The organism is Arenibacter sp. ARW7G5Y1 (assembly GCF_003201775.1).
Taxonomy (GTDB): domain Bacteria; phylum Bacteroidota; class Bacteroidia; order Flavobacteriales; family Flavobacteriaceae; genus Arenibacter.
This window is the reverse complement of sequence record NZ_QJJZ01000007.1, coordinates 1-57,671: the sequence shown is the minus strand read 5'-3', so window position 1 is coordinate 57,671 and position 57,671 is coordinate 1. Positions and strand designations below refer to the sequence as shown.

Genomic DNA, 57,671 nt, shown 5'->3' with positions numbered 1-57,671 from the left:
AAGCGGTTGATGAAGTAGCCAACAATATGAATGCGGAAGGCTTCGACACCTTGGGAATAGCCTGCCATGTTGGTGATGAAACCCAATTAAAGGAACTGGTGGAAGAAACGGTAAATGCTTACGGAGGCGTGGATATTCTTGTGAACAATGCCGCTACCAATCCGTTTTATGGCCCCTTGGATACTATGGAGAATGCTTTATTTGACAAAATAATGGATATAAATGCCAAGGCCCCTTTTCTATTGGCCAACCTTTGTTATCCCATTATGAAAAAAAACGGAGGCGGGAGTATCATCAATATTGCTTCAGTTGAAGGAATGAAACCGAGTGCTGGATTGGGGCTGTACAGCGTTAGTAAGGCGGCTTTAATTATGTTGACAAAATCACAGGCCGTGGAATGGGGCAAATTTGGTATCCGTTCCAACGCAATTTGTCCAGGACTTATCAAAACCAAATTTAGTTCTGCCCTATGGCAAAACGAAAAAATATTGGACCAAGTAACACGCCATTTACCGGCAGGAAGAATGGCCGTTCCGGATGAAATGGCCGGCCTGGCCTGTTTTTTGGCTTCCGAGGCATCCAGTTATTGTACCGGGTCGATTTTTACAGCCGACGGGGGCCACATGATCGCTGGAGGGTTCAATTAGCAATCAGGCCAGAGCCCGGCAAACACCAAACAATTTAATTAGACAAAAACCAACCAAATGGCAGAAGAAAAACCAATCAATGAGGCTTATTCCACAGAAATTCCACAGTTATCGGATCTGACCCGTTACCAAGGAAAGGAATTGGGGGTATCCAATTGGATGACCATAACCCAGGATATGATCGACACCTTTGCCAAAACAACAGACGATAATCAATGGATTCATATAGACCCTGAAAAATCCGCCAAGTATTCTCCTTATAAAAAAACGGTGGCACATGGCTTTCTAGTACTGTCACTGGCCTCAAAATTTTGTTTTGAAACCCTCAGGATCAAGGATATTGCCATGGGAGTAAATTATGGATTGGACAAAGTAAGGTTCATGAATGCCACCCCTGTAGGCGCCTTGTTAAGGGCCCGAGTGTCTTTAATGGAATTCAACCCTTTTGAAGGTGGGGCCAAATACAAATTGAAGCTTGTATTTGAGCTTAAGGGCGAAGAAAAACCGGCATGTGTAGCCGAATTTATTGCCCAAGCCTATTCAAACTCCAAGAACGGGAAAGCAGATCCCGCAACCCACAAAGACGCACCTAGAAAAATTGAAAGCAAGATCAATGAGAGTGTTCTTTTTGAAAAGGAAAGCGATATCGGAATCATTACCCTTAACAGGCCTTCAAGATACAATGCGGTTACGGACGATGTGGTACAAGGAATCACCCAGGCCATGAACCTAATCCGAAAAGATGACGACATACGTGCCGTGGTCATTACGGGGGCCGGCAAGGGGTTTTGTGCAGGTGCGGATATGGCTGTCTTTGGTCAGATTACACCCGAGGAAGGGAGGGCATATATTACCAGTACTTACCAACCACTGATGCGCACGCTTTTTACACTTCGCAAACCTATTATCGGGGCCATTAACGGCACTGCGGCCGGTGTAGGTGCTTCCTTGGCCCTTGCGTGCGATTTAAGGGTAATGTCCGAAAGCAGTGCTCTGTTATATGCTTTTATCAATATTGGACTTGGCCCCGACGGTGGCGGAAGTTGGCTTTTGGCAAGACAGGTCGGATATAGCAAGGCATTGCAAATAGCCGTGGAAGGCAAAAAAATAATGGCAAAGGAATGTTTAGACCTTGGCCTCACCAATAAGTTGGTACAAGGCGACTCGGATTTGCTTAAAACGGCCAAAGCCTGGGCCCATGAATTGGCCAAACGCCCTACCCTAGCCCTTGGCGTCACCAAAGAGGATATGTTCTATGCCATGGGACACGATTTGTACGACACCATTGCTTATGAAGCTGAAAAGCAAGTGGCCACCTTTGGGAGTAGCGATTTTAAGGAAGGTGTCAACGCCTTTTTGGAAAAACGTCCCGCTAAATTTACAGGTAAATAATACTGTTTGTAAATATTGATACCCAATCCCACAGGTATTCCAAACTCATTTCACATAAAGACCGGAACCTGTAAAAAACAGAATAGATGAATTTCACCGAAATTAAAAATAGGATAAAGTCCTTTGTTCAGGATGAATTATTTCCTTTGGAACCCTGGATTTTAAATTGCAGCTGGGATGAAAAATTACCAAAGCTCAATGAACTGCGCCAAAAAGTAAAGGCCTTGGGGCTTTGGCTACCTCAGATTCCTAAGGAATACGGCGGATTGGGACTCACCAATTCCCAGCATGGGGAAATCAGCGAGATTTTGGGCGCCAGTCCCTACGGACATTATTGTTTTAATTGTCAGGCCCCTGATGCGGGCAACATGGAGATATTGATCGAATTCGGAACCGAGGAACAAAAAGAAACATACCTCCAACCTCTTCTAGCAGGAGATATTAGAAGTTGTTTCGCTATGACCGAACCCAATTTTGCGGGCTCCAATCCGGTAAATATGGGTACACTGGCCTTCAAAAAAGAAGGTCACTATGAAATAAACGGTCATAAATGGTTTACTTCAGGTTTTGATGGGGCTGCCTTTGCCATTGTAATGTTGATAACCAATCCAGAAGCGGCAGAAGTGCATAAAAAAGCAAGTCAAGTTATTGTCCCCACCAATGCCTCAGGTCTGGAGTTTATAAGAAATATTCCCGTTATGGGTCATCCGGGAAGTGGTTGGGAGAGCCATTCAGAAATTAAATTCCATAATACAAAAGTACCATTGAGCAATGTTCTGGGGGCCGATGGTGAAGGGTTTACCATAGCCCAAAAAAGGTTGGGACCGGGGCGTATCCACCATTGCATGCGATGGATGGGCATATGTGAACGCTCTTTTGACCTAATGTGCCAACGCGCGCTATCAAGGGAATTGGCATATGGAAAAACATTGGCCGATAAACAGACCGTTCAAAACTGGATTGCCGAATCCCGGGCCGAAATTAATGCCGCCCGATTGCTAATCCAGGATGCTGCACAAAAAATTGATACACAGGGCGCCTATAAAACCCGAAAGGAAATTTCCATCATTAAATTTTACTGTGCCAACGTGCTCCAAAAAGTAGTGGACCGTGCCATTCAAGTCCATGGCGCCTTGGGCCTTACAGACGATACTATTTTAGCTTTTTACTACAGGCACGAACGCGCTGCCCGTATTTATGACGGTGCAGACGAGGTGCACAAAAGCAGCTTGGCCAGACAAATTTTAAAAGAATACAGAATTTAAAAGCTATGTTGAACACTTGGAACGATATACCTACGACCGTCCGCGATGGGGAAGAATTGCCAGTGGATATTTTACAATCCTATTTGCAACAATTCTTTACCAACAAAGGCGATTTAAAAATAACCCAATTTCCCAGTGGCTATTCCAACCTCACCTATTTGTTACAATGGGGAAATACGGAATATGTATTGCGAAGACCACCTATCGGGGCCAATATAAAATCCGGTCACGATATGAAGCGTGAATACGACATTTTAACGGCTTTAAAACCCAACTACGGTAAAGTGCCTGATCCCAAACATTACTGCCAGGATGAAACCATTTTAGGTTGCCCCTTCTACCTGATGGAACGGGTGGAGGGCGTTATTTTAAGGGCCAACATGCCAACTGAAATGACCCCTTCCCCAGCACTGATGCAAGGCATATCGAACAGTTTTGTAGACACATTTGTACACCTTCACCAGCTCAATGTAAACGATATTGGATTGGGTGATTTTGGTAAGCCCGAAGGGTATATGCAACGTCAAATTGGAGGTTGGACCAAACGATATTTCAAATCCAAAACCGATGAAATACCCAGAATTGAAGCTGCAGCCCAATGGCTGGGCGGGAATATGCCCAAGGAACCTACAAACTATTCCTTGATCCATAACGATTTTAAATACGACAATTTGGTGCTGGATTCCCAAGATTGGACCAAAGTAAATGCGGTCTTGGATTGGGAAATGGCCACGATTGGTAATCCTTTGATGGATCTGGGGACTACCTTGGGATATTGGGTAAATCCCAATGACCCAGATTTTATGAAGCAATTAAATCTTACCCCGTCCCATTTGCCCGGTAACCTTTCCCGTGAGGAAGTGGTACATCTGTACAGTCTAAAAAGTGGCCACGTAGTAGGCCCAATTATTTTTTATTATGTCTATGGATTGTTCAAGATAGCAGTGATTGTTCAACAAATATACTTCCGATACAAAAAAGGATTTACACAGGACCCCCGATTTGAAAAACTAATTGACGGGGTAAAACTACTTGGTGAAATAGCAAATCAGGCCATATCTAAAAAAAGATTGGACAATTTATTTTAGTTTAAAATAAATTGTCCAATCTTTTTTTTACCTTCCAACCTATATAAAATATAGCCAATTTCATGATTACTCCCAAACCCGCAACAGATCAAATTCTTAGAATACTTATAATCCTTTTGTTCGTTCTACCGATTTCCAGCAATTGCTACGGTCAGGAAAATTTAAGCAAAACCCCCAATTTCATTATCATTTTTGCAGACGATCTTGGCTATGGCGATCTTGGCACTTATGGCCACCCAACCATTAAAACCCCGCATTTGGATCAAATGGCCGCCGAAGGACAAAAATGGACCAATTTTTATGTAGGGGCCAGTGTATGTACCCCTAGTAGAGCGGCATTATTAACTGGAAGGTTACCGGTAAGAAGCGGAATGGCCAGTGATGTTAAAAGGGTGTTGTTCCCTAATTCCAAATATGGTTTGCCAAGCTCGGAAATAACTTTGGCGGAACAATTAAAAAAAGTAGGCTACAGTACAGCATGTATTGGTAAATGGCATTTAGGCCATAAGGAGGAATACCTACCTACCAATAATGGTTTTGATTACTATTTTGGCATCCCCTACTCCAACGACATGGACTTTGTAGGCGATTATAAAGCCTATAAGGAAAAAAAAGGAAATTTACCCACCGAAAATTTCAATGTTCCCTTAATGAGGAATACCGAAATCATTGAAAGGCCTGCCAATCAAAATACCATTACCAAAAGATACGCAGAAGAGACCATAGCCTATATTAAAAAAAACAAGGACAATCCTTTTTTTATATACTTGGCCCACAATCTGCCCCACATACCCCTATTTGCCTCCGAAGATTTTTTAGGCAAAAGTAAACGAGGGATTTATGGCGATGTTGTTGAGGAAATTGATCATGGTATAGGGCAAATTATTGCCGCCCTAAAAGAAGAAGGCCTGGACAAAAATACTATTGTGGTATTTACATCGGATAACGGCCCTTGGCTGTCCTACGGAATTAATGGCGGCAGTGCCGGATTACTTAAAGCAGGAAAAGGTATGACCTGGGAAGGTGGCATGAGGGAACCCTGTATATTTTGGTCACCTACCAACATTAAGCCAGCCGTAATATCCGAATTGGGTACCACCATGGATCTTTTCCCAACCTTCAGTGCCTTGGCAAATGTACCAATGCCCAAAGACAGGATTATGGATGGTTTTGACCTAAGTGGAACCCTTTTTAAGAATGCACCCAGCCCGCGAAAAGGAGTTTTCTACTATAGGGGAACACAATTATATGCAGCCCGACTTGGAGATTACAAGGCACATTATATTACTGAAGGTTCCTATGGCCAGTTCGGCGAAAAGATAGTACACCCTGTACCGATCTTATATAATTTAAGTGTGGACCCATCTGAAAATTTTGACTTAGGGGCCAGTCAACCAGAAATAATATCGGAAATCAATGCTATGGTAAAGGAGCACCAATCCAAATTGGTAAAAGGCAAAGACCAACTGATGGATATAGAATAGACAAATGTGGATTAACCGCTGTAAAATTCAAAGGAAACTTGGTCCATTTTGTTTTTAGGCTATACCACTTCGGTAGGTTTCGGCGCAACTGGCCTATTGGCTCGAATACCGGCCACTATGCTCAAAATTAGAATCTGGGTGGCATGGAATACCATTAAGGGCAGCAAAATTACACCTATGGAAGCCATATTGCCAAAAAGAATTTTAGAGAAAACAGTACCATGCACCAAGGATTTTTTGGTGCCACAAAACTGGGCCGTAATTTGATCCTCGGTATTAAATTTTAGTTTTTTGGCCACAAAACCTGTTATTAAAAATACAAGGTAAAACAACCCTAGTACCGCTATAAAAAGTATCAACAAATCCACAAAGGATACCGTACCAAAAATGTTTTCTTCAAACGATCCGGCAAAGCTTTTATAGATTATAAGCAAAATAATGGATTTATCGAAGAAGGATAAACTTCTATTGTACTTCTGTGCCCACTCCCCCCAATATCGCTGTAGAAAAAACCCAAAAACTACAGGCAGAATAATCTGCAGTACAAGTTTTGTGTATATTTCCGTAAAATCAAAATCTGTTCCGGCATTTTGAACAAAGAATCCCATCCAAAGCGGAGTAATGGCAATACCAATTATACCCGAAATACTGGCATTGAAAATTGCTGCAGGGATGTTGCCCTTGGCCATAGAAACCATTACCACCGAGGAAGAAACCGTAGAGGGTAAGGCCGCCAAAAAAAAGAAGGCCAACCATAAGGTCTGCTGCTCTTCATTTTGTATAAGTGGATAAAATGCCAAAACGATTAAGGGAAAAATCAAAAAAGTGGATGCCTGCACCAACAAGTGCAACTTCCAATTCTTAAGTCCGGCCTTTAATTTAGAGGGACTCAATTTTAATCCATAAAAAAAGAAGATTAAGGAAATTCCTATTGTACCAATCGTATCGATCGGAACACCGCTGTCTGCCGTACCCCAATAGGGGAAAACATAAGCTATTCCAATGACAGCTATTATAGACAGGACAAACCCATCGATTTTAAATTTCATAGTCAATCCCCGTTTTATAATATGACCATTACAATAATGGTGGTAGCCTTATGACTGCGAAATTAATAATTAAACCACAGCCAATACCATACAGGATCCAATTTATTCGGCGCACCATTACAAGTGTAAATTAAAGCCCTAAAATTAGAATATGATTTCGTAGCGCACTCACAGAAATTTCTAAACCTTTCCTATCACAAATTAAAACTACCTATTGGCATCGGTAACATTATAAATTATATCGGCTACTTCAAATTTTCCATATACAAATTCCCCATCAGGATAATGCCATGTAGCTTCGCCATAAGAAGGCAATTGGTAGCCATTTATATTTTTGTAATTGTTTACAGGTGTTGAAAATGGAAATGCTTTCATTTCCGCTACGGAATAACGGTCATTGGACACAAAATTCACCAATTGTCCCTTTTCATTAAAATACAATTCGGCAGATATTATAGTTTCATTGTTATGAAAGGTGGCCCTTGCACTTAAGGCATCCAGGGTCTCCCAACTAATTCTGTCGTCTATTAAGGCAGCTGGGGCAAATAGGCATAGATCATTAAAAAAGGTGACGGTTTCCGTAGGATACAATTCCGGTTCTTCCAAGTCCACTACAGGAAAAAGCGATAAAAGTTTTATTTGCATGCGGGCAGTTTCGTTGGTATACTTATGATAGCCATTGGTAGGAAGGCCCATTACCTTGGCCTTCATAAAAAACAAGCGCCTTGGCACCCCAAAGAAATTATATTGAACCGATTCAAAAGGGAACCAATCTTTGCCTTTGTCCCGCATTTCGCCTTTGAATACAATTTTCATATTGTACACTTTTGGCTTTCCCACTGCACCTACATAACCCAGATACTTTTGAACGCAAATGGGCAGAGGTGCCAAATCCTCTTCACTTAAAACTTCCTTACTTGGGGCAACAGTGTTCATAGCAAAAGCAACATCATCTTTAAAACTTCTTTCAAATAGTATAGTTGCTTGACCTATGATAGCTGCGCACAAAATAATGGCATTCGCAATGGTTCCAAATTTGGCATCCATCCAGCTAGTAAAAATCAAGCCTTGGGAAAGAACTACCATTGCCAGGCCCAGTAAAGGCCACCAATCCTTTCTTAAGAACAATCCTATAGCGGTTACAATGAACATTATGGCTGCCAAAAACCAAAGTATGCCCATTGGTCTTGAAATTGCTTTGGTGAATTGTGACATCTCCCCAAATTGGAAAGCTTTGGCGAATCCGATCAAATGTATAAGACCGTGAATAATCAAGATAATTAAAACTGCAATTCGCATATTTCTATTCTTTGAATTATTTCAGCATTAAATCAGTACAAAAAGTCATTTTAGATTTCTACCTAAATTATTTATCCATTAACCGATATAAAAACTGGCGGCTGCCGCCATAAAATCCCAAGTTCAATTTCCCCTAATCGGACAGCACATAAAGTTCGATCCACGCTTCTTCCCTTACCAAATAAAATTCCTTGTAGTTTTCTGTAGGTGCACAGATCATAATTTTTAAGTTTACGGGATTAAAAATAAATAAGTCAGGGATCTTTGAAAATGACATATATCAGGTGATCAATATCTTATACAAACAACGGCCATTTTGAACATGGAATTCCTGCTAAATCTTAGAAGAATTACTAGAAATCAGCACAGAATGGGTACCGTCCTCCAAGAAAGGTGCTATAGCTTGAATTTGGTCGCAGCCTTGCGACTGACCCCGCCAATCACGAAAAAAAAATAGATGCAGGATTACTTGGCATGCCTGTTTAATTGTTCTCGAAGCACTGACCCTTCAAGCCTAAAAAGGTAAAAAAGATTTGCACTCCAAACACATTGCATCCATGTGGGAGCCGATACCATGACCCATTTTCAGACCGTATTTAAGTCCAACCCTTATTGATCCTTTTTCTTTCCACCACTAAACCTTAGTACCAGATACCCCACCAGACCGGAAACAACCGAACCTATCAAGATACCCACCTTAGCCGAATCTATCAGTATTGCATTATCTGAAAATGCCAGATTGGCAATAAAAATGGACATGGTAAAGCCTACCCCTGCCAAAATAGCTATTCCAGTAACCTGAACAAAGTTCATATCACCGGGCAATAGCGCCAACCGGAGTTTAACCCCCAACCAAGACATCAATGTAATCCCAAACAATTTACCAAGAAATAAAGCTATGGCGATATTCATCATCAAAGGGATATCAAAATCCACATTGGTACTGAAAACCACTCCCGCATTGGCCAGGGCAAAAACCGGCATAATAAAATAAGCTACCCAGCCGTGAAGTCGATGTTCCAACCTCTGAAGTGGTGAGGTAAATTTATCGGTCAAATCGTCAAGGTCGTCCATATGCCCTATTTGTTCTTTGGACAAGATCGGAACCTTTTCGTTATTGGATTGGGAAATACCTTCAATTATTTTGGAAAGGTTCTCCTTAAAATAATTCATATCGATCTTTTGCCGTATTGGCACGGTAAATGCCACAAGTACACCTGCTATCGTTGGATGTATTCCCGATTTCAAAAATAGCAACCAAATAATAAATCCAAGAATTACAGTCATATATTTGGAATAAATACCTTTAAATCCAAGATAAGAAAGTATTAGAAAGGGAATTAATGAATACAAGATCAAAAACCAATCAACCCCACCACTATAAAAAATTGCAATAACCAAGACTGCGCCCAAATCGTCCACTATGGCAAAGGCCGTAAGGAATATCTTTAAACTTAAGGGAACCCTATTTCCCAAGAGCTGAAGTATGGCCAATGAAAAGGCTATATCCGTTGCCATGGGGATTCCCCATCCCGGTGCCGTTTGGGGCCGATCATTTAAAAAAAGGAACAGAGCCAAAGGGAAAAGCATTCCCCCGAGAGCAGCAAACAATGGAAATATAGCCTTTCGAAATTCATTGAGTTCCCCAATCAGCAATTCTCTTTTTATTTCCAATCCTATCAAAAAGAAAAACAAGGCCATGAGCCCATCGTTGATCCATAAAGAAAGGGGTTTTGTAAGCTGAAACGCATCGGAACCAATGCCTATTTTATATTGCCATAAGGAATTGTAGGATTCACTAAACCCAGAATTGGCCCAAATCATGGCTATGAGTGTGGCGCTAAACAAGAGAACACCACTTAAACTCTCAATTTTTACGAATTTTTGGAAAGGGGTAAGAATAATTCTTTTGATCATAAATTAAAGATGTTATTGTAAATAAATGTCATAATTGTAAAAATACATAAATGCTTCAAATTGCAATGGACAAGCAATATTTACAAGTATTGATCATAAAAGGATTGGTGACCACGATTATTATAGCTCATAATAAGGAGCTATCCGTGCCACTTATAGATACGACCTCCAAGAACACTACCTAAAAAGTTACTACAGATCTACTAGTCAAACTCAATTTTCGAGACCAACCTTAACATTTTCCCACTTAAGGAATACAACCATTGTAATTGTTCGGTTACCAAATGGGCTTCCTGAAGCTCGCGCTCCAATTTTATATCCATGGGAGAGGAAAGTTCTATCCTTTGTGGAACAAAAGTAGGTAGCTGTTCCTTGGAGTTTGGACCGTTCTGACGGTCAACAAGGGCCTGGTCCAATTTTGAACCTTCCAAAGCAAGAAGTACCTGCTCTAGGTTTTTATCAATTTGAGAAATAAATTTTTTAAATTTTAACGTAGCCTCAGTGGTAGGGTTGTTCTGGATATATGTGCTAAAGGATGCCAAAGATGACAGAAAAGTATGGTTCAGCACAACCAGTTCATATATTTTATCCAGATTCTTTTGTTTTGATACAGGTTCTTGTGCCATGCGCTGAAAGGCCGAGCTAAGGTTGGAAGTTTCCACAAAAGCTTCCTTACGGGAAATCTTATAAGTGGTAGTCACCTTTCCCTTTAGTTCATAATAATGGGCAATTTGGGCAAGAAACTCCCTATTGGCCTTAACGCTATTTTCTATTTGTTCCCTGATCTCCATAAACCCCCAGGCCGGCAAAATCCACAACATGGCCATAAAGGACAGGCCAGCACCGATGAGCGTATCCAATATTCTGTACTGTATTACGGTTATTATGTCCGGACGGATAATGGCATAAACGAATACTACGGTAAGTGTTATAAAGGTAGCCCCTGCCCTATAATTTTTTTGCACCATTGAAAAGGCTACGACCAAAGACACCACTCCCAAAACCCCAAATACATAAGGGTTCTGTATTAAAAAAACAAAACCGGTAGCAATAGCACCACCTAAAAGTGTTCCAATAATCCTATCCTTTGTACGGGATTTAGTAAGGCCGTAGCTGGGCCGCATTATGACTATAATAGTCAATAGTATCCAATACGGGTTTTGAAAATCGAAGAAATTACCAAGGGCATACCCCACCATAACGGTCACGGACAACCTTAACGAGTGTCTAAATATGGTAGACCTAAAACTAAAGTTACTCAGCAATAGTTTGGGATCGTAATCCTGGGGAACTATAAAGCGTCTGGCCGCAGCCTGGTCTATTAAATCTACCGAACCCATATCCGGATTTCCAAGAAGCCATTTTATCTTTTTAAGCTTCTCAAATTGTTTTTCCAGATAATGAAATAGGTTTTGAAGCATAAGTCCCCCCTCAAAATCCCCAGCACCCGTATCGTTCCTGAAACTTGTTATTTCATTTTCCACCTTTTCAAAACATTGTGCCAATTTGGAATTTTTGGGAAACTTATTATGGTCGGCTCCCATGTCGGCAATTAACCTTAGTTGACTTGCCATTTCGAATATTAAATTCTGAAAGCTCTCTATAAACTCTGGGTGATCTCCAAGAAGCGCATCCATTTTATCATAATTGACAGGATTGGCGATCGCCGTTTCGAGCATATCTATCAATTCAACAAAGATCAACAGCCTCTTGGCCTGATAACTTGATCTTCCAGAACTTTTCCTCGAAAGAAGCAATATTTCCCTTAGGGTTTCATGATGCTCAATTAACTTACTCTGTATTTCATATAATTTGGACTGCAATTCCAATCGGTCCGTCTTAGGACCAACCAATTGCCCCCTGGTTTCCAAAAATTCAGCAGTAAGCCTATAGGTCTCCCCAAAAAGTTCTTCGGTTTGCGCCTTAGGGTTTATATGGTACCAAAGCACTGCCAAAAACAAATACCATAGTCCCCCAACCCCTATTAAAATTGCGTATTCATAAATTTCGAGTTCCTGGGATTCGTGGGCAAAGCTCAATACCAAGGCCAGTAAGCCGGAAAAACTAATAAGGGAGGCCCTAAACCCATACACGGAAATAAAAGCGATAGCAAATGTTAACAATCCCAAAACGGGAATAAGTAATCTAGTTTCTAATTTCAAATAACCTGCAATGAAACTTACCACCATAACCAGGACCGCAGAAAATAGGATCCCCAACTTTTTGTGTCGAAAATTACCGCTCACATCACTAGGTGAACTCCAAAAAGCCCCAAAGCAAAGGGCCAATCCAATTTCCAAATGCCCCCACTTAATGGAAAGTAAAATAGGTACCGTAACAGCTATGGCAATCAGAATGGCCTTGGAGAAATTAGTACTTTTTAAAAAGTAGAGCAGTTCCCTAAGATTATTAAAAATGAGTTGGCTGTATGATTTCAATTCTTATTTGTTCAGCTATAAAGATACGATTTGCCATTGCTATGGCAAATATTGAAAATCCTGTATTTTCAATGTATTCCATTTTCTTACACAACCTATATATGGCTAGGCACACCAACATACTGGCATATTAAGCCTCGAACAAAACTTTGAAATGAATCATAAAAACCATATTTTTGTTTAATCTTTTTTTAAAATAAATGAACAACGTTAAAAGTAATTTTAGCATAAAGGACCTTGAAAATCTCTCAGGAATTAAGGCCCATACCATTAGAATATGGGAAAAACGCTACAATCTGTTTCAACCTAACAGAACGGATACCAACATTAGATGCTATGATATAGAGAACCTGCAAAAACTTCTTAATGTTACATTCCTTTACAATAACGGTTATAAAATTTCCAAGATTTCTCAGTTGGGGGAGGATAAAATTCCCGGCGTAGTAAGAAATTTGGTTTCCGATCAAAGCAATAACGGACATGTTTTAAATTCCTTTAAAATGGCCATGATGAATTTTGACCAGGCCTTATTCTCCAAAACCTATAATGGGCTTTTAAAGGAAAAGTCGTTTAGGGAGATCTTCTATGACGATTTTATCCCTTTTTTAAATGAAGTAGGACTGTTATGGCAAACCGATACCATAACACCCTCCCATGAACATTTTATTTGCGCCCTGATCAAACAAAAGATTTTGGTAAATACGGAAAAGTTGCAATTCAGTACGCCCACTAATTCCTCCAAGAATTTTGTGCTATACCTTCCCGATAATGAAATTCACGAGTTGGGATTAATGTTCCTGAATTATGAAATCCTGTCCAAAGGCTACCATGCCATATTTCTTGGACAAAGCATCCCCATACCCTGTTTAAAGGATTTATTACCCTTATACAACAATATTGTATTTGTTTCCTATTTTACGGTACAACCGCACAGGGAGAATATTATGGCCTATCTTAAGGATTTTTACGACTTGCTGCTAAAGGATACTACTTCAGAGCTTTGGATATCGGGAAAAATGCTCCAAGACATAAATCAAAAAGATTTGCCTAAATCCATAGTTGCCTTTTCCAAGATAGATCATTTGGTCGAAAGCCTTTGATACCCCAAGGTTTAAGTCAGTTACCCTAGGTGAGGCAGTCTGCCGATGAGGCAGACAAACGTATGAGCATTGAAATTCCACTTAGAAGCTGCTCCTGTTTCAGACCTACTTTATTGATGTACAACCCCTTAACGAAGAGGTGGCACCCCTCCTAATCGCCATAAAGGGATGTGAACCTATTTCCCATTGGTAAAACGCTTTAAATGGGTAATAAAGGAATACACTTGGCCTTTTAAAGGTTTCTGCAAGCTCTTCGCCCTAAATTCAAGTTAAAGTTTGTTTAATATTTCAATAAAAAGGTTAAACATTTTGTACCTTGTGCCCTACAATTCAAAGTCATGGCAAAAAAGAAAACTATTTCAGAAAACGACATAATTGCATCCTACATGGATTTTGTCCTGGAACATAATGAAAATCCAAAGTCGGTCAACGCTTTCGCCAAAGCCAACAATTTTGAAGAATCGGAATTTTATAAATTTTTTGGTTCTTTTGAGGCTGTTGAAAAACATGTATTTAAAGCTATTTTCAACAACACTATTTCTGTCTTGCTGAAAAGCGATGATTATAAATCTTTCGATGCGCGTAATAAACTATTGAGTTTTTACTTCACCTTTTTCGAAAATTTGACAGCCAACCGAAGTTATGTGGTTTATGCCTTGCAGCAGCATAAAAACAGTCTTAAAAGTTTAGCCCTATTATCGGAGCTAAAAAAGAGCTTTGTCTCCTTCGTTGAGGGTCTCAATATAGAGACTCTTGACCTAAAACAGGAGCAAATAGATAAAATCCAACGCCGGGCCCTACAGGAATCGGCCTGGCTACAATTGTTATTGACCCTTAAATTCTGGATGGAAGATACCTCAGCTTCTTTTGAAAAGACCGATATTTTTATAGAAAAATCCGTCAATACTAGTTTTGATATTTTGAACATTACCCCACTTAAAAGTGTGGTCGACTTTGGAAAATTTCTTTTCAAGGAAAGAATGCACAAGAACTAAAAATTGATAGATGAAAACCATAGACAATATACCTGTTTCAAAAATACATCGTGCCACAAAATTGGTGTCCACGGGTGCCAGGGTTGGGGTAAATTACCTGAAGTACTATGGTGATAAACTTACAAAAACCGAGCTTCAGGCAAGAACAAGACTTAACGAGAACAATGCCGAAGATATTTATGACAGCCTAAAACAGCTCAAAGGAAGTGCTCTAAAAGTTGCCCAAATGTTAAGTATGGAAAAAAGCATATTGCCCCAAGCATATGTGGAGAAATTTTCCTTGGCGCAGTTTTCCGTCCCCCCATTATCACCTCCCTTGGTAATCAAGACATTTAAAAATTATTTTGGCAAACTGCCCAATGAACTATTTGATTCCTTCAACACAACTTCAGTAAACGCTGCCAGTATTGGTCAAGTCCATGAGGCAGTAAAAGATGGGAAAAAACTTGCTGTGAAAATCCAATATCCAGGAGTTGCCGATAGTATAGCCTCCGACCTTGCCCTAGTTAAGCCCATTGCTATAAAAATGTTTAACATAAAAGGCAAAGATTCGGACAAGTACTTCAAGGAAGTTGAAGGAAAGTTACTAGAGGAAACAGATTATGTATTGGAAATGGAACAAAGCAAGGAAATTGCCGAAGCCTGCTCAGGAATTCACAACCTTTTGTTTCCCCAATATTACGAAGAATTGTCCTCCGACCGAATTCTTACCATGGACTACATGCAAGGAGAACATCTTTCTGAGTTTACGGGCTATAACACCGATCAGGATAAGGCCAATAAGTTGGGACAGGCCCTTTGGGATTTTTATATGTTTCAGATTCACAGACTGAAAAAAGTTCATGCCGACCCACATCCTGGAAATTTCTTGGTATCCAGGGAAGGTAAATTGATAGCACTCGATTTCGGTTGTATGAAAATTATTCCCGAGGAATTTTATGTCCCTTATTTTGAACTGGCGAAACCGGAAAATATAAGGGACCATAATTTTTTTGTGAGCAAATTATACGAACTGGAAATTTTACGTAAAGACGATTCAAAAGAGGAAACGGAATTCTTCACTGCAATGTTCCATGAATTGTTGAGCCTTTTCACCCAGCCGTTTCAGGCAGAAACCTTCGATTTTTCAGATAGTGGGTTCTTCGGTAAAATCACGGAATTGGGACAGCGCTACTCAAAGAGTACGGAACTGCGTAAAATGAACGGCAATAGGGGCTCCAAACATTTCATCTATATTAATAGGACCTTTTTTGGACTATATAACCTTATGTTCGATTTAAAAGCCAGCAACATTAAGATCAACAACTTTAATAAATATTAATGTTTCGAATAGGTTGAACAGTGTATCCCATATAATATAAAAAATGAAGATTCTCGTAACAGGAGCCACAGGGTATATCGGCAAAAGATTGATTCCCGTTTTAACTAACGAAGGGCATCAGGTGGTCTGTGTTGTACGCGATACATTAAGAGCCGACAAAACCTACCTAGAGGATGATAATATCAGTATTGTAGAGGCCGATTTTTTAAAACCGGAAACTTTAAAATATATCCCCAAAGATATTGATGTGGCGTACTATTTAATACACTCCATGTCCAATTCTTCGAACAATTTTGAGCGTTTGGAAGCGGCCTGTGCGGCCAATTTCAAAAACTATTTTTCCTCTACCAACTTAAAACAAGTAATTTATTTAAGCGGTATTACAAATGAGGAACAACTTTCCAAACATTTACAGTCCAGAAAAAATGTGGAGGAAATTCTAGCTTCGGATTCGTACGCACTCACCGTTTTTAAGGCAGGTATCATTGTGGGATCGGGAAGTTCATCTTTTGAGATCATTAGGGATCTTGTGGAGAAACTCCCCGTAATGGTAGCTCCGAAATGGCTCAACACCAAAACCCAACCCCTGGCAGTAAGGGATGTTTTGGCCTTTTTATCAAAAGCAAAAGCAAGGAAAGATCTTTACAACACCTCATTTGACATTTTTGGGCCAGAAATTTTGACCTATAAGCAAATGCTCTTAAAATTTGCAGAAATCCGGGGGTTAAAACGGTATATTTTAACCGTACCGGTCATGACCCCAAAACTTTCTTCCTATTGGCTTTACTTTGTAACCTCTACCTCCTACAAATTGGCAACTACCTTAGTGGATAGCATGGGCGTGCAAATCGTTGGAAAATCCAGTAATATCAATCAACTCCTGGACGTGCACCCTATAACATATAAAGAGGCGGTGCAATTGGCTTTCGAAAAAATTGAACAGAACAGTATTGTGTCTAGCTGGAAAGATTCCATGATTAGCAGTGGCCGACTAAAGAATAACCTTCACAAATACATTAATGTTCCCATATACGGATGTTTTAAGGATTATAAAGAACGTAAAATCCAAAATGAGGAGGACACGATTAACAAAATTTGGTCTATCGGAGGTACCACGGGCTGGTACTATGGAAATTTTCTCTGGAAAATAAGGGGATATCTGGACAAATTGGCAGGGGGTATCGGTCTACGTAGGGGAAGAACCCATATTTCAGAATTGGATGCCGGTGATGCTTTGGATTTTTGGCGGGTAATTTTCAGTGATAAGAAAGAAAAAAAATTATTACTATATGCAGAAATGAAGCTTCCGGGAGAGGCTTGGCTCGAATTTAGAATTGAGAATGGACTTCTTAAACAGACCGCAACCTTTAGGCCCCGTGGAATTGCTGGCCGTTTGTACTGGTACAGCGTCTACCCCTTTCATGGTCTTATTTTCAATGGCTTGATCAATAAACTGGTTTCCAGATAGAGTTTTCCATAACCATAGCTTATAGTATTATAGAAAAATAGAATTAAATTTTGTTTAACTTATTTTAAAATCCATTAAACATTTTGTAACTTTGAGAAGAGTGCAACGGTAAGATGATTTTAGAAACTTCACATAGTAACAAAGATATTTCCCTACTTATAAATGATCTGGTTGGGAAACCATTCAACCTTATAAAATCCATAAGGATGAAAGGGACTGTTTCCAATAGAATGATTATAGAGGAATACAGCGCCAATATGAAAGATTTTCTCAATAGCTCCTTTGACGCTACTTACGCCAATATTGAATTGCGGCCTTTAGGAATACTGGTGGGAATCTTTAAAGGTCTTACCAATTTCACATGGGTTATTCCATATTACCAACTGATAATTTACAACAACGACTGTAGTAGTCTATATGCCCAAGGGCGATTTATTCGGTTCAGAAGGGATGTAGCCTTTGAAAAAAGTAAATCTTTCCTACATAAGTTGTTGAAACAAAAAGCCGGATATGAATCCAAATATGATTTTTTAAATTTTAAAGGAGTTTGAGCAAAGGGGATATTGACCGTATAATTGGAATGGCCTGGATAAAAAGAACACCTTTTGAAGCCATAACCTATCAGTTTTCAATCTTTGGGCAAGAAGTGGTTAATCCCATGGGCCTGGAAATGACTCCAAATGGCTTTAAAACTTGGCATCAAATTGCTGAAGTCCGCGCCATCACACACCAAAAATTAAGAACACCAGCTCAAGGACACTTTAAATGTTCTGGACAAAACCAGATTACACAAAACGCAATTACAAAACGCTAACGGTGCTTTGACTTATGGGAAGCGTACATAGGTACAGCACAATAAAAAGATAAAATGAACACAAAAACTGTAGCCCCAAATAAAATAAATGGCCATAAATTAAATGGTTTTACCCTTGCTGATATTGGCGACGACCATCTATATACCGGTTTGGATACACCATTGAAAGCAAATGCATTTGAACTTTCGGATACGGAGAAAAAACAACGTATTGCCCTATTGTTTCAGGAAATTATGGACGTTATGGGGATGGACCTAACTGACGATTCCTTAAAGGGCACACCAGAACGTGTTGCCAAGATGTATATCGATGAAATTTTTTCTGGAATAAATCCAAAGAACAGGCCAAAGATCGCTTTATTCGACAACAAATATCAATACAATCAAATGTTGGTAGAGAAGAACATTACCTTCTATTCCAACTGCGAACACCATTTTGTACCAATTATAGGGAAAGCACATGTAGCCTATATTTCCACTGGTAAAGTAATAGGCTTGTCCAAGTTGAACAGAATTGTACAATATTATGCCAAAAGGCCCCAAGTTCAGGAACGTCTAACCAACCAAATTGCGGAGGATCTAAAAACTATTTTGGGTACGGAGGACGTGGCCGTCATTATTGACGCCAAACATCTATGTGTTTCCTCCAGGGGCATTAAGGACGAATCCTCCACGACGGTAACCTCCTATTATGGAGGAAAATTCAATACAGCATCAAAAATAACAGAATTACAAAACTACATTAAAGACTAAAATTATGGACATCATAAACGAAGCATTGGAATTTGAACAAAGAAAACTAAAATCGCTTTCCACTAGCGACAGAATTGAAATTTCGAGAAAAGCAAAAGCCTTGATACTAGGCCTGAATGAAATTTATAAAAGCAAGAAGGATGACAGTATTATGGACATCATGAAACGCCTAACCGCTATAAAACGTAAAGTGGAAAAAAGGTTAAAAGGCCGAAACTTGGTGAGCCAAGTATAAGACATACCTAACATGAAAACAGTAGTTATAATTGGCGGTAGTAAAGGCATAGGCAAGGCTATTGTTGAAACTTTATTGGATTCCCATAGAGTGATCAACCTTAGTAGATCGGTCCCAGAACAGCACCATGCCAACTTAACTCATTATAATGTTGATATCCTGAGCGACGATTTACCGGAAATTACCAACATGGATGCCTTGGTATACTGTCCAGGAAGCATCAATTTAAAACCAATAGCACGGTTAAGTTTGGAAGACTTTCGGGAAGACTTTGAAATAAATGTTGTTGGTGCGGTCAAGGCCATTCAGAAGTATTTGGAGGTATTAAAACAGAGCGAGCGGCCCTCAATTTTACTCTTTAGCACAGTTGCCGCCAAATTGGGCATGCCCTATCATGCCAGTATTGCAACGGCCAAATCCGGGGTAGAAGGTTTGGTAAAGTCCCTTGGAGCGGAATTGGCACCCAATATCCGTATTAACGCCATTGCTCCCACAGTTACGGATACCCAATTGGCGTCGAAACTTCTGCGCAATGAAAAAATGATCGAAAATATTAAAGAGCGCCATCCTTTAAAGAAATTTCTAAACCCCAAGGAAGTAGCAGAAATGGCGGAATTTTTATTATCGGGTAAGGCATCCTCCATCTCTGGACAAATATTTGAAATGGACTATGGCATAGTAACCTTTAAAATTTAATGCATGAATCCCTTCAAAATATTTGCCGAAACCTTATTCACTAGTTCCAAACCCAAGGAAAAGACGCATTTGCCATCAATTTATGACATCAAAATTAATAACTTAAGTGGTACGCCCATTAATATGAAAGACTTTGAGGGCAAATACATCCTCTTAGTAAATGTGGCCTCAAAATGCGGTTTTACCCCCCAGTACAAGCAATTGCAGGAACTCCATGAAACTCATAAAAACCAAATAGTGGTTATTGGCTTGCCCTGTAATCAATTTGGAGGTCAAGAACCAGGTAAGGCTGCAGACATTGAAAAATTCTGTGAAGTTAATTATGGGGCAAATTTCCTGATGACCGAAAAAATCAATATTAAAGGGAAAGACCAACATCCTTTGTACAGGTGGCTTACAGACAAAACCATGAATGGCCATAAAAATTCAACTGTAAAATGGAATTTCCAAAAATATCTCGTGGACGAAAAGGGTAATTTGATAGATTATTTCTATTCCAATACCAAACCCATGAGTTCCAAAATTACGCAACACTTAAAAAATTCGTCATGTTCGGAATATTTAGAAACAAATCCACGGAAGAGAAACTTCAAATAAAATACAACGGTCTTATGAAAGAGTGGCATACACTTTCTAGCATTAATCGGTCTGAAAGCGACAAAAAATATGCAGAGGCACAGGAAGTCTTGGAAGAATTGGTAGCCCTCCAAAAAAATTAGACAATACAATTATCTGCCTAGTTTCTTTTTTGGTCCAAAAATAAAATACCAACTTTGGAACATTATGCCAGCTTTTCAAACAGTTCATTTCCTTGTAAAAATATGGTGTTGGGTGGCCGTAAAATAATCACAGAATATTTGGTTTAACCTGTTGCCCATTGTGCTCGCCTTTACTCCTAAACTGGGATATACTTCTATGATATTCCGTGAGATTTCTTTCACGGATATTACAGCTGCATGGTGAATTTCTTCCGTATAGTGCACTTCAAATACCTTTTCAGCATTGATTGTTTTCTCTATTTGAGAAGCGTAAAGGAATAGTTTATAATCCGACTCGAGGATCGTATCCTCCAAAGCTTGCAACCTCCCTTTCGCTATAACCGTACTGGCTTCTTCCAATAAGTTTTTGGCAATACCAATATAATTGACCCATAGTGTTAAATCAGCAAACAGAGCAAAGGGAATCTTAAAAATAGGATGAGGCAGGTAACAATCATTATAACTAAAACTACAACTCTTATGGGCCCTATATGCATCAACTGCAAAAGAATGGGTGGCAGTAGCCTTAAGGCCCATAGTATTCCAGTCCGGAATAATCTGCACTGCTTCTTTCGGAATCACAAACGACTGCACTCTTGGCGACCCATCATTATTCCGTAATTGGATTCCATTTTCCACAATTTCCGCGTTTAACGTAAAATGTGTAAGGTAGGGAGCACCTGTAGCATAGCGCCATTGTCCTGAAATCCTGTAATGATCATCAACAATCTCAGCTGTACCAAATACCCCTCCACTTCCACCCAAGCATGGATTGAAGTCCTTACCCTTAAAAATTTCACGAGCCTTGCTTGGCTGTAAATTGCCTATAAAATAATTGGCTCCACTACAGAGGGTAATGGTCCATCCCAGGCTGGCATCCATCTTGGCCAATTCCTTTAGCCTGGTCAATCCCTCCGAAAGGGATAATTCCAATCCGCCAAAGGCCTTGGGAACCCAAAGGTTCCAGAGGTTCCCATCATCGATCCAATTCAAAATTTCTTGAGGAAAAACATTGGCTCCCTCATATAATTTTCTAAGCTTTAACAGGTTCTCCACTGGTGTCTTTATTAATTAATTCTCTCCATTTAAAATATCCCGAGGTTCCCACTATGAACAAAAAAATAGTCAGCCCGGCATAAATGTACAGCTCTTTGTAAAAAAGCAAAGGAATTGAAATAAGATTGCTAATATTCAAATAGATCCAATTCTCCATCTTCCTTTTGGCCATCAACCACATCCCCGCCCAAGCAAAGGCACTTACAGCCGCATCCCAGATAGGTACATCCGAATTGGTATAATTCCTTAACCAGTGGACCATTAGTGCAAAACAGGCGATTACAATGCCAATGGCCTTTATTTGTTCTGCCTTGTCCGAATAGGTAATTGGTGTTTCTTCCTTGCTTCTCCCATATTTCCAATAAAGCCAGCCGTAAATACTCATAAACAAATAATACAGATGGAGTAATATATCGGCATACAGTTTTGTTTGGTACAATACCCAAATGCCTATCAGAATGGAAACAATTCCAAATAAATAGTTGTGGATATTATTATTCCGGGCCAACAACACCTGGGCAACACCAAGTACTGTTCCTAAAGCCTGCAACCATGTAAGCTGTGTAAAAAAATTCTCCATCAATTCCCTTTTATTTATGAAATGGGAAGATGAAGATAGTAGCGACATGCAAGAGTGCAACATCGAACTGAAATCCCTACGCCGGCATTATCCGGATCAGGTTCGGAGCCAAAACTCCTGGGTATCATCTCAGCCTGCCTTGAATGGCAAGCACCCCATTTATGCCACAAAGCTAAAACTAATTTATGATTTGATATCGGTTTCGAACAAAAAAAAGGCAATATCATTTCAATTCACCTATACCGCAATTTGTTTCCCACTTAATAAAAATTTATACCCGTACCCTACTTCACCAGTAATAAAAAAAAACAGGCTCATCATTAAAAAGCACTCATAACCAATGCATTGACAATTAGGACGAATCGAATACTTTTAGGTGATTATTATAATTCATATTATGGCCTTGATTCTGCACCCCCCATATAATATTGAAAACTCCGCTATGGAACCGTTCCTGTAGGAATGCACAAGTATAAAACTTACATTGAAAGGATTTATAGCTCAACATTCAGTAGATTATTTTGCATATTTAATCTTGAATTTTAAGATATTTTGCATTATTCGCATTTGATTAATAATTTTACCTAAATTGTAGCGCCGTAATTTGATTATTTGGTGAATTATTTTTCTACAGTAAAAAAATTTTGGACATGGGGACAAACGATTGGATTTTTGGAAGAATCCCATTACTTTCCCAAACATAGCTATTGATTTAATTACTGTTTTCACTATATGCAATATCTTTTTTTGGTTTGGGCACACTAAATGCAATATAATTTGGACTCAGCTTCTATCTTACGGGAATTACAGAACAAAAATCACTTCGTTTTTAAACGGCTGTTTGAGGATTGGTATGCCGATTTGGTCAACTACGCCATCAAACACCTCTTCCACCAAAGTTCAAGTGAGGATGTTGTACAGGATGTTTTTATTTATTTATGGGAAAATGCAGATAAAATTAATATCCAAACTACCCTCAAAGGATACACCTATGCCATGGTGCGCAATAGGTGCTTGAATATTTTAAAGGCCAATAAAATTACCGACACAGCCAATATTATGGAAATGCAGGTCATGCTGGAAACGGATTACAACCCGGACTACTTCCATCAAGAAGAACAAAATTTGGAACTTGCATTAATGCTTAAAGTGCTGGAAAGCTTACCCACTAAAATGCGTACCATTGTTAAATTGCGCTTTGCCAATAATTATAAATATTCTGAAATAGCAGAAGAGCTCGGAGTTTCTATTAATACCATTAAAACACAATTAAAAAGAGCCAAAGCAAAATTTGGCGAACTGGTAATTTCAATTGCTTTCATTTTATCAGTATTGTATTAAACACTGCCTTTTTTTACATCTAAAACATTTTTTTTACATAATACTAAGGATTTACGATTATTTTGTCACCCATTTTAGTTATTTGATTGTCATAGTTATAAGGCAAACTAAATTGGATTGATGGAATTTAAACTTATTTTAAAGAAAATTAACGAGGAACTTAATGAAGAGGAGATGGCCATTTTCAACAAATGGTATAATGAATCGGAGGAACATCGATTATTTTTCAAAAGAGTTCAGGAGAATCGATTGAAGGGAAAATCCATTGTTGACATTAAATCCGGTTGGGATGCCATCTCCACTAGGATCAACCCCAAAAGAAAAAGCAAGGGAAACTTTAAAATTGCAGCTGCCATTGCAGCCATATTGGTGGTGGGATCTATTTTGTTTGTGTTGGATAACAGGCCAAACAACCCAAAAGTGAACATTACTCCCATGCTTGATCAAAATTCGATTTTGGCAGGTACGGATAGGGCCATTTTAACCTTGGAAGATGGCTCCAATGTGGTATTGGAAAAAGGAAAAGAATATAAAACACCAAACATTTTCAGCAATGGATCCCAACTGGTCTACAAAAATGCCTCCGATGCCAAGATTAGTACCACCATCTATAACATATTGACTATTCCAAGAGGTGGACAGTTCTATATTGTATTGGCCGATGGCACCCAAGTATGGTTAAATTCAGATTCCAAATTAAAATACCCAAAAACCTTTAAGGAGAATGCACCCAGACAAGTTGAACTGATATATGGCGAAGCGTATTTTGATGTAACCCCCAGTTCGGAACACAAGGGTTCGGAATTCATAGTGGAACATCGGGAACAGAGAATTAATGTTTTGGGCACAGAGTTCAATATCAAGGCATATCAGGAAGAAGAAATAATTGCTACCACTTTGGTTGAAGGAAAGGTTGCACTTGAAAACGGTATAACATCCAACCATTTATTACCCGGGCAACAAGCAATTCTAAATATTGAAAACAAACAAATATCCATTAATCCGGTAGATGTATATAATGAGGTCTCCTGGAAAACGGGCTTTTTTAGTTTTAAAAATAAATCCTTGGAAGATATTACCAAAGTATTATCCCGCTGGTACGATATTGAGGTGATATTTGCCCGTGAGGATATCAAACAAATAACCTTTACCGGTGTATTTAAAAAGGTACAGGATATTAATGAAATATTGAAAAGTATAGAAAGTACCAATGAAGTGACCTATAGCATTAACCAAAAAACGATAACTATGAAGTAACTCTTTTAAAAAAAAAAGGGAATGGAGTCTGAATTTGGACAATTTGAACCTCCATCCCCGAAACATTAATTAATTAACATTAACTAACATTCAAATTTATGAAAACCAAACCAAACGGGGTACCAATTTCTTTGGTATTTAGACCCCTGATCACAATCATGAAAATCTTTATCTTTTTATTTTCAGTTATATCATTGGGAGTAAACCCCGAAAAGGGCTTTTCCCAAAACAAAATAATCACATTTGATAGTAACGGAAAATATTCTATTGAGGAAGTATTTGAAATTGTAAAAAAGCAGACCGATTACACTTTCATTTACAAATCGGATTTATTTAAAAACACTCCAAAGATTGAGGTAAGGAAAGGGCGTATGAAAGTGGGCGATCTTTTGGGTAAATGCGCTATACTAACCAATTTCGATTTTAGTTTTACCGAAACCGGTACAATTTTCTTAAAGGAAAAACCCGTCCGGCCCGAAACTAAAATTGTACAACAACCTATTAGAGGAACAATTACCGACAATGATGGGGTACCATTGGCAGGGGTGAACATCATAGAAAAAGGAACGACCAATGGAACCATGTCCGACTTTGATGGAGATTATTCCATTAATGTTTCAAGTTCAGATGCAATACTTGTTTTCTCATATTTAGGTTATCATACTCAAGAAATTTCGGTGCAAGAACAAGGTACCATAAATATAACATTAGAGGAGTCGGCTTCCACACTAGAGGAAGTTGTTGTAATAGGGTTTGGGTCTAAATTAAAGAAAGACCTAACAGGATCTGTATCCGTTGTTTCAAGTGCGGAATTGGAAAAAACTGCCTTCGCATCGCCTCAGTTTGCGTTACAGGGCAATACTACTGGTGTTCGAGTAATTAATTCCAGTGGTGATCCCAATTCGCAGCCAGAAATTTACGTACGAGGTATTGGTAGTTGGCAAGGTAATGCCCAACCTCTGTATGTGATAGATGGTCAAATCATAACCCCACCCACGGCCAGTAATTTGGACCTAATAGGTAGAAGTGGCAACCAACCGCCACCAAACCTTTTCACAATGATCAATCCGGATGATATTGAATCCATATCGGTATTAAAGGATGCTTCTTCTGCTGCCATCTATGGTAGTAGAGGTGCTAATGGGGTGGTTCTTATTACCACTAAAAAGGGCAAATTGGGCGGAGCCAAAATAGAATACTCCAGCCATTATGGTTTTCAAAATATAGGTAGGTTTGATATGCTCAACACCCAGCAGTACAAGGACTTGGTACAAGAAATGTATGCAAACAACCGAAACCCCAATATAACTATTGAAAATCAATTATATGGTAGGGATGCCGCCAATGATGTTACGAGGCGAATCTCCTTTTCACCACAATTTGATCCCGAGAGTCCATTTTTCATAAGTGATAATACGACCTATGATTGGCAAGACGATCTTGTTAAAAAAAATGCCATTACCGAATCGTATTCTGTAAAAGTGTCCGGAGCCAATGAAAATACTGATTATTATCTCGGAATTGGATATGACAATATAGAAAGTAACTTAAGAGGAAATGAACTAAGGACCTACAGGGCTTCCTTTAATATCAATTCCAAAATTAAAAATTGGCTTAAAGTAGGCCTTAATTATAAATTTGCATATCAGCAGCAAGATACGGAAGAAGTAGGATTGGGATCCTTAACTACGGTTGCCCCTTGGCAACCATTGTACGATGCCTCCAATGAATTTGGTTTTGCTACTGTCCTTGATCCGCCCAGTGATGCCTGGGAACGGACAAAAAAATATGGAGAGGGAAGTAAGCGTAATTATTTGGCCTTTGCGGACTTGAATAGGGGGATTTTTGAAAATTCCAGACAAATAGGACAAGGATATGTAGAAATTTATCCCGTAAAAGGGCTAACCTTACGTTCCAGTCTTAATTTGGACTATGTATCCCAAGACCGTATTAGTACAAGGACCTATAGAACCAATATTTTTGATCCGGCAGGTTTGGATCCAAAAGATGCATCACCAAATGCACCTAATAGTTTAGGTAGCTTTGAATCTAGAGCCAACTATTTTTACAATTATCAGTTTGATTTTAGTGCTGTATACGAAAAGAGTTTTGGAGATCACAGATTTGTATTGACCACTGCGCTACAAGATCAATTTCAGCGGTCACAGAACAAAAATTTAAGTGGGAATAATATTTCGGATATAAGGAACCTTAATCGCATAGGTTTTGACAATGATCTGGATAACAATTCGTCATTTACGGGTTGGAATGAACGGGCTTGGCTTGGCTATGTAGGGCGTTTGAGTTATAGTTTTTCTGACCGGTACTATTTAGATGGTTCCTTTAGAAGAGACGCAAGTTCTGGTTTGGCACCAGATTATCGTTGGGGTAGTTTCTATTCCCTTTCAGGTGCATGGAGAGTTAGTAGTGAATCTTTTATGGAAAATGTAAATTTTGTAAATGATTTTAAAATTAGAGCAGGTTACGGAGAAGCAGGTAATGATGAAGCTGCAGTGGGTAAATATGCGTATTTATCCGGTGTGGCAACTGGTGGTGGTTCGGTTCGTTTAGGTTCAGGAGATGGCAACGGGCTAGGCACCTATTACACAGCTGCCAGTTTAAAAGATTTTCCAAATGAAACTTTGGAATGGGAAGTAGCTGAAACCAAATATATTGGTTTTGATGCAACACTTTTTGATTATAAGCTGAACATCACTATGGAAGTTTATAACCGAACCCAAGCCGGTATTCAGCAAATTGTTAATTTACCTTTAAGTGTAGGTACAAATGATCCAATTCTAAATGTTGGAGAGCTTGAGAACAGAGGGGTCGATTTACAAATTGGATACAATGACAACATAGGGAATTTCACCTATGGCGTTACGGCAAACGTAAGTTTTCTTGAAAATGAAGTAACAAAATTATACAATGATCAGCCGTTGTACTCACAAAATCAGTTTCAACGTACGTATAGAGTAGAAGAAGGCCGGTCATTGGGGCATATCTGGGGTTATAAAGTTGGTGGCATCTTTCAGACGCAATCAGAGATTGACGCCTTTTATGCGGCCACTCCTGATTCTGGAGTCCAAGATGTTAGTTTTGTAGCTCCGGGAGATTTGTATTTTCAAGATGTTCATGGCGACCCTACCGAAGAAGAACCATTTTATAGTTCTATCCCTGATGGCCAAATTAATTCCAATGACCAAACAGAAATTGGCAATACAATCCCGGCTTACACTTATGGCCTTAACTTAAATGCTGGTTATAAAGGTTTTGACTTATCATTTAATTTTTATGGCGAAGGCGATGTACAGAAATATAATTACAACCGAGCTGTTCATGAAAATATGTCAAATGCCGGGCCCAATTATGGAATTTCAGTATTGGATAGATGGACACCATCCAACACGACCAGCACCATGCCCAGAGCAGTAATTGGCGATCCTGCCGGAAACAATAGATTCTCTGATAGATATGTAGAAAATGCCGCATTTTTTAGATTAAATAATTGGCAGCTAGGTTACACAGTACCAAACTCTTTTTTAAGAAAGTTAAATGACCCCGTAAATTCATTCCGCATTTATGTGAGTGGTCAAAATAACATTTACATCTACGATTGGAAGGGTATTGATCCTACCAACGATAACTTCCCACTGCCCAAATCCTTTATGATGGGTTTTAATGTGTCCTTTTAATCTAAAACTAAAAAAAATGAACATAAAAAATATATTAGCTGTTTTCACACTACTGCTTACTTTCATTAGTTGTGATAAAGATAGAGTTGATGCCGAGCCTCTAAAAAATACAGAAGCGAATTACTTCGCCGATGTTATCCAATTTAGATCTGTAACCTTTGGAATATATGCCAAGCTGTATGATTATTATCATTACAATGCCGGGGATAATGCAAATTGGGCCAATAGCCTTTGGCTACTACCTGGTGATGACCTTACAGAAACGAATGGTACCCGTACGGCCGAAGAACTTTTTGATGGAACATTAAATCCGGATAATGTGCGGGTTGAATGGATTTTCGACAAAACCTATGAAATGGTGTCCAAGGCAAACGTAATCATTGAAAAAGTAAATACCGTTGATTTTTCCAATTATGAGGGAGCTGGGGAAATATCATATATGGAAGGTGAGGCACTGTTTTTAAGGAGCTATGCGTATTATAACCTTTTCAATATTTATGGCAATGTACCTATTGTTACTCAAAGAATTCTGAACGAAGCTGAAGCAAACACGCCAAAAAGTGACCATCTTGAAGTTTTGGAACAAGTCATTACCGATGCAAGAGCTGCCTTAGCCATTTTACCGGAAAGTTGGAGTGCAGAATATAGGGGTAGAGCTACAAAAAACTCGGCCCGTGCCTTATTGACCAAGGCGTTGGTTTTTAAAGCCAACTACTCAGGATCCAATGATTATACTGAAGCTATCACAACTTTCAATGCTATTACAGCAACCTTATCCACAAGATATTTGGACAATTTTGATGTTGCTACCGAAAATAATCAAGAATCTTTATTTGAGGTGCAAGCAGGTCAGCCCGGAATTTTTAGTAATATATTTTTAGAGAACGATGGTAATTGGCGGGGAGTTGAAGATTTAAGTATTTTTAGAGGGATGATGGCCGTGGCAGGTTCTTCCAATATCAGTAATTATGCAAATACACGTTTTCTAATAACCGATAAGTTGTTTAATGCTTTTGGTACCGATCCTAGAATTAGTTACTTTCTTAGAACTGATGACAATGAAGGTGGAAGGCTTTTTCAAAAGTATATGTTGGAGGAACTAGACCAACAACAGGGCAATTTGTTTGATTCCTCAAGTAACAATGAACGCGTGTTGCGATATGGCGACCTTATCCTCTTAATAGCAGAAGCACATTTAAAGTCGGGTAATCCATCTACAGCAATTCAACTGGTTAACAATGTTCGAAAAAGAGCAAGGGATTGGGGTCTGGCATCAGGTACAAATGATGGCACAGTACCTGCTGATTACTCCACCAGTGAAACAAATCCTGATACGATCATGAAATGGATCATGGATGAGCGCTTTATTGAGTTGGCTGGTGAGGGCCAGCGCTGGTGGGATTTAAAACGTTGGCATGTTGCCGGCGACCTTAACCTAACAGGGTGGACCGGCGACGATGCCCAATTTAGCACTAACCTTTCTTCCAGTTCACTTTTTGATGTGAGCAAGCACTTATTGTTTCCCCTTCCACAGAAAGAGGTAGAGAGAAACAGCGAAATCTTAGAAAATAACCCAGGATATTAATTATGTAGTTAGTTTGTTTTTAATAGGGATGGCGGGTATAATTCCTGCCATCCTTTTTTTTGCTCAGAAAAAGAACTTCAAAAACAATGGGAAGTTATTATAAAGCTTTTGGACCTTGCAACTTACACCGAACAACACTGTAATGGCCATTGCCTATATACCCGAATCCACTCTCTACTAGCTATCAATTTTCACAAATATCTAATAATCAACACATATATCAAGTAATACCTATACCTCTAACCAAAGCCCAGATAAAATGAAAAAATGGTGTATTTTAATGCTAATCCTTTCAAGTTATGGTTATGCCCAAGAAATTATTCCTATATGGAAAAATGGTGTTGTTAACACCAAAGAATCTGATGAAATGGAAACGATTATTGAGGAGACTGATGATATCCTCTTAATAGCCAAGGTTCAAAAACCTACAATTGAAGTATACTTGCCCAGTAAAAGGAACGCTACCGGCCAAGCCGTGGTCATTTGTCCTGGTGGAGGTTACACAGTTCTGGCCTATGATTGGGAAGGTACAGACATCGCCAAATGGTTAAACTCTAGAGGAATTGCCGCTTTTGTTTTAAAATACAGACTGCCCAATTCAAAATCTATTGCGCAACGCAACGAGGCTCCTTTGCAAGATGCTCAACGTGCTTTAAGGCTAGTACGGCACAACGCCAAAAAATGGAATATAAATGCGGAAAAAATTGGGGTTATGGGCTTTTCTGCAGGGGGGCACCTGGCCTCTACCCTAGGTACGCAATTTGACCGTGAATCATTTTCAAAAAAAGATGAAATTGATAGTTTGAGTGCGCGTCCGAATTTCATGATACTATTATATCCAGTAATCACTATGAAAGAACCATATGCAAATGATGGATCCAAGCTTAATTTGTTAGGTCAAAACCCAAGTGATGAAGTAATAATGGAATATTCCAGCGAACTTCAGGTGAAAAACAATACGCCTCCTACATTCATTGTTCATTCTGCCGATGATACCGCGGTTCCCATTGAAAATAGTTTATTCTTTTTCAAGGCTCTAAACGAAAAAGGTGTAGCGGCAGAAATGCATATATATCCAAGTGGCGGTCATGGTTATTCATTGGCATCTGGAGACAAATATCTACAGACCTGGGTAAATAGATTGGAAGATTGGCTAAATAACCTTCCATAATTGCGTAATTTAATAAACTAAAATTGAGGTTTCCAATATAAATTATGGGCTTTTAAATCAAAAAAAGAACAATGCAGTATAATACCAAACACCCAAAACCAACCCTAAAGCGCAATGTTATTCTAATTGTCCTTCATTTAGTAATGGCTATTGGAAGTACACAAGAATTTGAAACCCTCACCTACTTTGAAAATGACACCATCAGCCTGGAGTTGGATTTATTTTTACCTCCCATTAAGGATTCAGCCAAAACTCCCTTAGTAATATATGTTCATGGGGGAGGGTTTAGTACTGGCAGTAAAAAAGGCGGTCACCTTTTGGCGAAACATTTGGTGGAGAACAATATCGCATGTGCAAGTATAGATTATACGCTGTATATGGAAAATAAAGATTTTGGGTGTAACGGTATATTAGCTGAAAAGATTAAGGCGATACAAATAGCTGCAAACCAGCTTTGGCATGCTACCGCTTTTTTAATCGAACAACAAGATCAATTTCACATAGATGCTAAAAACATCTTTATAGCCGGCAGCAGCGCAGGAGCGGAAACAGTGTTACATGCCGCCTTTTGGGACAGAAAACAGATGCAGTTATTTGAACCAAAATTAGCTCCCGATTTTTTATTTAAAGGTGTCATTTCCGGTGCCGGTGCAATCATGGATTTAAATTTAATTACAACGCAAAATCATATTCCACTTTTTGTCTTTCATGGTGACAAAGACCCATTGGTACCCTATGGGGTTGCTGCGCATCATTACTGTAATCCGAATGCTCCGGGCTGGCTTATGTTTTTTGGTTCCCACGCCATAGCCAATCACATTCAAGAATTAGGGGGTACAAGTCGCTTAATGACCTATGTTGGGGGGAATCATTCTATTGCAGGCGAACATTTTTACAAAAAACAAGAAGCAGTCGTCAATTTTATTGCCAATGTACTGGATGATAAGAGATTTAATGAGCATCAAATTATTACTGCAGACTTGCACAAATAGCTTATAAATCAATAAAATAGTGAATAAGTTACATAAGCACATATATGGGGCAATCGCTGTTGTGGTTGTATTTGTTTTATTTTCATACACTAACAAAGAATACCAAGCAGATTGGTTCGCCTTTAAGCCCAATGCCGATTTTTCATCATATTCCATCATAAATATGAAAGATTGGCTAGATGCACCTGCTGGCAAGCATGGTTTTGTCCAAATAAAGGATAAGGATTTTGTCTTTGAAGATGGCACAAAAGTTAAATTTTGGGGTGTTAATATATGTTCCAACACACCTTTTGTTGACCGTGAAAAAGCGGATCAATTTGTAAATACCCTCACCTTTATGGGCGTGAACGGGGTTCGTTTTCATAAGTTTACTTGGGAGGCAACCGATAGTATAAATTCCAGTCAACCCGATAGTTTAAAGTTCCTAAAGATGGATTATTTTCAATCCAAGTTAAAGGAAAATGGTATTTACTATGGTTGGTCGCATATATATGGTCATAAAGTAAAACCAGGTGATAGTGCAAACCTGGAGGCCTACAGTGAAATTGCCAATTTAAAATACCCATGGCAGCATCTGAATGGAAGTACCTCTTCCCTAGTAAACTTTGCTCCAGATCTGCAAGATTTGAATATTGGGCTTACTGTAAATATGCTAAATAGAAGAAACCCATTTACTGGTTTACGCTATGCGGATGACCCTGCCTTGAGCTTTGTGGAGTTTCAAAATGAAGATGATATTTTTTGGTCAGCAATTGAAAGAGCTTTAGAGCAGGCTCCTACCTATAAAGCCATACTATGCAAACAATTTAGCGCATGGCTTAAAATTAAGTATTTAAATGATGAAAAGTTGAAACAGATATGGCGGTCCGATTTGCCAGAAGGGCAATCCATCGCCAAAGAAAATGTTTACCCAACTCCAAATCACCAACTGTTTAGCTCCCATTATATCAAATCAATACAAGAAAACAAAAATATACCACAACATCTATTGGATAAAATGCAATTTCTATATGAACAACAATTACAATTTTACAAACGATTTGAAAAAGCCGTAAGAAATACCGGTTATAAAGGAGTTATTGTAAGTAGTGGTTGGCAAGCTGGTTCTGGGATTTCACATATGTACAACCTGCATACCGATTATTCTGTTGGACCTATAGATCGACATAATTATTTTGGTGGCGGAAAAGGAGGGCATCAACTAACCACAGGATTTGTAAATAACGAAGCCATGGTCTCCCTTCCTGGTTCCGGATTATTAGGCACTGGCATGCAACAGGTTTTGGACCGACCATTTGCGTTTTCGGAATGGATGAGTTTAATTCCAAATCAATGGACAGCAGAAGCCTCACCCCTCATTGCGTTTTATGGTATGGGGCTACAGGGTTGGGATGCTTCCTACTCATTTGCCCTAGATAGCCCTACCTATTCCCCCACAGTGCAATCGCATTCTGTTTATAATGTTAATAGCCCTTCACAAATGGGGCTTTATCCCGCATTAGCAGTAATGCTATACCGAAATGATATTAGTGAAGGACCTATTCTTACTGAAAGAAACGTAAACCTAGCTGCTTTGAGTGAAGGCAAATTAGGCTTTTCCGAATTTATCGAACAAGGTTTTGACGATAAAAAATTTACGGGATCCATTTCATCAAAACTTTTGGCAGCCGGCAAAATCCCCATAGCATTCACTGAAAATTTAAAAGAAACACAACCATATACAATTAGTCGGTTTGAAGAAAAGGGTATAAAAACAATTACCTCAGCAACAGGAGAACTCTTTTGGGATTATAATTCCAAAGGCTATATAACACTAAACACGAATGGAACAAAAGGTGTTCTTGGTTTTGCTAAAGGTTTAAACCTAGAATTAGGGGAATGGACATTGAAAATCAAAAATGAATTCGCAGTTGTTCTGCTAACAAGTTTAGATAAAAAAGCTGGCTTGGATAAAACTGATAAAATTTTAATAACTACAATCGGAAGGGTAAAGAACACAGGGATGGAATATGACGAAACAAATACCCATCTTTCCAAATTAGGCAATGCTCCTATCTTATTGGAAGGAATAGATTTTACCATTGGCGCAAAAAGGTTGCAAAAAGCAACTCTAAAGCCCTTGGACCATATGGGTAGAACCAGAAGTGAAGAAATTGTGATTGATAATAATCAAATCAATATTGAGGGAGCTACACATAAAACTATGTATTATCTCTTAGAGTTTAGATAGCCCCAATCACTTTTTTAAGTGCAATACCATTCTATTTAACCTTTGTAAAGTCAATTGAAAATGAAATGCATAATTTCCATAATATTTATCTTTTTTCTTACCGATTGCGTTAAAAAGCAACAAACCATACCGGAGGTTGTACCTATAGAGCTTTCTACAGAGTATTCAAAAAATCCCGCTGTTATAGATGAGACCCACCCTCGATTTTCATGGATAAATAGTGCTACTAAGGAAAATGACATAAAAAAACAAATGGCATGGCAGGTTAGGGTAGCCAGCAAGGAAGCCTTATTGAAAACCCCAGATATGTGGGATAGTAAAAAGGTTGCATCTGACCAATCTACTCGAATAATCTACAATGGAAAAGCATTGCAATCACGTCAAGACTATTGGTGGCAGGTACGAATATGGAACGAAAAAGACCAATCGTCCAAATGGAGTTCGCCTGCAAAATGGAGTATGGGAATACTGGATTCCTCTGAATGGAAGGCCCAATGGATAGGTGCTCCTTGGCAAGGTGAGGCGCATTTCCCCAAACCGGAAGGCGGCCCAGATACAAGACCTATAGATTTTGGGCCTCCTGCCCCTTTGCTTCGAAAAGTGTTTGTAATTGAAAAGGAAATTTCAAAAGCGATAGCATATACCACAGGATTGGGATACTTTGAATTTTACGCAAATGGTTCCAAAATAGGTGATGATGTATTGGTGCCCAACCAAACAAATTATGGTAAAAGACCTAATTTGCCCAATTTCTTGATCAATGTAGAAGACAATTTCACAAAATACAAAGTCATGTATCTAGCCTATGATATTAAAAATGGTTTAAAACAAGGTGAAAATGTGGTCGGAGCCATTCTTGGCAATGGTTTTTATAATCCCGCCAAATTTTGGACCGAGGGCTATGGCACCCCACGTTTTTTATGCCAGATACACATAACCTATACCGATGGCAGTGAAGATGTGATCGTAACGGATAACTCTTGGAAGGTTGCAAAAAGCCCAATACTTATGAATATGGTTTATTATGGTGAGACCTATGATGCTACAAAAGAAATAGCTAATTGGTCTACAAACAAAATTGATACCAGCTCGTGGTCCAATGCTACTATTAGAAAAGCCCCCGAAGGAGAATTGGTTGCCCATTCAGCAAATACCGATAAGGTTACGGAACAAATTTCCCCGGTATCCATAGAGAAGATCTCTGAAGGCAAATACAAAGTAGACTTTGGAGTTGAGATATCAGGTTGGGTAAAACTTCAGAATGTAAAAGGCCCAGCTGGACATAAGGTCGACATCTCATTTAATGGAAATCTTTATTCTGGTGATAATAGCTACACCTTTAAAGGTGATGGTTTGGAAACCTATGCTCCGCGTTTTAATTGGTTTGTTTTTAGTGGTATTGAAATATCAAATTGGCCAGGTATATTAAAAAAAGAACATCTTATAGCTGAAGCCGTAAATACCAAAATAGAGGAATCAGCAACCTTCAATAGTTCAAATAAGATGCTAACTGATATAGTAACTATATGGAAAAGAAGCCAAATAGACAACATGCATGGAGGTATAGTAAGTGATTGTCCACATAGAGAACGTTCGGGGTATACCGGAGATGGGCAAGTAGCATGTGCTATGGTAATGCAAACCTATAACGCCAAAAATTTTTATCATAAATGGATTCAAGACATTCTTGATGCCCAAGACTTAAAAACAGGGTATGTACCAAATGCCGCCCCATGGCAACCGGGTTGTGGTGGAGGTGTTGCATGGGGCGCAGCCGTAAGTATTATGCCTTGGGAATTCTATTTGCAATACGGATCAATGGATGTGCTGCAAGATAGCTATGAACCCATGAAGGCGTACATAAAGTATATGCAAACGTGGGTAGATGACAAGGGTATAATGTTTTCAAAAAGAACAGGGGCCGACGGGGCCATTTTAAAATGGTACAATCTGGGAGATTGGGTACCTCCGGGCGAACTAATTAGAGATGATTTGGTTCATACTTTTTACTATTGGATGTGCCTTGATATTGCAGCTAAGACTGCAAAAGTACTGGGTAATGACCAGGAGGCCGAGCGCTATAAGAAAATGGCCAATATAACACAAAGGGCTTTTCATAAGGTATTTTACAGTGAAACGGAAAAAACCTATGGCGCCGGGGGCGGAAATATTTTTGCATTAAAAATGGGGGTTCCTGAAAAACATTATAAAGACGTAAAGGAAACTTTGGTATCGAATATAAAAATGAACAAGGGGCATTTTGATACTGGTATTTTTGGAACGCGATATTTCTTTGAGGTTTTGGCAGAAAACGGTTTAAATCAATTGGCATATGAGGCCTTGAACAAAACAGATGAACCTAGTTTTGGCCATTGGTTAAAACTTGGGTCAACTACCACCCGTGAAAAATGGTCTGAAGAAGGATCGCATAATCACCCCATGTTTGGTGGTGGCCTCGTTTATTTATACAATTATTTGGCAGGGATGAAACCAGACCCCGCCGAACCAGGATACAAGCACATTATTTTTAGGCCGCAACCCGTAGATGGTCTCACTGCTATTTCGTACTACAATAATACACCTTATGGTAAAGCTGGTATTTCTTGGAAAAATACTACCGCTGATTTTGTTATGAACGTCACTGTACCCATTGGGAGTTGGGCCACGATATGCGTGCCAGCAGCCCATAAAAATGATGTCACGGCCAAATCTGAAATGGAAGGGAGGGTAAGTCCTAGATTTATTGAGATGAAAGGGGATTATGCAGTTTATGAAATTGATAGTGGCGATTACATCTTTAAGTCTGTTAAACAATAATCTTTAAAAAACTAGATCAATGAACTCGCAAATGGATTATAAGGTGAAAGGATTTTTTTTTATAGGTAAGCGGTTGAACATAGTAATTATGGTCATATTGACTTTGTGTTGGTCCAGCAGCTTTTCCCAATACTTAAAAGTAAGTGAGAATCAACGGTATTTGGTTACTGAAAATGAACAGCCATTTTTCTGGATGGGTGATACGGCATGGGAGCTTTTTCACAAACTAGATCTAATTGAAATAGAACATTACTTAATGAACCGGTCGGCTAAAGGTTATACGGTTATACAGGCAGTAATTTTGGCAGAGTGTGATGGTTTAACAAAACCCACACCAGAAGGATATTTACCACTTGAGAAAAATAATCCGTTAGTTCCAAACGAAGCCTATTTTAAAAAAATAGATCAAGTAGTCGCATTAGCGGCAAAGTACAACCTCTATTTGGCGTTGTTGCCCACATGGGGCTCACATGCAGAAGACAAAGAGCACGCGTTATTTGATAATCTCTCCATATTCAGCCCAAAAAACGCTTTTGAGTACAGTAAATTTTTGGGGAATCGCTATAAAAACAATTGGAATATCGTATGGATTACAGGGGGAGATAGAATTCCTGAAGGCAATGAAGGTATCTGGACAAATATGATAGAAGGACTCAAAACAGGTAGTCAAGGTAAGCACTTGATTACGTACCATATTAATGGGGGTCATTCCATCACTGAATACCCTGGAATTGCAGAACAGTTAGATTTTTATATGTTGCAATCCGGTCATGGAAATGCGGTAAATCCCAATTACCAAATGATAAAAAAAGACTATGATGTTATACCTACCAAGCCGGTTATTGATGGCGAGCCCGTATATGAAGATATTCCTATTGCATTTAATCCTGTGAATGGTTACAATACAGATTATGAAGCCAGAAGGGCTATGTATTGGTCAGTGTTTGCTGGTGGCTTTGGCACTACCTATGGAAATAATGCCGTTTGGCAAATGAATCGCAAGGAATACCCCCCAATATTATACCCTATCCAAACATGGGACAAAGCGATAGATGCCAAAGGAAGCTTTCAAGTGCGATATTTAAAATCACTTTTCAAATCAAGACCTTTTTTAGAAAGAATTCCAGATCAATCCTTACTAATGGGTGACAATGCATCACAATCTGATTTTAAAGTGGCTACCCGCGATGGCACTAAAGGCCAAAACGATGCCACTTATATTATGGCGTATTTTCCAATTGTCCGGGATATTGGTATCAACACAGCTGTTATTGGGTCTGAAGAAATAAGGGCTTGGTATTATGATCCTCGAACAGGTCTGGCATACCTAATTGGTGATTATAAAAATACCGGAACCTTTTCTCCTAAATGGGACAAACGCATACGAGAAAGTATGGGCGGTAGTGATTGGGTATTAGTAATAGACGATGCTTCTAAAAATTATTCACCCCCTGGCGTTATTTTAAAAAATAATTCCAAGTGAGCATGTATATTAAAGGACTAGGGAATCTTTGGAAATGAAAATTGAAATCAATTGTCAATTTTTGTTTCACAATTACGAAGCTAGAAATGTTACGGAATACGATATGTGTTGTCTCAAAAAAACTGTGCAGTACTAGATAGGGAGAATATAATAATTTAATTGAACCTGTTTGTTGAAGCGCTACACATTTCGCCTCTGGATCCATATTTGACTCATAGACAACGACTCTAAGAATGGTGCTTTATCCCAATTAAATATAAGACCTTAGGCTGGCAATTCTATTGAATCATATCCAACAATGATCAATGGCAACTGCCTTGGTCGAGAAACATGTATATTCAATCCTTCTTCACCAAAGTATTCAACACCAATGCTGAAATGATCATAAATAGCCCAAGAAAACTAAAAATAGTATAGGCCTCTTGGAACCATAAAACACCTATGGAAATTGTAAAGATCACCTCAATATATTTTAACGGAGCAACAAGGTTTGTTTTGGCTATTTGAAACGCCCTGGTCATATATAATTGCCCCATAAAACCAAAGACCCCTAACAGAAGTAAAAATAGCCATTCGTAACCCATAGGCCGTACCCAAACTGCAATGGCCAAAAGGCCACCAATAATGGTTCCTACGAACATAAAATAATTTACTACAACGGCAGGATGATCTGAAACCCCTATTTTTCTGATAACCACGTAGACCATTCCACTAAAAACAGAAGCAGTTAAGATTAATGTCAGTCCAGTGGTATTAATATTACCATCAAATCCCTTTAGGACCAATACCCCTGCAAAGGCAATTAGAAAAAAAAGCCATTGAATATTTTTCAACTTTTCCCTTAACAGGAAAACCGCAAATATGGCAGCAAAGATCGGCGCTATATAACGTAATGAAACTGCGGTGCCAACATTTAGGTGCTTTAAGGAAAGAAAGTACAGACTCATAGCCGTTAATCCCAGTATAGCTCTTAACAACATTAGTCTTCGTTTGTTCCCAAATATGGGAATCCCCTTTACCACGATGAAAGTCGTAGCCAATACCAGCGAACCAAAGCATCTAAAAAATACAATTTGAAATGTAGGGATACGCGCCAAATATTTTACCGAAACATTCATCAAGGCAAACGAGAAGGTACTAATGACCATAAAAAGTACGGCCTTTTTAAAATCCAATCCGGTAGATTTACTCCATTTAAAATGTAACAAAATAGCGTGGTTGATTTGCCAAAGCCAATATTTCAATGGCTTAAAAGTGCTAAGGTATAAAAACCATGTCCATACAGGCCCTAAGAACGGCATGAATTGTCCTTATTTATTGAATTTCCTATTTTTTATTGACTTTGTCCAGGTACACAGCTCCAATGTGTATTGGAAAAAAAATAATTATACCTGTCAGAGTATTTGTATTCAAAAATTATTATCAAACGCCTGTACAAAGGAATACATTAGTAATCAAAAGTTTTAATGAATTTGGATACTTACTTTTATTTCGGTGCAGCAGGTATAAACGCGTTCCCGGTAAATATATTTTTCATACCGTATTATGGTCTGGCCATAATTACATTTTTCCTTCATATTTCGGCTATCCATATAAAAAAATTGAAAAGGAATATACTCGGCGTTGAGCCAAGGAAACAATCTTACCTTATCTTAATTATGGGATCAATAACTATTTTGGTAATATTCTATGGGTTTACAAATGGATTTTCTGGAGTGGTCATACCAGCAGAGTATGGTATAATAATCGGTAAATAAAGGGCAGAAACAGGACCATACTGTACCCCCCTACCCCCAAAACCAAGCTAATACACTTTGCAGAGCCCTCACTTATAAAATATAGATGGACTTCCTCCTTTGGGCTTCCTTTAGAACACAAGTAAAATTAAAGGTAATATTACAATCTAGAAACGTGCGGCATCCTTAACAAACTTCAACATTCTATTCCAGGGAATGTAACAATTATCAGTAGAGTATTACTAATAACAAATAATTTGAAACAGTTTTTGCAAATAATACATTGTAAATGCTAAACCTAAATCATTGCCCTATGAACCCCAATCCAATAATCAGTTTGTTTCACTCGCTTTCACCATTAAAAAATGATGTAATTGAGGATTTTGAAAAAATCATTTCATATGACCTAATTCCAAAAAATACAGCTTTATTGGAAATTGGTAAGTATGCCAAATCCATGTTTTTTGTTCAACGCGGATTGGCACGTGCATTTTACTTTCATGATGATAAAGATGTAACAGATTATTTTGCAATAGACGGCCAATTTATTGGGGCAGTTCCAAGTTTATTGACCGGGCTTCCGAGTGATAAAGGCATCCAATTAATTGAGGATTCAGAAATATTTCATTTTTTGTCAGCTGATTTTGAAAAACTATGTGCAAAGCACCATGCTTTGGAACATAATGCGAGAAAACTCATGGGATTGGCCTTACTGGAAGAACAACAACGTATAGCAAGCCTTCGATTCTACAGTATGAAAGAGCGTTATGAAATCATGGCAAAAAAATACCCCGGGATTATGAACAGATGCCCTCTTCATTACATAGCTTCCTACCTAGGCACTACCCAGGTTAGTATTAGTAGAATTAGGGCCGGTATTCAATAGTGCTTATAAAAATGATATATCCCACTTAACCGGAATTCCATAAGGTACTTATTCCGCAACCGATCATTTTTTGAACTTGGTACTCCTTCTTCCTATTTCACGGCGATTACTATCCCAATGTTGCCATTCTCTAGCTTCCAACCATATAAACAGCAGCTACACAATTTAATTATGGATAGCTACTTTTTTGTAGAATGCCTTTATACCGCATAATATTCAGCAAGTCTTTCGGTAATTTTTAAGTTCACCCTTAATTGTCTACGACTTCAACAATAAAACAGTTCGCAGTAAGGGAGGTGTATTTTAACATATGTAAAGATATGTTTTACGGAAGTAACCCAAATTTGCATTCACTATGGAACATCAAACAGTAACAATTATAGGAGCAGGTATAGCCGGACTTACCACCGCTTTAGCACTCAACAGAATCGGAATTGAGACTCAAATTTTTGAAGCAACCAATAAAATAGAGCCTGTAGGGGCAGGATTAGGGTTGGGACTAAATGCCATGAAGGCTTTTAAGGCACTTGGCATATATGAAGAGGTTTTAGGTCAAGGTAAACTTTTGCCCTCTTTTTCCATTTATGATCCATTTGGAAAAATAATCTCAAAAACAAATTTCGATAAGGAATTAGGCAGTGGAACTTTTTCAATACATAGGGCCACCCTACATCAGTTATTATTATCAAAACTTGATCCGTCAACAATTCACTTGGGCAAACGAATAGAATCTTTTGAGAGTACGGATTTTGCTGTTAAACTAAAATTTGAAGATGGAAGCACATATCTTTCCAACTATGTTATTGTTGCAGACGGCATACACTCCGTTATAAGGCAACAGCTGGTCCCTGACGCCAAAATCAGATATTCGGGATATACCTGTTGGAGAGCAATCATTAAAAATCCCCAGCTGCTAGTAAACGAAGCATCAGAAACTTGGGGCGCAAATGGCAGGTTCGGTATAGTGCCCCTTGCAGATAATTACCTGTATTGGTTTGCCTGCGTCAATGCAGCCGCTGAGGACCCTCATTTTAAGTCCTATCAAGTTGTGGATATCTACAATCGATTTAAAAAATACCATGGGCACATACCTAAAATTCTAAAGGCATCCATTAATGCCAACTTAATTCAGAATGATATATGTGATATAATACCATTGAACCATTTTGCTTTTGGACGTATCGTACTGATTGGGGACGCTGCCCATGCTACAACACCCAATATGGGGCAAGGGGCATGCCAAGCTATAGAAGATGCGGTAATAATTGCAAAAAGTATGTCGGAGATTTCAAATTATGAACATGCTTTTTTAAGGTTCGAAAAACATAGGCTCAAAAGAACAAAATGGATTATCGATAAGTCAAGACAAATTGGCAAATTGGCACAATTGGAAGCGCATAATCTCATAGCAATACGAAATACCCTATTGCGATGTATGCCAGACGCATTGGGAAAAAATCAAATAAAAAAAATAGAAGAAGTTGACTTTGAAAATATAAGTAATTAATGAAAGTTGTAAACCCTCTACAGTGGAAGGATTATATTTTTTTCTGTGGCTTACCAACCCTTTTGAATTATATAGCCTGCCAATTGATAATCCCCCTATTTGAAACCAATAGTCTATTGCCCATTGAGGTCATCTATTTCATTAGCGTTGGTGGAATTGCGTTAATTCCAATGTTTATTATGTCAATTTTCTTATCTAAAAACGAAAGTACTTCCAATAAAATTAAAGCTATTTTTTTTAGAATGAGAATCAATAAATTATCTAAAAAAGACTGGATATATACCATTGTTACCTTTATTATACTATGCACCTCCTCTTATTTGACAGCCAAAATAATAATGCCAAAGATGGGGATTGATGCAATGCCATTTTTTTTTAGAAATATGCCCCTTGTGAGTCATAACATGTGGATTCTTTATGCTTGGACATTATTTTTCTTCTTCAATATTTTGGGTGAAGAATTTCTTTGGAGAGGATACATACTACCGAGACAGGAATTGCAACTGGGAAAATGGGCATGGTTTGTTCAAGGTATATTCTGGACTTTTTGGCATCTACCCATGGGGCTCGATTTAATCCTTGTGTCCTTTCCCATCTTCTTCATTTTGCCCGCTGTTGCCCAATTAAGACAGAATACCACCATTGCTATACTGATCCATACTGTTTTTGGTGCATTTGGTTTTATGGCCCTTGCTTTTGGATTTGTCAATTAATATCATCAATAACAATAAAAAACAACAAATGAAAACAACATTATTAACGCTAATTTTATTATCAACAGGTCATATATTTTCCCAAAAATCCACCTCATCGGTACTTGGAAATGCAGATTATTATGCGCTATTGAATGCAGTACCAGTATTACAAACCAGTCCAGAAGCCGCATTTCAATATGTATGCAACAAAAGTATCCACTGCGAAGGTGATTCCCAACTTAAATTGCAATATGATGCCTTTATTAAGCAAATGGAATTATATGCAAACCAGATTGAGTCCCATTACGCTTCAAAAGTCCACGCATATAACAGTAAGATTGGTGGGGATGGATATAAAAATCAAGCCAACCAAAATGAAATGATCCAACGCATGGGAGGCATGGATAGGGTTATGAAAATGAGCGATGGGGAACGTGAGGTTGCCGCTAAAAAAGCAATGGCATCCAATATGTCCTCTTCCAGTTTGAGCCCCTTTACGGAAGCGGACCTGCAACGGATGATGAATGATCCCGAATATGCAAAGCAAATGGCGGTCAAATACAATAACATGACAACTCAGGGAAAAGAAGATATTGTCAACAAAAAAATAGTTGCAGGCGATTTGGACGATTCCCATGAGGCCCATATAAAACGATTAAAAGACACCAAGATCAATAATAACACCCAGGATATTAACACTTTTGTTAGCAAGACCACGTCCAGATTATACGAGGCCAATGAAACATGCAGTACACGAATCCACCAAGCAAAGAGCAGTTCTGGAAATCACGCGGAATTGAATGAAAGCTATGATCAACTGTATAAAAAAATCCCCCTTATAGTAACAGATTACTGGGGAAAATATCCTGACCCTGAAAAAGTAAAACAGTTAAAAAAAGACTATGCTTTGAAACATAAAAATAGAGCAACATTTGAACTTTCCGAAGTACAAAAAGAACACAAAAAATTAAAATCCATCATTAGCGAGGTCATTTCCGATTATCGATCCTTTTTAGCTAGCAATGGACATCGTTTGAATGATGAATTAAGTAACCTATTTGATGGGACAAATACAGAATTATCTTTATTGCAAGTAGAAAAAAGCATTATTGGATCAATAGATAGACTTGCCCAAATTAGTCACGATGAAGACTCGACTGCCTCAGGTTATGAACAAGCATATCAATTGATTTTAAGTGGTGAAACTTTATAACCCCAAATAATCGTCAAGGAACGAATATGAAATTAAACCTTGCAAGTATTTATTCCGATACTTTCTTTTTTGTGTTTTGCAAAAAACTTTACGGAAAATTGATTCAATTATTTTAAATAATATCAAAACAAATGGAAAATTCGAATATAGCCACAAGCTTTATTGAGCAAATATGGAATCATAAACATTTTGATGAATTGGATAAGTTCATACATCCCGAGTTTAAAGATTATTCTTTGCCTTCCTCCATGTTAGCAAACAAGGAAGGACTTAAAAAATGGATTTTGGCCACGGATATGGCCTTTAAACATAATACCGTAATAGAAGACCAAATAACGGAAGGTCATAAGAGCGTTGTAAGAATTATAATGAACCTAAAACATATCGGAACCTGGAGAGGTATAGAGGCAACTGGCAAGGAATTGAGCATATCCGGCTTTAGATATTTTAAGATTAAAGAAGGAAAAATTATTGAACATTGGGCATTAATCGATGGGGAGTCCATAGAAAATCAGCTTAAAAGTTTACCGCACGGATGTGAAATAAAGGAAAAGGAAAAATAGAATCTACATATAGTGAATTTCGTAAAATTCTTTTGTGCGGATTTGCAAAACCAATAATACAATTGAAATAGTTGGCATGAAAACCAAAAAAGAACTCAGGGAAGAATATAGGCAAATTAAGAAGCCGATGGGCGTTTTTCAAATTAGAAACAACATCAACAACAGGGTTATGATCGATAGCAGTATCGATATGGTATCCAAATGGAATAGGCACAAAATGGAATTAAAATGGGGCAAACACAGAAATAAAAGTTTGCAAAAAGATTGGAACGAACATGGAGAAGTGAATTTTGTCTTTGAGGTTTTGGCGGAAATGGAATACAATCAAGAACAACATATCCGTGATTCAAGAGAACTTAAAACCCTTCAGAATCTCGTAGTTGATGAACTGGATATTGATCATAAAAGTATCTATATGTAAGAAATAGGCAAAATATGACGGCACCTTACTTACTTGAATATGTTTTTTTAAAGGGACCAAAAATCAGAATTCACCTAGGTATATTTCAATAGAAAAATGTAGGGCACTGTTTATAGGAAATACAATTTCCTAAAAAATCCAAATTATCCGCAACTTTGGCTCACAGTGTGTAATACAGATATAATCTATCTTAAAATATAGCTTTCTAGCAACAGTAATTTATTTTATAAAGAATACATCCATTATTCACCAAAATCTTTCTACGGATTCCCATAGCATAAAAAAGTCTACAGCAATGAAATCAACAAAATCAATTACTCGCTTTGATAAATCTGGTTACTATTTTATAGGACTCATAGCATTGGTCATCCTCGGTTTTTGGCCTTCATATTTTTCTAAATTTTTTAATGGCACGGGCGACTTTACTTTTTATTTTCATTTCCACACCATATTGATGTCTCTTTGGATGCTGACACTAATCCTACAACCAATACTAATTAGGAGAAGGAAATTGACGATTCATAAATGGATCGGTAAGGGTTCTTATATATTATTTCCACTTATGTTTATATCGATCCTGCTATTAATGCATAGCAGGAATAAATTAAATAACGAAAATTTGGATATGGCATTATTTGTACCATTTAAGGACTTAATAATTCTAGGTACCGCATATTTAATAGCAATTACTTATAGGAAAAACATGGAAATTCATGCACGGGCAATGATTGCGACCGGAATTGTATTTATAGAACCTGCACTGGTAAGGTTCATTAACTATGCCATTATACCACTGCCTGAAGCTTATGCAGTAGCAATGTTTATACTATATTCCTTAATAATCATACTAATCATAAAAGAGCGAAAACAAAAAAAAGGGAGATGGGTTTTTCCGTTAATCTTGGGTTTATACATTATTGTTCACAGTATAATTGTTTTTAATATTCACCTTACAACATGGGAGTCAATCTCTAAATGGTTCATAGCATTACCGCTAACATAGTTTGATGTATTCTGATCCGTTATTTTGGCAAATACTGGAAAAACAAAGTCCCAGTGATTATGCAGATCTTATGTATATAAACAAACCTTTAAATTTAGGCAGAACCCTTATTAAGTTTAATCTATTGTTATGGCATGTCTTTTTAATCTATAATAGGTTTCAACAAATATAGGAGTTGAAATTGTATCCTTTTCTGCATCTGTAGAGGTTATAGTGACATTTCACCGAACCTTTATATATGTGACCTCCTCTGGATAAGCCGGACAGAATGAAACTAGAGAAATCTGGGGGAATAAGCGTTTAACTTTAAACAACGTATTGCTTATTCAACGATTCAATAGCCATCACACAACGTAACCTCCCACTAAAACCTGTGCTGTGCCTTTCCTAAGAGGCATATCATCCACATTTCCTATAACTTGGCCATGACCAATAATTATACTATCCGATTGTTGATTTTCAAAGAAATATTTAGCCACTATTTAATAATTTCTTCCCTGCACTACCCGGTCTCTTTAGTTATAGTTTTTCCTTTACTAAATTTTGGTTTTGAATTTATACAGGCAAACACAATTTCATTTGCCGGAAATTAAAGATTGCCATCTTAAAAGTCTGAATTAAATACATCCCTTAGACTGCTCAGGAGATGTTTTATAATTGTTTCAATTTACTGCCATAAATAGGTTTGCACAAAAGGTATTAAACCTCAGGGCAAGTCTGCCTTTGTCGGCAGACCTTGAACCCAATAATAGGAATAGACACTAGGGTCGAGGTATCGAACCTAGATCCAGCCGAAAAAGGCGGGATTAGTTCAACTTGCAATTTTAAGTGCGTCTTACCAACTTCTCAAAATTGAGTTTTACTAATAAATTTTCACCTTTAATCCAAATGCGAAACAAGCTATGGAACAGACATTAAGTTCCCTTAATTATAGCCTTTACTGAAAAAACCTCAAATAAAAAACACAGGCCATGAATCATCCCTTAATGCCATGTATTCAAGGTATCTTGAACAATCCATCATTGAACTTTCCATAGATTCAAAAGTATGAATGTACTACCCTACCCTAAATGTTATAACCAAAAGTGATGACATTTTAGCATTAAAACGATATCCTATAAAAAACCAATAAAAATTATCAAATGAAAGCATATGCCATCCGACTTATTTTAATTCTATCACTACTATCCGCTTGTGGCAACAAAAATTCACCCCATGCCAATACAGATTTTGATGCCTACGATAATGGGTACGAAGAAGATTTCACAACCGAATCCAATTTTGAAACTGAACCTTCCAAAACCGAATCAAAACTGGGGTTCTTTGAAAAGTTAGGAAAAAAGAAGTTGAAGACCCATCAATTTCGGGACGCTCGAACCGGTCTGGTCGTGAGCAGTTCAAACTATCCAGCAGATTGGACGGTTATATCCAAGCCTAATTACACTATGGACCAAAAAATTCCAATTTTTTTGACACAGATCCAAGGTCCGAATAATCTAAAATCGTTCAATACCCCCTTAAGGGCACATATTTCATATCAAAACCCTCAGACTTATCAGTTTATGAGAAATTCTACTGCCGCCAACTTGCACCGGCCAATGATAAGTAATCAGCGTATTATTGAAGAAGAAGTATTGCCACGTATGCAAAACAGTGGATTCAGTTTTATGGAGAATATTAGACTGCCCAAATTAGAAGACTACCTCCGAGGAAAAATAAATGCCGAAAGTGGAGGTCAAGTAAAATTGGACATCACAACAACGGTCTGGAAAAACAATAACGGCCAAAAAGCGCTAGCCACAGTAGGTAAAATTTACATGCAACAGCCATTGAGTTACATCGATACCATGACGCTCTGGATGTACAGTACCGATTATATGTTTGTTGATGAGGATCATTTTACAGAGACCATTTCAACTTTTGAGAATGCACTGATCAACTCAAAAGAAAATCCACAATGGAAACAGTATGTAGCGCAATTAAATCAGTTACGCGCTCAAAAAGCTGCTCAACAACACCAGATAAACATGCAAAACAGACAAGCGGCATTTAATGCCCATCAACAGAAAATGAAAGGAATTTGGGCCGCACAGGATGCCAACCATGCTTCATTCATGAACCGTACTTTTGGTTCGAGCAGTGATACCTCCCATAAAAACTTCCTCAATATGATAAACGAAGAGGAAACCGTTTACAACCCCCTAAATGGAAAAAATTATCAGGTAGATGCCGGTTCAACCCAATATTGGATGGATAGTGAAGGCAACTACATTAAAAACGACGACCTATTCTACAATCCCAACGGAGGCATAAACCTTGGAAATAGGGAGTGGACCAAAGTTGGGAAAGCCTTTTGATGACATTTTAACATTAAAATGATACCTATAAAAATTTAACAACTTTAAAATTGCAACAATATGGAAAATGCATTTTTCACCTTGATTTTGATCGATTTTGTAATCCTGATACCAATGAAAATTATAGGGCTATCGTTAATTGACACAAAACGTTGAAATATTTGAAGGAGCCCATGGACAGAAACATTTTCTGGTACCTTAAAAAATACCGTAGGTCACATCTTGGAAAAATGGACAAAATCCAAAAAAACCAATTAAGAAACAGTAACCTTTTTAACAAACCAAATATGAAAATTCCAAACATAAATTTCGTATTGACCCTAATTTTTTTTACCATCATTTTAGCCTGTAAGTCAGATGACGATGCAAATGAATTTATCACAGATGACGATATTTCCCAAGACACCGAAAACCCGATGGATAGTACGTTTGAAACCGTGGATGTACAAATATTGCTGCCCGAGGATTCCAGCGTGGACTTCACAAACGGCACATTGGTTTCCCTTGGCGCCAATTCAGATATTGATGCCAATGGAACCGGAAACCTACCCTTAAACGGTGAAACCATAGAGATTGGATATTTTCTGGATGCGGAAAATAATGTTTTACTCGCCGGATTCATTACTAAAGAAAGAAGTGAACTGTCAGTTGAAACCACAGCTGAAATCATACTTTATTATGCTCTGGGTTATTATTTGTTACCGGATAATGCAAAAAGTGCCTTTTTAAAAAGTATTAAGACAAACCCAGGTTTTTCGAATTTTGTACAAGATATACAAACATTGTTTAAAAGTGATCCACTCTTCTATAGCCAAGGCAATTATGAACCAACCCTACAAAACTTTTTGGACCAAATAACCTCAAAGAATTCAACAGGAATTGAAAATCGGATTTTTTTTAACGATGAAAGCACAAAAAGCGGTGTAACCCTATCCAGTATTGATTCAACCCGCATAATGTTGCAAAATTCCCTGCCAAGAAGATCCAACGTCATCATTTACAAAAAGAGTTATACCGATAGAAACGGTGACGTATATAATATACCGAACTATACCTCCAGCACTTTTGAGAGTTTTGAATTGGAGACAGGCAAGACCAACAAAATAGAAACTTTGGAATTGGGAAATTCGGTCCAACAAATAAACGCACAGCAGGCATCAATTGACAATGCCATAAAAACAGACCCAATATTATTGCCAGTAAACCCTGCCTCTGAATTTGTGGCCGAATACGAAGTGGTCGTTATTGGTTCTGGTCAGCCCAATTCCGGTGGAAGGGGCATGACGGAAGAAGAACGGAACACCTATGCGGAAATCAATAAAAAAACCTACGTTATCGACTATTTTTTACCTACTCTTCTGGATATAGCTGGTAACAAATCATTACTGCCGCCATTCGGTAGTGATAAAGAAAATGCATTGCTCAATGCCGTCCTCCCCGTTCTTGAACAATATCCCGATGTTATTGAAGAAGTTATAGACAACCAGTTCAAGGAAGCAACGAACATTTTTCTTCCAGCCTTGTATGAAGATATTCGATTGAGCAATGACCTACGTACTATGTTACAGGATGTTTATAATATATTGTCCGGTAACGGTGACTTTCCAAATACTTTTATACAGAACCATGAATTAATTGAAACTGGGTATCAAAGAACAACAGTTATATTTGCCGCCATAGATAGGAATATAAAAGCAACAAATTATTATTCCAATTTTGGTGGTCTGCGCACAAGGGCTTTTAATTTTGAAAATTGGAACGTTAGATCTATAGATGCGGTTGTTGAGATGCAACGTGATAATGTTGAACTCTGCCTGGGTCAAGCCACCGAGCTTCGGGTAACCGCAATCACTGACCTTGAGCCGGAATTGGAGGAATTTGAATTTCATTGGAGCACATCGAACGAGTACAGAGGAAGGCTTCAAGATATTGGTGATGACCCCAATAATTTTGGTGAATCAATTATTACAAAAAAGAATTATGTTTCATATATCAGTACCGCACTTGAGTCCGAATTAGGTAGTGGTGACAATAAAGAGACAGTGACCGTCATTCTGTACTTGCGCAATAAAAATACAGGTGAATTAACCGAGGCAGGGCGGGACACAATGACCATGAACAACAAGAAAGGTTGCGAGTCCTTTACAGTGTCATTCACTAGGCAGCCCAACCTTAAGGAAATCTCAAACTCAGGGTGTACCGATAATATTGGTTATCAAGCTTTTAGTCCCATTCCATATGCCGCAGATTTTGCTGCTGTTGAAGGCGCCTCTGGTTATAAGGGAATCATTACCTCCAGTAATGGTGTGGTGAACCAAGAAAGGGTTCTTGATGAAAGGCAATTGGAAGATATGGGGAACGGGATTTTAAGATTTAGATCAGGGGTAGGAAGCATCATAATTTTTGACAGTTGCAATCAAGCCCAGGCAGAGACACGTGCCCAAGAGCTAGTTGAAAATATAAGTGTAGAACCATTAAATATAGAAATTACGCCAATATTTAATTAGTGCATGAACTATATCGAGATAAAATGTACTTTAATCTTATTAATTCCAAAAGCAAATGAAAATTTGTAAATTCCCCATGTTTTCAAAAAAATATGGGGAATACCTTACAAAAGACCAATAACCAGCTCGTTACCGCTTTTAAAAACAATGATCAGAAGGTTATGCAAGAGGTATATCAAAACATATTTCCTAAATTCAGGAGCCATGTTTTCATAAACAATGGAGATGAAGCCCAGGCCAAGGATGTATTTCAAGAAGCTTTTATTGCTTGCTGGCGAAACGTCAAAAATGATAAACTTAAAGAAAATAGTAATCTAGAAGCCTATCTTTTTACCATAGCCAAAAATAAATGGACTGACTATTTACGTTCTGCCCATTTTAAAAAAACAGTTTCCGATAACGGGGTCATTGCTATGAGCCCTGAAAGTGAAGACCCTTCGGATGAAAACGAAGAGGAAAGCAAATTGAATGCCCTACATGGGGCCATGAAACAACTAGGTATATCTTGCAAAAAGATTTTGACCCAATTCTATTTTGAGCGAAAATCTATGGATGAAATAGCAAAAGACCTTCAACTTGGCCCAGCATCGGTACGGAATAAAAAATACCGTTGTATGGAAAAACTCAAGGCATTGGCCTTGGAAACAAAAAACAATGGATAAGTACCCAAATTACATAACTCAAGAACAGCAAGAAGAGTATGAAAGAGTACTTTTGGACCAAATGGATTCTAAAGAGAAAGCGGAATTCAACAGCAAATTGTATGGCGATCCTGAACTAAGAAAACAATATGAGGAGTTTAAAGAACTGTTCTATGCCATTGAGGAAGAAGGACTCCGAAATTCGATGGAGACCTTCCATAATAGTCTAAAAGAGGATTCCAGTAGAACGGCCGGCACAAAGAATAAATTCTATTGGTACCGTATAGCCGCAAGTATTGCCATATTGATTTCATCGGTTATATGGTTTTTCAACAAACAAAGTCCGAACGAGAAACTTTTTCAAAGTTATTACTCAGTTGACCCCGGACTTCCCACTGTTATGGGTACCAATGACAATTATGACTTTTATGAGGCAATGGTTGATTACAAGCAAAGGAATTATGATGTAGCAATCAACAAATGGGAAAGGTTATTGCTTACAAATCAGGATAGTGACACCTTGAACTATTTCTTGGGAAGCGCCTATTTGGCTAAGGGGAATACCAATAAGGCCATTGATTTTTTTAAAAACACCCTAAACTCTGAAGTGTCCGTTTTTAGCAAGGAAGCCCATTATTATTTAGCACTTGTGCATTTAAAGAATAATAATACCGTAGAAGCCGTTAAGCACTTGAAAATGGCTGCAGATGAAAAGAGCGGGGAGCTTCTGAAAAAAATTCAAGAATGAAATTTATGAAGTTGGATGTATTGATTGCCATTCTTTGTATTTTACTCTTGTGTAAGGCAAACGCGCAACAAGATAACGTCTTAAAGAAAATAGACAGCCTAATCGCCTCAAATGAGTTCTTAGTTGCCCAGGAGATTCTTAAAACGGAAATTGAGAATCCAAGCAATTTGTTATTGGGGCGCTTGGTCTATCCCTTGGGAAAGATAGAATTCCTACAAAATCCAGAGACTAATTTTAAAAAGGCTTTGGAGTTATATTCCCTAATAGATTCCAGAAAATTAGACGATACTATTGCTTATGACGCCAATTTGGGGATGGGTATTTTGTACATAGATCAAGGTACTGCCCCAAAAGCACAAAAATATTTAATAAAGGTAAACCGTTTGGCCAAAGAGTTTGGTGATGTCCATCGAATGGTTGAATCTGAATTTCATTTAAGTGAGTTGGGCCTTAAAATGGGAGATTTTGGACAATTGATCGCACACACCAACAACGCTCTTGATTTAATCCAAAAAAACAGTTCGGGCAATTTCCCTTTGGCACCAAGAATATACAATTACAAAGGAGCCCTAATGCATTTTAATGCCAAACCTGACAGTGCCGATTACTATTTTAAAAAGGCCATCAATGCTTTGGACAAAACCGATAACGACCCAGAACAAACCGATTATCTTCCGGGCACCATCTACGGCAATTGGTTCATGGTAAAACAGTCTGCCGGCAATTTTGATGAAGCCATGCGTTTCACATTAAAAACAATAAACCATTACAATTCTTTTTTGAACAAAACCAATAACCATCCCTTAACGGAAAAAGTGCACGGAAACCTAATTATCTCCTATAGAAATTTGGGAAGCCTGTATTCCGATTTAGGGGAGAAGGAAAAGGCAAAAAGAATTGCCATGCTAGGGTATAACCATGCAAAAAAATACTTCTTAAAAAATACGATACAGTATTTCGGTGCCGCCTTGATGGTTGGCGAATCATTACTATACAATAATGACCTAGAAAAAGCAGAAATTTATCTGGAAGAAGCAAAAACCTCTTTAAACTCAATCAAAGGGGAAAATTATTCTTACCAAGCTAACCTTTACGGAGTATTGGGCGACTTAGCTTATCAAAAAGGTAATTACCAAGAAGCCGTGGACTATTACCATAGAACGCTTCAAGCGTATAAAAACAGTAATGAACAAGGATTTTCACAAAATGAGGTTTATGCCAATATCAACCTGGCCAAATCTTATTCAAATCTGAATGAGTATGCTGAAGGTATTCGTATTATCAACAACACCCTTACCGAGGTTATTTCCGTACATGGAACAGATAGTTATTTGGCAAATGAGGTGCGAATAGCCAAAGTCAAAATAATTTTTGATCAAAAAGATTATAAAGGAACTATTGAACTGAGCAATCAAATTTTGGGCTCGTACAAAAGCCAATCGTTCAACAGTATAATTTCTGAAGAATTTTTTAGCCCAAACCAACTAAGATTGTTGCTTTACCTCACCAAGGCTCAATATGAAATGGACACGGTCAAAACAATCGAGAGTTTGGGTAAAATCACCAAGGTTATAGAGAACGCCATTCAAAGAATTGAACGAAAAAAATCATTGATCACCAACGAAGATGATATCAATGTACTCTTGGAGAATAGTCGAGAATTATTTGATTTTGGCAAAAAGGTATATCGTAAAATATTTGATATAACCGGCGAGAAAAAATATCTGGAAAAAATCATCGAACTTCACGAATCTTCCATATACCATCGAATACGCACCAGGCTCAACCTATCAGAAAATAAGCTCACACCTGTAAATATCAGAGAAGAGGAAGATGTACTGCGCAAGAACATCAATTCCTTTTTTGACATGGCCGAAGGGACTCAATTTGATGTGGATGATTGGAAGGCCAAATTGCGGAAGTGGGATGATTACCTTGCTAAATTAAAAACTGAGTATCCGCTATATTATGAATTAAAATATAGTACTGTTCTAACGCCATTGGGCAATCTGCAGAAGAATATTGACGGGTTGTACACAGCGGTACGATATCTGTTCATTGACCACGACCTCGTTGCCGTCATCATAACAAAGGACAACATGGAGATGGTTCCCCTACCTTCCAATTTACCGTTGGATTGTATTGCCACCATTTCGGATTACCAAAAAAACAGTTCTGAAATTTTTGAGTGCCTCTCACATTTATATAAGTCCCTTTGGGAACCTATTCAAAACAAGATAAAAACTGACAATGTTATAATATTCCCCGATCAAGAATTGTTCAATTTAAATTTTGAACTTCTTACTGCTGAAAAAATTAATTCTTTTAAAGATCTGACAAATAAAAGTCTTTTGGCCAAACACAATATCTCATATAATTATAGCCTACTTCTCTTGGATGATAACCAAAATACACTGGATTTCAACAATGACTTTGTGGCCTTCGCACCTACCTTTGATGAAAGTATGAAGAGAGCATATGTAATAGCCATTAACGATTCAATTGATATAGATAAAACCTACCTAACCTTATTACCGCAACCGTTCAGTGCCGATATTGCACAAAGATATTCCAAACGTTTTGGGGGTAGGTCATTTTTAAATCAACAGGCATCTAAAGCCATTTTTAATAAAACGGCAAACGAGCATAAGATTATACACATCGGCACTCATGCAGAATCAAACAATGTAAATCCCCAACTGTCGCGATTGGTCTTTGCAAAGAACATTTCCGATTCAACCCTTATCAATGACAATTACCTATATACCTATGAGATATATAATCAAAACCTAAATTCCAATCTAGCGATCTTAACAGCCTGTGAAACGGGAAAACCCAGCTATCAACCTGGTGAGGGAATGATTTCCTTGGCACATGCTTTCAACTACGCAGGCAGTAAAAGTATCTTAACCAGTCTTTGGCAAATTGATGAGCAATCAAGCACTGTCATCCTGGATAACTTTTATGGATATCTAGAAAACGGCCTTCCCAAAGATGAGGCACTAAAAAATGCAAAGTTGGATTATTTAAATCATGCGGAGGGAAGAACACTTCATCCACAATACTGGGCGGGTTTAATTTTAATGGGAGACACCCTACCCATAGAACTATCATCATCAATGGATAATTACTGGTATATAATTTTAGGGTTACTGGTAGCAGCTGTTTTTTTCTTAATAATTTGGAAAAGAAAGACCAAGACTCCCCTTGTACCGAAGGACCAATCGTAAGTGTTCAACCCAAACTATCCCTGATGTCTTATATTGGGATCATTGTCATCCGGATCTAAATGGGCTGGACTGCCATCTCCATCATTATCAATAAAGCCTCCGCCATCTGGTCGGACGTAAAGTTGAAAATTAAAAGGTAAAAAGGTATCTAAAGTACGGGAGTCAAACTCGGCCGAAGGTGCCGCAGAGATTTGAATCGCTGAATTGACCGTTCCCAAACCCGGAACAATTGTGGATCGCACCCATACAATCCCAGTAAATTCCCCAAATTGTATTACCCTACCGTTGAAATTGACCAATAAACTTTCAAAATTTTGACTTTCATTACGAGCGCATATAGGTTCAAATCCATTGTTCGGATCATACCCCACCTCGGCAAACATCGTATTGATTTCTTGGGCGATAATTTGATTGAAATCTGAAATACCAACAAGGCTTACATTAGGAATCCAACGAAAAAACACCCTTTTGTCAAGACGCTTTATATCAATCCCAATCGGAAAGTTTTGTACATCCCTTACACCGGTTCCTGTGTAACCCTCTGGATATTGAAGACTTAGAAGTGGCTGTTCAATAAATGAAACACGGCCACCTGGGTTTTTAATTATGGGAACTTCATTCAATGGTAAGAAAATACCATTGGCCATGTTCCAATAAGCAGCGCCCGGTCCCGAATAATTGTTGCAAAATTGGGCTTGAACATTTTTTAAATTATCAATCGCATCCTCGTCTTTACTACAACCTAGTACTCCTATCAAAATCAATGCAATGCTGACGTATTTTATTTTTTTCATGATTGGTTATTTTCCTTTCTATCGGAATAAAAAGAAAATGTCATCAAAAATGTGGTATTTGCCCTGTACCTTTTTTAGTTTTCCAATGCGTAAATATCCAAATACCCAGAAATTAGGCTTGAACCATACTTCTTATATCGCTTGATTAAATTATATTCTTAAAATGGTAAAAACGGATCAATCCCAAAACTTGGGTCTGAAGAGAAAAATAATTTTCTTTGTGCTTTAAATTACATTGATGAATAAAGGCACTGAGTTATCCTTGTTAAGTTTAATATTACCAGAAGGAATATTAGAGTATTTTGATATTGTTGGATTCGATAAGAAGCCTATAAAGCATGTTTTATATGAGAACCGTCTAACGATATATTTGGAGGAGAAAAAACAAATACCATCCAAGTACAAGGATTGCAAGTATAAAGCCAGTGGCTTCATGGAGCCTCG

48 protein-coding genes, 1 pseudogene and 1 riboswitch (1 of these 50 running past the window's edge) are annotated in these 57,671 nt (G+C 38.2%); of the genes and pseudogenes, 40 read left to right on the top strand and 9 right to left on the bottom strand.

Annotated features, from left to right (window positions below; all coding sequences use genetic code 11):
* From C7972_RS11655 to C7972_RS11635, 5 genes are all read left to right on the top strand, one after another.
* Window positions 1-647: the 3' portion of an SDR family NAD(P)-dependent oxidoreductase gene (locus C7972_RS11655; RefSeq protein WP_110356361.1), read on the top strand. The gene continues 142 nt to the left of window position 1, outside the view; the window shows 647 of its 789 coding nt (coding positions 143-789); its start codon lies beyond the left edge, outside the window; the stop codon is at window positions 645-647.
* 57 nt (window positions 648-704) lie between these two features.
* Window positions 705-2,039 (top strand): enoyl-CoA hydratase-related protein, encoded by a 1,335-nt coding sequence (locus C7972_RS11650; RefSeq protein WP_110356360.1) that lies wholly within the window; start codon window positions 705-707, stop codon window positions 2,037-2,039.
* Window positions 2,040-2,125: 86 nt separating this feature from the next.
* The gene (locus C7972_RS11645) at window positions 2,126-3,304 is read left to right on the top strand and encodes an acyl-CoA dehydrogenase family protein (RefSeq protein ID WP_110356359.1); all 1,179 of its coding nucleotides are present in this window, start codon (window positions 2,126-2,128) and stop codon (window positions 3,302-3,304) included.
* Window positions 3,305-3,309: 5 nt separating this feature from the next.
* Window positions 3,310-4,392: a phosphotransferase family protein gene (locus C7972_RS11640; protein ID WP_110356358.1), complete on the top strand. Its 1,083-nt coding sequence runs from the start codon at window positions 3,310-3,312 to the stop codon at window positions 4,390-4,392.
* 62 nt (window positions 4,393-4,454) lie between these two features.
* On the top strand, window positions 4,455-5,876 hold the full coding sequence (locus tag C7972_RS11635; protein WP_110356357.1) for a sulfatase: 1,422 nt from the start codon (window positions 4,455-4,457) through the stop codon (window positions 5,874-5,876).
* A 59-nt stretch (window positions 5,877-5,935) separates the two neighbouring features.
* Here the strand turns inward: C7972_RS11635 and C7972_RS11630 are convergent, their stop codons facing one another.
* The 4 genes from C7972_RS11630 to nhaA form a co-directional block, all read right to left on the bottom strand.
* The gene (locus C7972_RS11630; protein WP_110356356.1) at window positions 5,936-6,925 is read right to left on the bottom strand and encodes a bile acid:sodium symporter family protein; all 990 of its coding nucleotides are present in this window, start codon (window positions 6,923-6,925) and stop codon (window positions 5,936-5,938) included.
* 207 nt (window positions 6,926-7,132) lie between these two features.
* The gene (locus C7972_RS11625) at window positions 7,133-8,224 is read right to left on the bottom strand and encodes a DUF6544 family protein (protein WP_110356355.1); all 1,092 of its coding nucleotides are present in this window, start codon (window positions 8,222-8,224) and stop codon (window positions 7,133-7,135) included.
* A 133-nt stretch (window positions 8,225-8,357) separates the two neighbouring features.
* Entirely contained in the window at window positions 8,358-8,501 is a 144-nt protein-coding gene (locus C7972_RS23795; RefSeq protein ID WP_181422864.1) for a hypothetical protein, read from the bottom strand.
* 332 nt (window positions 8,502-8,833) lie between these two features.
* The gene (nhaA, locus tag C7972_RS11620; RefSeq protein ID WP_110356354.1) at window positions 8,834-10,141 is read right to left on the bottom strand and encodes a Na+/H+ antiporter NhaA; all 1,308 of its coding nucleotides are present in this window, start codon (window positions 10,139-10,141) and stop codon (window positions 8,834-8,836) included.
* Window positions 10,142-10,191: 50 nt separating this feature from the next.
* Between nhaA and C7972_RS24180 the strand changes: the two genes are divergently transcribed.
* Window positions 10,192-10,326, top strand: coding sequence for a hypothetical protein (locus tag C7972_RS24180; RefSeq protein WP_258364834.1), 135 nt, complete (start codon window positions 10,192-10,194; stop codon window positions 10,324-10,326).
* A gap of 18 nt (window positions 10,327-10,344) precedes the next feature.
* On the opposite strand, the gene C7972_RS11615 is transcribed toward C7972_RS24180, so the two are convergent.
* Window positions 10,345-12,579 carry an FUSC family membrane protein gene (locus C7972_RS11615; protein WP_110356353.1) on the bottom strand — a complete coding sequence of 745 codons (2,235 nt, stop codon included), beginning with the start codon at window positions 12,577-12,579 and terminating at the stop codon, window positions 10,345-10,347.
* Window positions 12,580-12,779: 200 nt separating this feature from the next.
* Between C7972_RS11615 and C7972_RS11610 the strand changes: the two genes are divergently transcribed.
* The 11 genes from C7972_RS11610 (at window position 12,780) to C7972_RS11560 (ending at window position 20,680) form a co-directional block, all read left to right on the top strand.
* Complete coding sequence (locus tag C7972_RS11610; protein ID WP_110356352.1) at window positions 12,780-13,679, top strand: MerR family transcriptional regulator; 900 nt, start codon at window positions 12,780-12,782, stop codon at window positions 13,677-13,679.
* Between the two features lie 338 nt (window positions 13,680-14,017).
* Window positions 14,018-14,674 (top strand): TetR family transcriptional regulator C-terminal domain-containing protein, encoded by a 657-nt coding sequence (locus tag C7972_RS11605; protein ID WP_110356351.1) that lies wholly within the window; start codon window positions 14,018-14,020, stop codon window positions 14,672-14,674.
* A 10-nt stretch (window positions 14,675-14,684) separates the two neighbouring features.
* Window positions 14,685-15,995, top strand: coding sequence for an AarF/ABC1/UbiB kinase family protein (locus C7972_RS11600; RefSeq protein ID WP_110356350.1), 1,311 nt, complete (start codon window positions 14,685-14,687; stop codon window positions 15,993-15,995).
* Between the two features lie 43 nt (window positions 15,996-16,038).
* Window positions 16,039-17,463, top strand: coding sequence for an SDR family oxidoreductase (locus C7972_RS11595; RefSeq protein ID WP_110356349.1), 1,425 nt, complete (start codon window positions 16,039-16,041; stop codon window positions 17,461-17,463).
* A gap of 206 nt (window positions 17,464-17,669) precedes the next feature.
* Window positions 17,670-18,014, top strand: coding sequence for a hypothetical protein (locus C7972_RS11590; protein ID WP_258364833.1), 345 nt, complete (start codon window positions 17,670-17,672; stop codon window positions 18,012-18,014).
* Window positions 18,011-18,277, top strand: coding sequence for a TIGR03643 family protein (locus C7972_RS11585; protein ID WP_258364832.1), 267 nt, complete (start codon window positions 18,011-18,013; stop codon window positions 18,275-18,277). The genes C7972_RS11590 and C7972_RS11585 overlap by 4 nt, the downstream gene beginning before the upstream one ends.
* Window positions 18,278-18,331: 54 nt before the next feature.
* Window positions 18,332-19,030 carry a GTP cyclohydrolase I FolE gene (folE, locus tag C7972_RS11580; protein WP_110356347.1) on the top strand — a complete coding sequence of 233 codons (699 nt, stop codon included), beginning with the start codon at window positions 18,332-18,334 and terminating at the stop codon, window positions 19,028-19,030.
* A 4-nt stretch (window positions 19,031-19,034) separates the two neighbouring features.
* The gene (locus C7972_RS11575; RefSeq protein WP_110356346.1) at window positions 19,035-19,265 is read left to right on the top strand and encodes a hypothetical protein; all 231 of its coding nucleotides are present in this window, start codon (window positions 19,035-19,037) and stop codon (window positions 19,263-19,265) included.
* Between the two features lie 12 nt (window positions 19,266-19,277).
* Window positions 19,278-19,961 (top strand): SDR family NAD(P)-dependent oxidoreductase, encoded by a 684-nt coding sequence (locus C7972_RS11570; protein WP_110356345.1) that lies wholly within the window; start codon window positions 19,278-19,280, stop codon window positions 19,959-19,961.
* Between the two features lie 3 nt (window positions 19,962-19,964).
* Window positions 19,965-20,558 (top strand): glutathione peroxidase, encoded by a 594-nt coding sequence (locus C7972_RS11565; protein WP_110356344.1) that lies wholly within the window; start codon window positions 19,965-19,967, stop codon window positions 20,556-20,558.
* The gene (locus tag C7972_RS11560; RefSeq protein WP_110356343.1) at window positions 20,510-20,680 is read left to right on the top strand and encodes a Lacal_2735 family protein; all 171 of its coding nucleotides are present in this window, start codon (window positions 20,510-20,512) and stop codon (window positions 20,678-20,680) included. The genes C7972_RS11565 and C7972_RS11560 overlap by 49 nt, the downstream gene beginning before the upstream one ends.
* Before the next feature lie 84 nt (window positions 20,681-20,764).
* Here the strand turns inward: C7972_RS11560 and C7972_RS11555 are convergent, their stop codons facing one another.
* Window positions 20,765-21,775, bottom strand: coding sequence for an acyl-CoA dehydrogenase (locus C7972_RS11555; protein ID WP_110356342.1), 1,011 nt, complete (start codon window positions 21,773-21,775; stop codon window positions 20,765-20,767).
* Entirely contained in the window at window positions 21,753-22,358 is a 606-nt protein-coding gene (pnuC, locus tag C7972_RS11550; protein WP_375334785.1) for a nicotinamide riboside transporter PnuC, read from the bottom strand. Before pnuC ends, C7972_RS11555 begins: the two co-directional genes overlap by 23 nt.
* Window positions 22,359-22,411: 53 nt before the next feature.
* Window positions 22,412-22,523, bottom strand: a riboswitch (TPP riboswitch).
* A gap of 609 nt (window positions 22,524-23,132) precedes the next feature.
* Here pnuC and C7972_RS11540 point away from each other — a divergent pair.
* The 9 genes from C7972_RS11540 to C7972_RS11500 all read left to right on the top strand — a co-directional run bounded on the left by C7972_RS11540 (window position 23,133) and on the right by C7972_RS11500 (window position 38,926).
* The gene (locus tag C7972_RS11540) at window positions 23,133-23,696 is read left to right on the top strand and encodes an RNA polymerase sigma factor (RefSeq protein ID WP_181422863.1); all 564 of its coding nucleotides are present in this window, start codon (window positions 23,133-23,135) and stop codon (window positions 23,694-23,696) included.
* A 120-nt stretch (window positions 23,697-23,816) separates the two neighbouring features.
* Window positions 23,817-24,953: a FecR family protein gene (locus tag C7972_RS11535; protein ID WP_110356338.1), complete on the top strand. Its 1,137-nt coding sequence runs from the start codon at window positions 23,817-23,819 to the stop codon at window positions 24,951-24,953.
* A gap of 98 nt (window positions 24,954-25,051) precedes the next feature.
* Window positions 25,052-28,648 carry a TonB-dependent receptor gene (locus C7972_RS11530; protein ID WP_110356337.1) on the top strand — a complete coding sequence of 1,199 codons (3,597 nt, stop codon included), beginning with the start codon at window positions 25,052-25,054 and terminating at the stop codon, window positions 28,646-28,648.
* A gap of 16 nt (window positions 28,649-28,664) precedes the next feature.
* Entirely contained in the window at window positions 28,665-30,233 is a 1,569-nt protein-coding gene (locus C7972_RS11525; protein WP_181422862.1) for a RagB/SusD family nutrient uptake outer membrane protein, read from the top strand.
* Window positions 30,234-30,492: 259 nt separating this feature from the next.
* On the top strand, window positions 30,493-31,404 hold the full coding sequence (locus tag C7972_RS11520; RefSeq protein ID WP_110356335.1) for an alpha/beta hydrolase: 912 nt from the start codon (window positions 30,493-30,495) through the stop codon (window positions 31,402-31,404).
* Window positions 31,405-31,475: 71 nt separating this feature from the next.
* Window positions 31,476-32,396, top strand: a complete 921-nt coding sequence (locus C7972_RS11515) for an alpha/beta hydrolase (RefSeq protein ID WP_110356334.1) — start codon at window positions 31,476-31,478, stop codon at window positions 32,394-32,396.
* 19 nt (window positions 32,397-32,415) lie between these two features.
* Entirely contained in the window at window positions 32,416-34,626 is a 2,211-nt protein-coding gene (locus C7972_RS11510) for a hypothetical protein (RefSeq protein ID WP_110356333.1), read from the top strand.
* Between the two features lie 60 nt (window positions 34,627-34,686).
* Window positions 34,687-37,443, top strand: coding sequence for a family 78 glycoside hydrolase catalytic domain (locus C7972_RS11505; RefSeq protein ID WP_220020893.1), 2,757 nt, complete (start codon window positions 34,687-34,689; stop codon window positions 37,441-37,443).
* Window positions 37,444-37,462: 19 nt separating this feature from the next.
* Entirely contained in the window at window positions 37,463-38,926 is a 1,464-nt protein-coding gene (locus C7972_RS11500; RefSeq protein ID WP_110356331.1) for a glycoside hydrolase family 140 protein, read from the top strand.
* 338 nt (window positions 38,927-39,264) lie between these two features.
* Here the strand turns inward: C7972_RS11500 and C7972_RS11495 are convergent, their stop codons facing one another.
* Window positions 39,265-40,134: a DMT family transporter gene (locus tag C7972_RS11495; RefSeq protein WP_258364831.1), complete on the bottom strand. Its 870-nt coding sequence runs from the start codon at window positions 40,132-40,134 to the stop codon at window positions 39,265-39,267.
* Window positions 40,135-40,392: 258 nt separating this feature from the next.
* Between C7972_RS11495 and C7972_RS11490 the strand changes: the two genes are divergently transcribed.
* From C7972_RS11490 to C7972_RS11430, 13 genes are all read left to right on the top strand, one after another.
* Window positions 40,393-40,683, top strand: a complete 291-nt coding sequence (locus C7972_RS11490; RefSeq protein WP_110356330.1) for a hypothetical protein — start codon at window positions 40,393-40,395, stop codon at window positions 40,681-40,683.
* Window positions 40,684-40,975: 292 nt separating this feature from the next.
* The gene (locus C7972_RS11485) at window positions 40,976-41,548 is read left to right on the top strand and encodes a Crp/Fnr family transcriptional regulator (RefSeq protein WP_181422861.1); all 573 of its coding nucleotides are present in this window, start codon (window positions 40,976-40,978) and stop codon (window positions 41,546-41,548) included.
* A gap of 355 nt (window positions 41,549-41,903) precedes the next feature.
* Complete coding sequence (locus C7972_RS11480) at window positions 41,904-43,055, top strand: FAD-dependent monooxygenase (RefSeq protein WP_110356328.1); 1,152 nt, start codon at window positions 41,904-41,906, stop codon at window positions 43,053-43,055.
* Window positions 43,055-43,768, top strand: a complete 714-nt coding sequence (locus C7972_RS11475) for a CPBP family intramembrane glutamic endopeptidase (RefSeq protein WP_110356327.1) — start codon at window positions 43,055-43,057, stop codon at window positions 43,766-43,768. Before C7972_RS11480 ends, C7972_RS11475 begins: the two co-directional genes overlap by 1 nt.
* A 28-nt stretch (window positions 43,769-43,796) precedes the next feature.
* On the top strand, window positions 43,797-44,963 hold the full coding sequence (locus tag C7972_RS11470) for a hypothetical protein (RefSeq protein WP_146216310.1): 1,167 nt from the start codon (window positions 43,797-43,799) through the stop codon (window positions 44,961-44,963).
* 131 nt (window positions 44,964-45,094) lie between these two features.
* On the top strand, window positions 45,095-45,526 hold the full coding sequence (locus C7972_RS11465) for an ester cyclase (protein WP_110356325.1): 432 nt from the start codon (window positions 45,095-45,097) through the stop codon (window positions 45,524-45,526).
* A 76-nt stretch (window positions 45,527-45,602) separates the two neighbouring features.
* A complete protein-coding gene (locus C7972_RS11460; RefSeq protein WP_110356324.1) occupies window positions 45,603-45,947 on the top strand; it encodes a GIY-YIG nuclease family protein in 345 nt (114 codons plus the stop codon).
* A 625-nt stretch (window positions 45,948-46,572) separates the two neighbouring features.
* The gene (locus C7972_RS23675) at window positions 46,573-46,950 is read left to right on the top strand and encodes a hypothetical protein (RefSeq protein WP_146216309.1); all 378 of its coding nucleotides are present in this window, start codon (window positions 46,573-46,575) and stop codon (window positions 46,948-46,950) included.
* Window positions 46,951-48,092: 1,142 nt separating this feature from the next.
* On the top strand, window positions 48,093-49,307 hold the full coding sequence (locus C7972_RS11450) for a hypothetical protein (RefSeq protein ID WP_110356322.1): 1,215 nt from the start codon (window positions 48,093-48,095) through the stop codon (window positions 49,305-49,307).
* Window positions 49,308-49,594: 287 nt separating this feature from the next.
* Window positions 49,595-51,814: a hypothetical protein gene (locus C7972_RS11445; protein ID WP_146216308.1), complete on the top strand. Its 2,220-nt coding sequence runs from the start codon at window positions 49,595-49,597 to the stop codon at window positions 51,812-51,814.
* Between the two features lie 92 nt (window positions 51,815-51,906).
* Window positions 51,907-52,476 carry an RNA polymerase sigma factor gene (locus C7972_RS11440; RefSeq protein WP_110356320.1) on the top strand — a complete coding sequence of 190 codons (570 nt, stop codon included), beginning with the start codon at window positions 51,907-51,909 and terminating at the stop codon, window positions 52,474-52,476.
* Window positions 52,469-53,203: a tol-pal system YbgF family protein gene (locus C7972_RS11435; protein WP_110356319.1), complete on the top strand. Its 735-nt coding sequence runs from the start codon at window positions 52,469-52,471 to the stop codon at window positions 53,201-53,203. Before C7972_RS11440 ends, C7972_RS11435 begins: the two co-directional genes overlap by 8 nt.
* Window positions 53,200-56,433: a CHAT domain-containing protein gene (locus tag C7972_RS11430; protein WP_110356318.1), complete on the top strand. Its 3,234-nt coding sequence runs from the start codon at window positions 53,200-53,202 to the stop codon at window positions 56,431-56,433. Before C7972_RS11435 ends, C7972_RS11430 begins: the two co-directional genes overlap by 4 nt.
* A gap of 14 nt (window positions 56,434-56,447) precedes the next feature.
* Here C7972_RS11430 and C7972_RS11425 read toward each other — a convergent pair whose 3' ends face one another.
* Window positions 56,448-57,227: a hypothetical protein gene (locus C7972_RS11425; protein WP_110356317.1), complete on the bottom strand. Its 780-nt coding sequence runs from the start codon at window positions 57,225-57,227 to the stop codon at window positions 56,448-56,450.
* Window positions 57,228-57,465: 238 nt separating this feature from the next.
* Between C7972_RS11425 and C7972_RS24090 the strand changes: the two are divergent.
* Window positions 57,466-57,671: pseudogene (locus C7972_RS24090) on the top strand (hypothetical protein); the annotation flags it as partial.

Bases quoted from the DNA above. Each gene is read 5' to 3' on its own strand.
- C7972_RS11640 (WP_110356358.1), top strand. From the start codon at position 3,310: ATGTTGAACACTTGGAACGATATACCTACGACCGTCCGCGATGGGGAA.
- C7972_RS11450 (WP_110356322.1), top strand. From the start codon at position 48,093: ATGAAAGCATATGCCATCCGACTTATTTTAATTCTATCACTACTATCC.
- C7972_RS11520 (WP_110356335.1), top strand. From the start codon at position 30,493: ATGAAAAAATGGTGTATTTTAATGCTAATCCTTTCAAGTTATGGTTAT.
- C7972_RS11480 (WP_110356328.1), top strand. From the start codon at position 41,904: ATGGAACATCAAACAGTAACAATTATAGGAGCAGGTATAGCCGGACTT.
- C7972_RS23675 (WP_146216309.1), top strand. From the start codon at position 46,573: ATGGCATTATTTGTACCATTTAAGGACTTAATAATTCTAGGTACCGCA.
- C7972_RS11575 (WP_110356346.1), top strand. From the start codon at position 19,035: ATGGACATCATAAACGAAGCATTGGAATTTGAACAAAGAAAACTAAAA.
- C7972_RS11505 (WP_220020893.1), top strand. From the start codon at position 34,687: ATGAAATGCATAATTTCCATAATATTTATCTTTTTTCTTACCGATTGC.
- C7972_RS11440 (WP_110356320.1), top strand. From the start codon at position 51,907: ATGGGGAATACCTTACAAAAGACCAATAACCAGCTCGTTACCGCTTTT.
- C7972_RS23795 (WP_181422864.1), bottom strand. From the start codon at position 8,501: ATGTCATTTTCAAAGATCCCTGACTTATTTATTTTTAATCCCGTAAAC.
- C7972_RS11595 (WP_110356349.1), top strand. From the start codon at position 16,039: ATGAAGATTCTCGTAACAGGAGCCACAGGGTATATCGGCAAAAGATTG.
- C7972_RS11535 (WP_110356338.1), top strand. From the start codon at position 23,817: ATGGAATTTAAACTTATTTTAAAGAAAATTAACGAGGAACTTAATGAA.
- C7972_RS11470 (WP_146216310.1), top strand. From the start codon at position 43,797: ATGAAAACAACATTATTAACGCTAATTTTATTATCAACAGGTCATATA.
- C7972_RS11590 (WP_258364833.1), top strand. From the start codon at position 17,670: ATGAAAGGGACTGTTTCCAATAGAATGATTATAGAGGAATACAGCGCC.
- C7972_RS11515 (WP_110356334.1), top strand. From the start codon at position 31,476: ATGCAGTATAATACCAAACACCCAAAACCAACCCTAAAGCGCAATGTT.
- nhaA (WP_110356354.1), bottom strand. From the start codon at position 10,141: ATGATCAAAAGAATTATTCTTACCCCTTTCCAAAAATTCGTAAAAATT.
- C7972_RS11525 (WP_181422862.1), top strand. From the start codon at position 28,665: ATGAACATAAAAAATATATTAGCTGTTTTCACACTACTGCTTACTTTC.
- C7972_RS11560 (WP_110356343.1), top strand. From the start codon at position 20,510: ATGTTCGGAATATTTAGAAACAAATCCACGGAAGAGAAACTTCAAATA.
- C7972_RS11435 (WP_110356319.1), top strand. From the start codon at position 52,469: ATGGATAAGTACCCAAATTACATAACTCAAGAACAGCAAGAAGAGTAT.
- C7972_RS11610 (WP_110356352.1), top strand. From the start codon at position 12,780: ATGAACAACGTTAAAAGTAATTTTAGCATAAAGGACCTTGAAAATCTC.
- C7972_RS11625 (WP_110356355.1), bottom strand. From the start codon at position 8,224: ATGCGAATTGCAGTTTTAATTATCTTGATTATTCACGGTCTTATACAT.
- C7972_RS11645 (WP_110356359.1), top strand. From the start codon at position 2,126: ATGAATTTCACCGAAATTAAAAATAGGATAAAGTCCTTTGTTCAGGAT.
- folE (WP_110356347.1), top strand. From the start codon at position 18,332: ATGAACACAAAAACTGTAGCCCCAAATAAAATAAATGGCCATAAATTA.
- C7972_RS11465 (WP_110356325.1), top strand. From the start codon at position 45,095: ATGGAAAATTCGAATATAGCCACAAGCTTTATTGAGCAAATATGGAAT.
- C7972_RS11530 (WP_110356337.1), top strand. From the start codon at position 25,052: ATGAAAACCAAACCAAACGGGGTACCAATTTCTTTGGTATTTAGACCC.
- C7972_RS11650 (WP_110356360.1), top strand. From the start codon at position 705: ATGGCAGAAGAAAAACCAATCAATGAGGCTTATTCCACAGAAATTCCA.
- C7972_RS11635 (WP_110356357.1), top strand. From the start codon at position 4,455: ATGATTACTCCCAAACCCGCAACAGATCAAATTCTTAGAATACTTATA.
- C7972_RS11630 (WP_110356356.1), bottom strand. From the start codon at position 6,925: ATGAAATTTAAAATCGATGGGTTTGTCCTGTCTATAATAGCTGTCATT.
- C7972_RS11430 (WP_110356318.1), top strand. From the start codon at position 53,200: ATGAAATTTATGAAGTTGGATGTATTGATTGCCATTCTTTGTATTTTA.
- C7972_RS11570 (WP_110356345.1), top strand. From the start codon at position 19,278: ATGAAAACAGTAGTTATAATTGGCGGTAGTAAAGGCATAGGCAAGGCT.
- C7972_RS11490 (WP_110356330.1), top strand. From the start codon at position 40,393: ATGAATTTGGATACTTACTTTTATTTCGGTGCAGCAGGTATAAACGCG.
- C7972_RS11565 (WP_110356344.1), top strand. From the start codon at position 19,965: ATGAATCCCTTCAAAATATTTGCCGAAACCTTATTCACTAGTTCCAAA.
- C7972_RS11600 (WP_110356350.1), top strand. From the start codon at position 14,685: ATGAAAACCATAGACAATATACCTGTTTCAAAAATACATCGTGCCACA.
- C7972_RS11605 (WP_110356351.1), top strand. From the start codon at position 14,018: ATGGCAAAAAAGAAAACTATTTCAGAAAACGACATAATTGCATCCTAC.
- C7972_RS11460 (WP_110356324.1), top strand. From the start codon at position 45,603: ATGAAAACCAAAAAAGAACTCAGGGAAGAATATAGGCAAATTAAGAAG.
- C7972_RS11445 (WP_146216308.1), top strand. From the start codon at position 49,595: ATGAAAATTCCAAACATAAATTTCGTATTGACCCTAATTTTTTTTACC.
- C7972_RS11475 (WP_110356327.1), top strand. From the start codon at position 43,055: ATGAAAGTTGTAAACCCTCTACAGTGGAAGGATTATATTTTTTTCTGT.
- C7972_RS11500 (WP_110356331.1), top strand. From the start codon at position 37,463: ATGAACTCGCAAATGGATTATAAGGTGAAAGGATTTTTTTTTATAGGT.
- C7972_RS11485 (WP_181422861.1), top strand. From the start codon at position 40,976: ATGAACCCCAATCCAATAATCAGTTTGTTTCACTCGCTTTCACCATTA.
- C7972_RS24180 (WP_258364834.1), top strand. From the start codon at position 10,192: ATGCTTCAAATTGCAATGGACAAGCAATATTTACAAGTATTGATCATA.
- C7972_RS11425 (WP_110356317.1), bottom strand. From the start codon at position 57,227: ATGAAAAAAATAAAATACGTCAGCATTGCATTGATTTTGATAGGAGTA.